The organism is Acinetobacter sp. AB03 (assembly GCF_058107045.1).
Map to the genome: position 1 here is coordinate 1,745,389 of NZ_JBUEBA010000002.1, position 55,084 is coordinate 1,800,472.

Sequence of the window (55,084 nt, forward strand, 5' to 3'; positions counted from 1 at the left end):
AAATCTCTTATACCCAATATAAGCACCAAATGAATTTTTAGAATTTACCTCTCCGCACATCCCATTCATATTTCTGAATTTTGCAGAATCGGCATCCTTTAATTGGCCTTTCACTGAGGTAATTGCGATGACCTCCCTGTTGCTCTTTAGGTCATCGTTCGAAACACTATCATCACCTGATATACAGCTGAATAAGATTAGAAGCGCAATAATTATTACAGCTACAGCAAGAAAAATAGGAAGCAACTTGCTCTTTTTTTCAATTAAGACTTCTGATGTATATTTGGGCTCGATATCTTTTGCGCTTTGGGGGCGCTTATACTGCCCCCTTTTCTTCTTGGCTTCAGAATAAAGGTAGCTCCATGCTCTGGTTTTTTCATTAACCATAAGATTAGCGAGGTATGTATTAAAATCAATATTTGACTGCTGGAATGACCTTAAATCTCGATAGCTCTCTAAAGGTAGGAGAAATAAAATATCCTTATTTTCTTCAATGTAATCGTTTATTTTCAACAATTCATCACCATTTAATGGCGACCTAAGTAATTCCATACCCACCCCCATATTATTAGAGACAAGATACTAATTTACCGCACAAAAAGAAACCTCCCGAAGGAGGTTTTCGTTTTACCTAACCCATTTTGGCAACTGCCTGTATTTCTTTAAATACATTTCATCATGGCGACCTGAAACATCAAAGTAAAACAATAGAGCAAGAACTACTGGGACAACAAATTTCCCCCAGAATAACCAACTTATATTTTCTGAAATAAAACTTTGAAGCGGATAATTTCCGAAATAATTAAAACTATGTGCCGATTTTAAAATAGGCATATAGAAAATCGCTGACAAAATTACCAATGCGGAATAAAACAAAGACAAGTACTTCAGTTTTGGAAACTCTCTAAAAGCATAATCTATTTTAGTTAATCTAAAATCTAACCAATCAGGCGTGGTAACCTCACAACTTATTTTATATTCAACTTATACTATAAATTGCTGCTTTTTCAAGCATTAAAAAACCACTCCGGGGAGTGGTTTTGTTTTATTGGTCAGCTATTTTCAATGCTGGTCTTAACACTCTAAATATTGCAATAGGCGTCATACCAAAAGCAACGCTTGGTCTACCAAATTGCTCTTTGAGCATTGTCATTGTCTGAGTAACAAGACTCTTAATCTCATTCTGATCAGTGTAGTATGTAAAATCATCAAATGGTATCGCATCTAAAACGCCCAATACATACCACTTTCCAGACATAAACTCCCCGTGTTTAAAATTTATATCCAAGCCAGCATTAGACATTTCATTGCGGCTTAAGGTCATCCAGACCTCGGTGCATAAAGGCACGCCATCTTCACGGAACTCACCCGTTTCCACCAGCAACTTGCCCTCCAATGCATAGGGCACTTCTTGGATGAATTTAAGTGCTGGCTTAAGAGCTTTCGCCATCTCTGCTTTCTTTTTTTTGTGCGAATCAGTAATGCTTGGCATGGTGCCAATCATGAAATCTGCTGCAGGCTCCATAAATTCTTTAATAACAGAAACATCAACTACACTTAATCGCCCTTCTAGCAATACAAGACTTCCAAGTTGACCTGCATCCAATTCTCGGTGAATGAATCCTAGCTCATCAAGGCGATTTATCATTTCCCGAGGCATTGTATGTGTTGCATCATATTGATGTTCAGCACCAAGACTCGCTGAATGATCTGTGGCTACCTTACCATTAGCTACTGTGGGTATTCCCGCCCCTGCTTCTAACTTACGAATATCTGTGATATTGCTGGTGTTTTTAAAAGAAGCTAAAGCTCCATTGCCAGTTAACTGAGCATAGAATGATTTAATTTTTGTATTGTCTAAATAAAAGAAATCAAAGATTGATTCGATGCTTTGTAATTCTTGCGCCACTATTAATCTGCCCTTCAGCCTTTTTTCTTGTGTCATTATACTGAGTTAGGCCATCTTGCATAGCTTTTTGAAAGGACTCTATTGCTTCGCCTAACCCTTTTGCGGATTCATTAAGTTTTTCTTGTTGTTTCTTATTTCCAAACCCAAATGAGAAATTCATAAGGAAACTCCTTAGACAAAAACACCCTGTTATCATTTGATAAAAGGGTTTATGCGGTAATATTATGCGATTACGCATAATCGGTCAATACGCTATAGATTAACTGTTGTCAAGATTTGTATACCTATCAGCGCGTTAATTGTTGTCGCGATGCATCATCAATCTGCCGTTTATCAACAAAAGAAACCAACCTAGACTGATTTCTTCTGCATTCTCTTATACACCTCATCAATAAACCGATTGTCCAGATCAAAGATGACTGCATTAAAAATATAACGCTCTACTGGTAACTCGTATTGCTCACAATAGGCGTTAAGGTCGGCAATGCTTAAGGCTAGTGGTGTGCCTTGCACATATCGACGTGAGCGTGAAATGACGTTGTAGGCTTCAATTAAGGCATTAGCTGTATAGCTATACTCAGGTTTTTTCACCTCTTTGGGTGGTTGTCTACCTAATGCTTCAGCTATTGCTCGCTGCTTTTGGTTGTACTCGCCCGCTTCTTCTTCACTGGCGAATTGGATGTATTCGTAGAGTTCTCGGACTTTCCCAGTGCTTCACGCTTTTTTTTATCAGCTTCAATTTGGATTCGCTGTGATTGAGTAATCACCCATATGCCTAGTTTCACCCCATACTCGTCATCATCAGCCGTTTTCCCATAAGCAAGCAAGTCGTGAGCCAGTTGTGCTGAATATTCAATCTGCGCAGGAATATTACGCCAATCTAAAACTAAATACTTGCCAACAATGCCACTGAATACACGATTAGATTGCTCAACAAACTCGTCAGTAATTAAGGTGCCACTTTCTCGCACCATGCGCTCTTTTTGCTGATGACTGTCTTGCATGTACTGGAATGAGGGGCGATTAATTCCTGCTATAAGATACTCGCCACCATCTGGATGAGGCACCCACTCTGATGGATGTTTTTCAGTGCTTAATGAATCTTTTGAGATGGTAATTTGCATTTTTTTTCTCGATAAGTGGTTTTTACTTATTACCGCCCGAAGGCGGCTATTGATTAAACTTTAGGTGTGCGTGTAAGTGTTGGTGCTTGATCCACAACCGTGTATTCAAATGTTGTATTCAGAAGGTCATCTTTACCACCAGTTGCAAGCGATGCTGTAAGCTCAACTTTAGGAATATTTAAAACGTATTTATTCCCTGCTGTATCTGTGATTGGAATAGAGAGTGAGATATTCCCGTTGGTGAATTGCTTCTCATAAAGCTCAGCTGCTTTAGTAGACCAAGCCATTGTAAAACTGCCTGTGCCTTTCGCTGACATTTCAAGAATTGCACCAACTTCAAGGCCAGCACCTAAGCATTTTTGCACTTGCATCGAGTTATCCCAATTGAATGAGAATGCGGTAATACAAGCTGTACCTTTAACCGATGCACCATCGACAAGTAAATCACCTACTGAGATATTAGACATACGCGGATTGGCTGATGCTGGCGTAATTGTTCCAGTGGGTGCGACTGCTGCTGTGGTTCGTTTTGTACCCATGAAGCCAAAGGTTAGACTGATCAGCCCAGACTCAGGAATATCAATACCAAATGTATTTACATGCAAGCCTGAAAAGGTGTGATAGTTCGCAATGTCGGTATAACCAAGCAATACGCTGAATGTCTGGCGAGTTGTGCCACCAAAAGTCAGAACATTGGTCGCCCAAGCATTAAAAGCTGCTGCTGCCATTAGATCATCATACGCACCATACTGAGCTTCTGCGCTCAATTCGCCTGAATACTCCGCCGAAGTAATCATGGATGATTGCTGCAATCGGCTATCCGTAATTGAAGCCGACTCTGTTTTTTCAACACTTTGGTTTAATGAAATATCAGTAAATGCCAAGGTTTGACGCGCAAATGGCGAAGGCACTGTTCCAATGACAGTTTCTTTTGCAATCTGCGCTAATTGTTTTGCGCCCGAACTCATGGTTTTCTCCTATTCAAGGCATAAAAAAACCACCTTTCGGTGGCATTGGTTTGGAAATAATTAACCCCGCACTTGGCGGGGTTTAATGTTTATTGGAATCTATGGTTTCACCTTGCATACCTCTGCATAATTTCGAGACGCTTTCGGTGTGCAGCGTGATGTGCTTGTGGTTTGGCTTGGTTCGCTCAATATTAATAGCTATTAGCATTGCTGCGCGCAGGTTTTCTGCCGGCTCTACACTTTCAAAAATGTAGGTGTCGTTATGAATAACAATATCAGCATAACCATCTTCTTCTGTGCTTGGTCTGCACTCCACCACAATGTAAGCAGGAATATTATTTGTCATTATCTTTATCCTCATCAAAATCTAAGGATGGTTGCGCCTCTTTAATCAGTTCATCCAATTCTTTAAGCATGGCTGGTTTTGTTTGCTTACCATGGATTGATAAGAAGCTTGCTGCGCCTGACAGAGATTGAGTAATCAGCTCAAGTTGTGCTGAAAGCTTACCAATGCGTACCTGTAACCCATCCTTAAGTTGGCGAGCTAGTTCTTCTTGCTCGATATAATACAGACGCACCTCGCGTCCACGATTAGTACACTCGACCATGGATAGCTCTTTGGCCATATCCACTGTTAGCAAATATTCTGTCTTATGTTTTGCACCACTCACACCCTGCTCCACCACTTGATGGATCAGGTAATCAATATTTTCCTGAAATTTATACTTGGCAATTCGGCGTTTTATCCATGTTGAAAAGTCCTGCTTACTTTCAAGCCAGTAATGCATATCCCGCGCATTCACGCCGAGCTGAACTTTTCCATTTAATTCGACTTCGATAAATGGGGTTTGATTTTCAATTTTTACGATTGCATTCATTGATCTGCTCCGACTACTCATTAAAAAAGAAACACTGGCAAGAAGATGCAATGAATAGTCGAAACGACCATCTTCTTTTCGGGGATCAGCCTAGCCAGTGGTTTGCCTGAAAACAGGCATAAAAAAACCGCCCTTTCGGACGGTTTGGTTAAATGTTTAAGCTAGTTCACTCGGAACTCAGCTCTAATTATTTTTGCGTAAAAGTCTTGGTCATCCATGCTTTGCGGTGCATGAACTTTATAGACCTCAAGATGAGACACGCCGAATGATTGCAGCAATTCTCGCCACTGATCACACAATGCAGTCATGACAAGTGTTCCTCTATTCTTTGGTGTGAAGCACTGAATTGAAATAATGCCGTAATCACGAATACATGGGCTGTCGCCAATTGATGCCACCTGACTATCAGCGTACTGTACAAAAACTTTACACCAAGGTTTGTTTGCTGGCGCTTTAAATGGCTTCCCTTCTTCATTCATTTGGTTCTCAGTACGAACCACAATGTTTTCTAGTGTTGTATTTAGTTCTGTGCCTAGATTGTTGCTGTTGTCGCCGATAAGTAGTAGTGTGCTGCCGATTAAATATTTGCTTCTATCCGCAAACTGCCCGATACGCTTGTATATCTCTATTTCAGCTTGAGTGAGTGTCATCATTTGTATTTACTCGCTACAGACTGGAATGCAAGCGCATACACACCATGAGGGGTTTGATCTGAATGACCATTTTCAATCCTGAGTGCATAAGGCAAAGCATTGGTCAAATACACACAGTTGCCTAGTTTTGCTTTAAGGATGTTCTGAGCGCCTCGATCAAAAGCTTTCTGATCTAAAGTGCCTTTAGGTGCCGTATTGCCCTCACCCTCAATATATTGATAGGTTGGATGGTCGATTGTGATTAGGTTTGAATTGCGGAATGAGCCATCCATTACCGGACTACCCATAATTACAGCTCGTAGCATCTCAGCACTCACCTTTCGCAAATGCTCATCGCCAACCTTCTCTATCTCAAGCGCAAAATTAGTCGGTTTGTTTTTCCATCCCATAGCTATTCTCGATATTCAACAGTCACATCACCAAATAAAATTTCATGCGCCAATTCACCACTAATCATAACTGGCCGACATTCAATATCAGTCTTGATTCGAATTAAGAAGCCTTTTTCCAAATCCACATAAAAGGCACCTCGAATCTGCTCACCATTTAAAAACACCGATTTAATGTTAGTAGCGCGAACATCAACATGAAACGCCTGATCTGAATCAACTGCACGTTGAATTAGGTTTGAATCATCAATGTAAATCATCAGCTTCACTCTCCTGAAACATCGCAAAAAGATCCTGAGCTATACGCTGTATTGAGTAAGCTTCAAATTCGGTGCTAGGCTTTTTCTCACCCATCAGTTTTCTTATTCGTTGCCAAATGTGCACCGCTTCATGTAATAAAAGCCCATGCACTTCAATCAATGTTCTTTCACCGCAATCACCCAACTGAACAATGCAGTGTTTGCCACCATCGTAATAATCAACCTGAGCACCCGCACCTAAATGCATAAATTCTTGTGTGTCAGTTACATCATCAAATAATAGGTCGAATTGATCTTGGTTGCGGACTAAAGTGTATTTTGAATGTTCAAAAGGTGAGATATGCCATTCGGGCACATAGTTGTTGCTGATCATAAATTCCACCCATTAAAAAACCCACCGAGGTGGGTTCATTCTTAGCCAAGTGCTTCTCTTAGAAAGGCTTGCAACTCTTCTTGAGTTTTAAACTCTACAGAAGTTGTGTCTTCTTTGTTGTAGTGGATTTTCAAAGAAGGATTTCTTAAATTTAAATTGGTTGCTGTTGATAGGTCTTCAATCAGCCTAATTTTTTCTTTATTGAAATATAAGTCAGCATTGTTATAAATACTTTTGCACTTAATGAACATTCTATTTCTCTTACTAGTAAAACATTCTTTGTAGCACAAACTAAGTACATGTCAACGATGTAGTACTTAGACCTTTCTAAGTTGGCAGGTCCAGATACTTGATGTTGGATCTTGGCCAATATTTTTCACTTCAAAGCCACCATCCCTAAACTGCCAGACATCCCCTATTTGAGGAATACCCGTCAGCTCATTTTGAAGGACAATGGCCTTAGCATCAGTAGCTTGGTAGTCGATAGGCTTAACCATGTCTCGGAGGTAATTCCCTCGCACGCCACGCCCTGAATATGATTCACTTCCTACGACTGGATAAGTTTGAGTTTCAAAATCAAACTCGCCTGAATAAATCGGCTTTTCACAGGTGAAGGTGTCAACTGCATCAGCTAGATCAGTCGAAAATGCTTCTGCAAGTTCTTCCTGTAGCTCATCTCTCATGCCCATAGCTAAATCCTTTTAAGAAATTGTACTGAAGATCGCTTGGTATATGGCTTGATCAAATCAAGAATGTATTGCTCATAGGTATTTAAGTCTTCTGAACCAGCTGCAAAGGTCTTGGAAACACTGGTGCCAGATTGAGCCGACACCGTCTTACTCACGACAGTGGCAGCCTTACCTTGATAAAGCTTACCCGCCAAAATCCCCCTAATAATCTCGTAGGAGGCTAATTTAAGTGGCTCTGGCACCAAACTAGACTCAAGATACCCTTTCACATTACGCGAGCGTAAATATGCATCCACTTGGGAGAGTAAGCGAGCCTTGTCACTAGCGCTTTGACCAGCAAATTCAGGCACGTGTTCCAGCACTTCTGTTTCAGTGACAAAGCTCATTAGTCTATTCCTTCGGTTGATCCGCTTCTTCGGCTGCTTTCGCGGCTTTAGCTTCTGCAGCAGTAGGCTTTTTGGCCTTAGCTTCCAGTTCTTTGACTTTGGCCTTTAATTCATCATTTTCAGATGTCAGCTTTTTAACCGCTTCCCGCTCTTTATCAAGCTGCTCAGTCAATTCGGTATTTTCAGCTACCACCTTTTCACATTCCGCTTTCGCTTCATCAAGGCTGGCCTGAAGCTCAGGAGCGATGCCTACATTCAATGAAACTGACTGGCTTTTAGGCTGATTATCGAGAAATGCATAGGCCTGATCGACTAGATCAGCATCTGGAAAGTCTTCATCTACTTCAACCGAAGTGGCACCACCAATTACACCCAAGAATGAGCTTCGATAACAAACATCAGGATCGGGATGCTTGGGAATGTTTTCTGTATAAACTACTTTCATCTTTATGCTCCAAAACAAAGGCGACCGAAGTCGCCATGTTTATTAAGGTGTTGCTGTGCCGGAGATAACCGCAGCAAATGGAACCTGCTTACGATCAAATACACGCTCCCAGTTTGCAGCATTAGCATACTGCGCAATAGTCGGAGAGGTGTTTGGACTGGTATTACCCTTCCAAGAGAAACCTGCAGGTTGCAGCAGATAGGTCTTACGTTCCCACAGGATTTCAGCACCACCACCGTTACCACCTGACGGCTTACGTTCAAGCTCAACAGGAACTTTAGGTGTACCTTCACCATAACCGAATGCACCAGCACCAAAGATTAAGGATAGGTACTGACCATTGCCGTAAGTCAAACCATCGTCCATAAAGATTGGCTTGCCTAGGTAAGTGGCTAAGATAATGCGGCCCTCAGAATCTCGCAGGTATTCAATAAGATCTTGTTTCACCATTTGGTTCATTACGACTGAGTGAACACCCATCGCTGAGAACTGATCTGCAGTATCACCTGCTGTAAATGCCGCATCCTGGAATGCACCAGCTGAGATGGTGGCACCCGCATCAATGACCATGTCGCCACCGTCATTTGCGATATTGGAAGCAATCACACCTCGGGCAGATCCAAGTAAGTAACGCTGCCATTGACGCTCCCAGTATTTACCGAAGCGGTTGCGGATGTGCTGCATTGGCTCTGAGTTAGCCAGTTCAGCGGTTAAATCCGCTACACCATATCCTTTGTTTAGATACAATGTACGGGCTTGCATTGAACCTTGAGCTGCTTTACCAACTTCACCCAGATCGTCTGGATCATCATTGGACAGGTTAGGCGCTTCATCTGCATCTAGATCTTGCCAGTATGCAATCGTAGAAGAGCCTTGGCCGTTATTGGCAATCGCATCTAATGCTTCGTTTTTAACAACGATGCCAGATTGATAGACTGCCGTTTTTTCAGGGGAATTAACTGGATCAAGTGTCTGGTAATAATCCCCAACAAAGATATCCGTTAATTGTGTAGTGGTGCTTGGCATATGTTATGCCTCCTTAGTTTTGACTAATTGCTGAAATGCATTTGGATTTTCACGAGCTAAAGTTGCTCGCTCTGCTTCTGTATAGTCAGACCATTTTTTGTTTGGAGTACCCGAACCAGGTGCACCAGAACCATTCGCTTTAGGCCAGAAATAAGCTTTCTTCTCACGCAAGCCTTCAACCCATTCTTTTGGTGACAGAGGATTGGTGCCGTCTTTCCCAATAATCACTTCCCCATTTTCATCGATGGCCACAGCCTTGCCGTTTTCATCTAGAGAGAATTGAGATTGAGCCAAGAAGGCAATATCTGCTGTAGCCTCATTTAAGGCCCCTAACTCCACTGCTGCTTGTACGATTTGACCTTGGACTACGGATTGCTTGAACTTATTTGCATAAGCTTCAGCTTTATCTGCACGCTGTTTTTCAGTTGAAATTAAGCGCTCATGTTCCTGTCGCATTTTTTCGGTACGCTTCTGAATGACTTCATCAATCTTGCCCTCGGCAATAAGTTTTGACTCTTCATCCTGACCAGCTTTATTCAGCAACTCTTTAACGGCTGTAAGATCCACGCCTTCTAGTTGAGACTTAATCCCACCTAGTTCAGTTTTAAGATCTTTATTGGCTTGAATCAGCTCGGTGTTTTTGGTTTTCAAACCTTGCACCTGCTCATCGACAGCTTTTTGAATGGCTGCTTTAACTTCTGGGTTTTCTAAATCAATTTGGTCTGACATTGTTTATTCCTTGAATAACCGCCTGGCGGATTTGAGATACCTGAGCTTTGCGCAGGCATAAAAAAAGACCCGTTTGGGTCTAGGTTTGGATTTGGTTTATCTGGCTTGCTTTAGGTCTGCTGTACATGCAGCATAAGCAGCAAACCATATATTGAACCAATGATTTGCGGTGTTGCGCATTGCTATTGCATCCGCTCGACCATTGTTAAATTTAGGTTTAATTTCATATTTCATAGAAAATAAGTTGAACTCAAGAACTTTGTGATGATCGTCCAGATTTGTATTTTCAAGCCTTTCCAATACTTCACGCTCAAATAGCCAAACTGTGCGCTTCAATCCTATTTCTTTTGGTTCCTTTTTACTCACAATCCCAACTCCTTAAACGTCTTAGCATCCAACACCTTCAACTCATCCAGCGTATACATAGCACCCTGCGGATCGACAAACTTATCAATGCTGTACTTACCTTCTTTGTAGAGCTTGTAGCGTGCTGGGCCGAGCCATTCTTTCTGGAAAAACTCATCAGTCTGGTCGAAAAACTTCTTAAATGATGTATTTGCATCTAGCTGACCAATCAGGTCTTGACGCTCATCTTTTGGAATATCTTTAACCTTGCGTTCATCCATCACAAAAGGACGTTTTCCAGCAATATCACCATCAGCATCACAGCCGACCAATACAGACCGACAGTTATAGTGAAGTGGTGGTTTTGGATAGGCCTTATTGATGTCGTAGACATTGGCATCCAGTGAGGCGCATTGCTTGGAGGTGCGACCATCCAAAGTACTGACGAATTTCACATGAGTGAATCTAAGTGCCTTCCAGGTATCGTCATATGAAATATTCGCCACATGACTTCGTGCGGTCCGAACCGTGCGTTCAATCTCAATCTTGGTTGCATCCCAAATGCCACCAACATAAGCGTACTGATTACCTACCTTGGTTCGCTTGCCACGAATGCGGGTAATAATCTCCTGATTGGTCTGGCCTTGGTTGATTCCATCACGGATCGCATATTCAACCTGCTTTCTAGCCTTATCCAACACAAAGCCAAACATTTCATTAATGAGTTGACCACCTGCCAATGGAGTAGACTTTGCTTTTTTATAAAGCTGCTCACCACTGACCGAAGCTGCTGCACCTGTCATCAACTGACTAACATAAGATGCTTCATACACCGCCATGCTGACCGCTGACTGGTGAAAGGTTTCCGGCACCTCAACTGAAATCTCTTTAAATCGGTCATTCAACAAGCTTCGGATTTCTTTCAATTGATCAGTTGTATATTGACCACTCGCCAGTGCGATTTTTTCAGCCTCAGACAGGTTTTCAAGCAATTCCCTTAGCTCTGACACCATCTTATTAGACAGCCCGTAAAATCGGCTTAAAGCCTCATTTACAGCTTGGGTTGATGCTCGATAGCTGTAGGCAGAGTGTTGACTTAAAGCATTAAGTATTGCTTGTTGTGCTATTTGGTCGTTCATGATTTACGCCCATTAAAAAAGCCCCTTAAAGAGGCTTGTTTTTAACTTTTCAGAAGCCTTTTGTAGGCTCCAATCACACCCTGAGGAATGTCCAGCCATTCACTTTTCGTCTCCCCCAGACACTTTGCACTTGGGTTTGTATTTACCTTTTGATTAGCCGTAAAAATAAATTTACGAATTCTTACCAATTTTTCCGGGTAAAGGAGGCTGTCATATTTTTGAATTGCTTTGTCCAGGTCTGATTTATCAAAAAGTTGATACCCATAACCATCATCAATCGTGACAATAACTTTCATGTTAAAAATATCTGGATAAACTTCCGTTAAGTCGATTGAGTTTTTCAGTCGGGGGATCTCTTTTATTATCTTTTCAAGAGTTTCTTGATCTGCGCAAAGAATCTTTGGATCCGACCGGTACTTATCTTTATATTCACCAACTCTTTTATATATTTCTTCTAGCATATTACACCTCTGCAATACCTGAAATCGAAGGCGGAAAGCATTCAGGTTAAATGCCTTTCGGGAGCGACCCTATCCGCCTAATAATTATACATTATCTACTTTAGGAATGTTGGTAAAAGTACCTGCATTCTCTTGCTCGACACGCTCCATCTCATCCTTATACTCATGCTCTGGCAGATTACCCGTCGCAATGTATTCCCAATAAGTCTGGAATGAGTTTTTACCGGCAATCGCACCTTCATACAGCTGTTTGGCCAATTCGATGTCATATGCCGTAGAGCTGAATTCTGGCTTAACACTGAATGTATATTTTGACGGGTCCAGCTTTAACCACTGAGCCGCATACTTTATTGCCTGCTCGATTGCTTCAGCTGCACACATGACAATGCTATGTAAGCTTGCATGCTGATCATCCTGTCTAGCTCGACGCGCTTCACCTGACTCTTGCGTATTAGTATCGATAACTTTGGCACCTGCTTCTAAAGCTGCATTTTTCTGTGCATCCATTTCGGATTTGGTTTTATCAATACCAACACCTTGAATCTCTAAGTATCCGCATTTCGCTTCTTTAGGAAGAAGCCAAGCCGCCATTACACCAGTTACAGAAACATCATCGTCATCATCCAGGCCACTAATCCATGGTTGTGGATGAGCTGTATGATGCAAAGACTGGAAGTAATCTGCCGATAACTGGTAATACTTCAATGCGGCCTTAGCCATAGTCAGTAGCGGTACAGTCCCCACACTTGGCGCATTGTCTGTCGTGCCACAAAATACGAATGGGGTGAAATTCAGACTATTGCTGCCGAGTGTCGGAGTTTTATCCTGCTCAATGCTACCGTCAAATAATCGGACATTCAAAGAGCCATCTTTTAAACCTAAAACCCGGTGAACAGTCTTAGTACTGTGACTAAATTCATCTTCACTATTCTCGAATTGTTCCTCGAGCACCACCAGATTTAAATCCCGACGCCCACCAACATTGTTTTCCTTCCAGTTAATAATGGATAGAGCGTTATAAAGTGCAAAATACGGCTTTCCATCACCATCCACATCAACTAAAAGACCACAACGACCATATTCGAGTAGCTCTAGAACAACCCGGATAAATAGCTGTTTTAAGCCAAATCCATCATTGGTGGCGTTTTCGCTTAGTCCAGCCATTAGATTACTAGGCAAATTGATTTCAGGATTCAGTTTAGATACCAGCCCAATCATTGTCCGTAGTGAATCTTGCACCCATAAAGGATATTGCGCCCGAGAGACATAGCCCTTATAGATTTCACCGGTTAGATCGCCCTGCTTTTCAGCTTCAACCATCCCTGCTGATTTTGATAGATATTGGGTCGTTGCCAACTTAATAGCTTCTTCACCGGCTACAGCATCCTGCATTACCTGCCAGCTTTTCTTTGCAGCAATATACTGCGGATGTTGATCTGTAACTGCCATAAATACACCAATAAAAAAGCACCCCGAAAGGTGCAAAATGTTTAAGCCATACCACGGATTCTTCGAACCCCAATAGCCTTTTTATTAACAGGAAATAGATAAGCAACTGGATATGTGCCAGCATCATTCATGTGGTCAAAGCCTGCTTTTTTATCTGGTTGTCCATTCTCGTCATAAATCTGACGCTCCTGGCATTTTGCAAAGTGTGGACACTTGGATGTATTCACAAACAAGCGTCTTTCACCCAACGTATTACAGAGCAATGAGTTCATAGAGTTGATGCGGTCCTTCACAGCCGGGTTGGATGCGTTCACATACACCTTAAAGCCTGCCTTTTTCAGCATCGCAATATCGGTTTCACTCGCATTGTTTGATTTGCGGTTATCACCTGAAGCATCTGGGTACACACCAATAGAGTGTTTTGGGTACCGCTCTCTAATCGCTTCAATCATTGCAGGCGTATCAAATAGATTCACAAACTCATCTACTGCATGCATGGTGTCACCACGACGCACATAAACCACAGCGGCCATTTTGGTAACGTTAAAGTCCATACCGATATGAAGCGTGTCACCATCCTGAACCATTTCACTTGAGCTATTGAGTACCCGGTTAAAGCAGTAATAAATAACGCCCTGATAACTCTCAAAACTAGCTTCATATTCCTGACTGAATGTTTTCGGGTCCATCTTGCGCTTGGCAACAATGATTTCCGATTCAGGAATATTACCGCCTTGCAGTGATGTATATGAAAAGCTTCGGCAATCTGGCTCATGACCCGGCTGACCATCCATGAAAGTGTCATAGCAATGGTTGAAGCCTTTCGGTGTACCAATCCTTAAAACATGACCACCAACACGCTGCTCACCATTCACGATGTATTTGCATGTTGACAACATTGGGCGTAGGACTTCTTCCCATGCAGCCCACTTACAGTCCGCCCATTCATCAATGATCAGGAAAAATAAGCCAGATCCACGAAGGTCATCATAGTTATCCAGACCAACCACACGCATGACATGACCACTTTTTAGAGTGATCGTGCATTCAGTTTCGTTGGGTTTGCCTGCACGCCATGAAGGTGGAATTGCTTGTTTTAATCGTTTCCAGAAAACACGCTTGGCCTGCTTAAATGTAGGCGCTGCATACCAGATTTCATCTTCAACCGATACATTCCATTTTGCAGCCAATCTTGCAGCTCGACGCATCTCAGCCTTAGCCAAGAATGTCTTGCCAAAACGTCGACCACATACAGCATCACGAAAACGCGCTTCTTTCTGCCAGCCCCATAAATAGATATTGGCCTGCTTTGGTGTAAGTTGTACCGCACCTTCTGGTGGCTCAAAGAATTGGCTCATTTGGAATTTCCTCATCAGGTTTCAGGCTGATTTTGTAATCTTCCTCAGGAGGTCGAGTTGCAGGAGGTCTTACTTCTTTCTGAAGTTTCTCAAGCTCTAAACGCTTAATATCAATTTCAATCTGTTCTTTTTCAGATAGGCCACTTGGACCAGCACTTTTACCTGATTGAAGCAATCCTTGCGCCTGTTTAAGCACGTTCTGACGCATGACCTTGTTCTTTCCCCAATCGTCATACATCTTTTGGAGTTCTTTAAAGTGAAAGGCTTTGTTAGCAATCGGAATGTCTTCGATGTTCTTCTTGAAATCTTCCCGTGTCCTGTAAAACAAGTCCTTTAATTTCTGACTCATTCCCCTGCAGGTTGCTTTTGTTGGATCGTATGAAGCAACCTGCTGACGCTCAATTTCAATGCCAAATTCTTCCCTTACAGCATCCACTACTTGTTGAGGTGTTTCAAAGCAAGCAAGAGACTGAACTATAAAGATTTTTACAGGCTCTCTTAGTGTTGCCATAAACACCCCTTTGTAAGACTACGTAAGGGTAAATAGGCAAAAAAAAGAGCCCAAAGGCTCAATTGATCACACAGTTCCCACAACACGCAGACACATTAAAATCAGATACAAACGGCGCATTCTTTGAGATTTCGACTAAGCGCTTGACACTCTCGTTTGCACCCCAACGTTTGACCACGCCATAGAACTCTTCAACGTCATGACCCGCTAAGTAATGCTTTGGTAAGCCAGTATTGTCGCTGTACATGATTTCGTCGTCTTGATCACGTTCTACGCCAATGTGGTAAAGCTCATGCTCGATCAAGGCACAGAAGTCATGATCTGAAGCTTGCTCACAGAATGAGGCATCGATGGTAATTAGATAAACAGGCACACAACCAAACCAGTCTCGCATCTGCTGTTCCTGCCGGGCTTTCTTCCATCCACCTTGGTTAAACATCACTTTTTCACATTGACCGAGTACCATGCGTTTCTTTGACTGGCATGCAGATGATGCCCAAGCAAAAGCTAAGAAGGTTTCATCGTCGTGTAGTAGCTCAGAGATATGGTCATGATCTGGATTGTGGAGGTGGCCACCAATGGTCAAATAGTTTTTAATCACCCATTCTTTTAATTCCACGGCGGGCGCAAGGCGAATTGCTTCTTCTTCCTCAGCCTGATCAATAAGATCCGTCGGTGGGAATGGTCTGATCTGTTCCATCTTCTAATCTCTCTAACTGCGACTTGATCCACCGAATCACACCACCCGACTCAATTGCATGTGGCTCAAAACGCTGAATCTTGTAACCCATATCTTCAGCCAGATCATACTTATTAAATGCGTTTGCTATCTTTCTTCCACCACGCCCGACAGCCCAAGGACTACCTGCTATTTCAATAAGAAGTCTCAGCTTCACAATATAAAAATCGAATCGCCAGTTTTTAGTGGATTCAAATTGAAATTTACGCTCATAGCCAATCAGGTGTTCTTCTAACTCCTGAAATAAAGTCTCTTCAGCTTCTAGGTATTTTTCTTTTGCTTTAGGAAGAGGTTTAGAGCGTGGTTTGGTTTTAGGTGGGCGCTTTTTTGTTTTCCAGAAATAGTCGTCTGCGTTCATATTTTGCGCCCATTAAAAAACCACCCGAAGGTGGTTTAGTTTAAAACAACATCGACATCTGCCCAAACTCATAAATCGTTAATGCAAGGACAAAGGCCGAAACCGAGATTATAAGCACATCTTGTGAAGCCATACTTTTCTCCCTTTATTGTTCTTTTTTTATACTCTCACAATTAAAAAAATTATCAATACTAAAAGAATACATTTCTCACAATTTACAGTGATAGATATGTAAGAAATTATACAAAGACGATGTATTAGTTAATTTTAGTTAATTATCGCATAGGGTTGTTCTTAGATTCTTAACCCGCTGTTTCAACTTAATCATGATGCCATCTATTGCCAGCATCTCATCCCGAGTCAAACCAGAACGGCTTAGGTTCTGATACTTAGACAGCTCAGCACTGCAAAATTCTAAGTCTTTTTTTGCTTGTACTTTATCTGTCATAAGAACCCCAAATAAGAAAAGAAAAACCCCGCCAATAATGCATATTGAGCGGGGTTTTATGTGCCGTAATCCGTTCGGCAAATGACTAAGGAAACGTAGCGAAAGGCCTTATATTTCTTTCAAACAATCACGGCATTCTTTGACTTCACCGTCAATCTCAGTTGCACCATGAAGGCCAAATAAACAAATTAACAATTGAAGCATTTCGTTCTCCTACAATCATATATTTATTACAAAACCCAACACTAACTAAATTGTTTAGAAGCCATGCAGAGCAGCTTTTTGAACAATTTTATCGAAGTTTGAGTGTGAAGCGTGTTTGCTAGCAATGCGCTTTGATCTATAGCAGCAACTTGCCATAACACCAATACCTAATAAAGTTAGTAGCTTCATCTTTAATTCCATCCATGTAGAATATTTAATTAAAAATATCACCCGAAATTGTATCTATCCAATCTCATTTTGATGAATTATTGTTCACTATGTAACTAAATAAGGATGTGGTGATCTGCCACACCCCTGCCTATAGTTCGATATTAATCAGCTCGGCAACTGAACTACCGCTACTCACAATCACATCAACCTTACATGCACGGTCAACTTCACTTGCTTTCATTCTCTTTAAGGTCGGGTTGCCAAGCCCTAGCTAAAATTGCCTAAAACATCTAGGCGTTTACACAAGGCATGTTCTGTAAGTCGGCACACTCACAGGATATGGTTGCCAAATTTCGGCAACAAAAAAGCCCAATCATTTGACCGAGCTTTGATGTAATTAAATATCTGGATGGCGGCATTAAAATTTAAACCACTACGATTAAAGTTAAGCCGCCATAAAAAAAGCCCTACATCACTGTAAGGCTTTTCCCCTTGGTCATGTGCGCTGATTCAAGGAATCGTTGTTTTTATTCACAACAAAATAATTAAATCATTAATCTCACAAAAAATGAAGCAAAAAAAACCTGCAACTTGGGGAAGGTGCAGGTATAAACTGATATTAACTATTCATGGAGAAGCTAATACCGAGCATTCTAGTCAGCTTTATGTGAATTGTCATGTAAGAATTTGTAATTAAAAAAATACCCAGCCTAGAGGAGCCGGGTATATAAACTTGTTTGGTCTCGGATAAACCGTAATACGACCAGTATAGTGAAACTATAGCCTAGATTCCGAAATAATGGAACCCCTAGGCCTTTAATTCCTTGTAAGTATTTTTCTTATACTTTTCAACCGCCTTTGACGCCTCATCAATTGCCGACTCCATAGCCAATGACATTAAGCTCTCATATGATTTCCATGTTTTTCGGTAATTCTCAGCTAGCATCTGAATTGAACTTATACCTGCATAATACAATCGACCTTGTGGGGTAAAATTAGCCTCAAGCTGGGGATCTAAAGAGAAATCTATAACCATGCGTGCAATTAAGTAAGCCAAGTGATTCATAGTAATTTGCTCAGGCTCCCGTTTCTTATCAGCCACGGCATTTTGAAGCATGATATTTACCAGGTGCATACGCACATATTCATAATCACTTTCACACTTACCATCAAAGACAATTAATGAAGTAACCGACTTCGCCAGTTGCGTATCCATTGTAGCAATCGCACCCAAGCGGTCTTCATAATTCAAAGGCTTCTCCCCAGTGCCATGAGCTTGTGGCTCAAAGTTTGGCGACTTTGCAGTAATGCCATGAGTCAACCATTCAAATTGTTCAAATTTATCTGCCATAACTGCATTCATCCCAAATCCCCTCAAATCAAACTCAAATCTAAAATTGTCATGGCTCCCCAGTGAACCGCACCAGTATCAATCCAGTAGCAGTTATCGCGCTTGCATGGCTTCTGAGTAACCGTATGCCCCATGATTACCGCATCAACTCCTGAAACATGGGTGTATTGTTGGTTTTCTTCATCCAGTCGATCACGACCCCACATTGCTAATTCAGTAGGGAAGCGTTCCTTTTTGATAATGTGCTGAGCTTGATCAAAATTATTTAGAATGCTTTTAAACTCATCCCAATTGTTCTGTTCGATATGGCCATGAACAAAGCCAAATTTTCTAGCTTTGTGATTAATCTCCAAAGCAATCGGTAGAGTTTTTAATTTTTTAATGATTTCGCGCTGAACCTGATAATCCAAGTCATAAAACCACTCACCGCCATTTTGAATATGGCAATTAAAATAGGAACGATTAACATCACCCATAATGACCAAATCTTCATGATTACCCTTTACGGATGTAAACCAAGGCTCATCAATTAGACTTACGCATTCAACATTCTGGTTACCTCGATCCACCAAATCCCCAACAGCAACAAGCAAGTCATTTTCAAAATCAAAGTTTATTTCTTCTAGACGACTCATAAGCAAGTTGTAGCAGCCATGAATATCACCAACTGCATAAAGCTTGCCTTTTATCTCTTTGTTCCAAACCTTAACCATTGCCATTTCATCACCCTATTAATTTTAAAATTTGCTCAATCGCTTTGCCGCTTTTCACTTGCTCGGTGCTAAACCGTATTACCTGATAACCCATCATTGTTGCTGCGTTATATTTCTCTAAGTCCCCTAAATACCCCTTACCCCTTGTATGCCTACCATTACTCCAGATCCCACCTTCCACTTCGACCAATATCTTTTTGTCCTTCAAATGAAAATCAGCTCTCCATTTACGTGAGGGGTGAAACTTAAACTCCTGTTCAAACTCAATTTTTAAAGCTCTCAGAGCATTCGCCAATATCACCTCACCCTCACTCTGTACTTTTTCACCTTTTATTTTTGGGCGCTTAGATCCTCTTTTGGGTTTATTCGCTCCGATCATCTTTTTGTATTCAGCAATGGAGTAGCTGCTAGTCAAAGTACCCGCTCCAGCATTGCTAGGCATGAACGGTATGCAAATACACGCTCATCCGACCCATCTTTTATTGCACTACCAAGGGAAGCTTTTAGGCTGGCAATTAAGTGAAGATGCCTTGCATTCAGTTTTGCGCATTTCGTCTTATATTCAGCTAGTTCCTTTTCAAGCACTTCTAAACGCTCAACAGCCTCTTCATGTGTAAGCTTGTTGAAGCACTCACCGTCATAGCGACAAAAGCCAAGCTCTGGGCAATCCTGTGCAGCACTTTTACAACGTGCCAATGCATTTCCATAAGTGTTGTCATCAGCACTCATAAGGTCGGCTTCACATGGAATGCGGCTCATCCCTTCACCTCAAACAACTGCTTTGCCTTATCCGTTAAAAAGAATCGTGATTCATCTGTAAAACCTGAATCTTTTCGTTTGATATACCCGGCTTGCTCTAAACCCTTCAGGTATCGCTGTGCTGTTCTTAAACTGAGATCACTTAATGCTGTTTTGCGAAGCTCAGATACCGTTGCTATTGGGGCAGTTTCAATCGCCTTGAGCGCATGAATTACACGTTCAAATATTGCAATCTGATTCACTGAAGTACTTAGACGCTTCATGCTTTACCCCCAACACGTTCATCTGCCCAATTGCACTCAACCACATCCAAACCATCATGCTGAAAACGAGACCAGAGACGATCACCAAGGTCTTGTTCCAATTCATGTGCTGTCATGTTTGAAATCAACATGGTTGGCTTGCCAGCGTCATAACGTGAGTAAAGAACTTTGTGCACCAGCTGGAGACGGTTTTCATGGCGGTCATGCAATCCATATTCATCAAGAATCAATAGATCGTATTCAGTGAAGCGATGAACAGCGTTTACTTCACTATCATCAGCCTTGGTCCATGCATTCGCTATTTCATTGGCCATGTCTTCAGAGGTCACATAGCGGGCATACTTTTGGGTCTCAAGGATGTTTCGAGCCACGGCGCAAGCTAAGTGTGTTTTCCCAGTACCGGTGCGACCAATCATGATTAAGTTGCGCTTGATCCCCTTCGTGAAATCTTTCACAAATGTGACGCATTGAGTTTTTGCATTTTGCTGACCGCTATTCGCTACCAAGTATTCTCTGAACCCACTGTTCGCATGACGGGTTGGAAGTTTTGCGCCTTGAAAGTGTTTTTCACGAACCATCGCATTCACGGCGTTGTGATGTTCTGCTTGAGCTTTGTTAAGCGCTTCTGTTGAGCATTGCTTGCAGAACGATTTACCACGGAAAGAAACCATTTGTGCCTGGTGCAACTGGCAAAATTCTGTTGATTGCTGAATATCAAAACTAAGCGGTGCGATTGCGCTCATAGGAGCCCCCTTGTATCCACATCACCTGTTGCTGGTTCATAGTTCTGAACTTCACCCCAAGGATCATTCACGTTGCGGTTATTTGGTTTTTCAGAAGATTTTTTGCGTGTTGGTTTTCTTCCTTCACGCTCTGTCTTGGTTACTTGCTTCTCAAATTCCTGCACCAACCAAGCTGCGAACTTTCTCGTTTTTTGGTTTTCGGTGAGATAGGTTTTGTTTTCCCAGTGCGCATTGAAACTACCCAAGTGAAACTGGAAATCAGGCATGGTTAAAATTTCATTTACGCGATGGCTGAATTTCGTTTGAAGCAAAATTGTGCTTAGGAAATTTTGATCAGGTTTCCATGAATCATCCTGAGCTGAATTTTCAGGCAATTCCTGTTGTGTGTTTATATCTGTAGTAATCTCTGTAGTAGTCTCTGTATTTGTCCCCTTTTTGAAATGGGGAGGGTCTGCCTTTTCAAATGGGGAGTCTCCCCCTTTTGAAAGAGGGAGGGTGGTCATTTCAAAAAGCACAGGGGTAATAAGCTCAATAAACAAAACATTGTTGTATTTCTGATTGTTAGCTTCAATTGTTCGGAAGTGACGTTTTAGCACCCCACATTTCTCAAGACGATCAAATGCCTCTTTGACTTGCTGTTTTGAGAAGCCATATTGATCAGAAAAACTCTGGTAAGAACGCTGCAAAAGATCAGATTTAAACTTCTTTTTAACGCGCACAACTTGGCCAGAATATTCATCACGCACCACTGTAGGTCGATGCCAATAAACGATTTCTGAAAGCACAACGATAGCGTTTAAATCGGGTTTTCCACTCTCTAAAACGAAGGTACTAAACCAACTGGTTGGTAAGATGTTACCCTCAAGGTGAACACTACCAACCTGATCCACGACATCATGGCCAGTGCTGAATAAACTCATTTAGCACACTCCAATTTGACTAAGCCGCGCTTTTCCAACTGACGAATAATTCGTGGTTCGACAAATTGATTGTTGATCTTGTACCTGGTGCGTGACTTTTCTTTCACCTGGATAAGTTGGGTACCTTCTTGCATTTGGCGACGTATCGCTATGGCTTGCCCCCCCATTTGGGTTGTATGCTCAAGAATGAAATAAGCTTCCTGCGCCTCAATAGCTTTGTTCATGACTGATAAAGGCATTGCGGCAAGTTCTTTAGGTGTGTATATCTTCACTGGATCAAGCAAAGGGATCATCACCTCGATAGGTGCAGGAGCTTGAACATCTTTCTGCCCACGTTTAGCTGAATATCTCACTGAGCACCCCCTTTTTCGATATTTTTAATAAAGCGGCCAAACATAAAAATATGACCTGCTCGATGTAGGCTTGAAATAATTTCACCTGCATACCAAACTGAAACATGATGTTCATTGATCAGCGTTTCCATAAACTCGTCACGGGTGACGGCAGCATTCTTTTCATCACCCTTGATCTTGCGAAGATTTGCCCTACGGATCTCCAGCAATCCATCTAATGTGCGTAGTGCTGGCTCGTACCATGATTGAAGCTGCATCATCTGCTTATGCTCAGGCTTCTTCTGAAGAGCTTTGTTAGTAATCATGGAACCTCCACTAAGGCTTGTTCTGCAAGAGATAGTCGGCGTTTTAATTTCAGCTCCAAGGTTGATGCATGACGGATCTCTGTTGGATCTACAACAACAACGATCACACCATTCGTTGTAACGCCAATACCACCCAACGGGGTTATGTACTCAACGGAAAGTAAATCACCTGTATCAAAAGTACGATTCACAAGAGTCACTGGAGCGATTAGCACCACCGTATCCCCTTGTAAGAAATCGTTATTTGCATTGTCTTGAATTGCTTGTTGTGCTAAATTTGTTTTCATATTCATTGGTTCCGATAATTAATGAATTGAAAAGCCTGATTTCTGCGATCAGGCTTTTTCTTTTTGAGCATTTGCTGTGTACTTCTGCATTTGCTTAAGTGCTGCCTGATCCACTGCGGTAATCAACTCGATCAACCCCTGGGTAATTTGGTGGATCTCTTCATATTCCGCTGGTGTAATTACCCCATCCTCGTAAGCTTCATACACAACTCGATTTGCCTTTCCGCTTTTAATGTTGTGCTGCATCATTGCTTCAAAGATCGATAGCTCATGATGTTTGCTTGAGTCACAATCCACTGGTACTAATGCGTATCCCATCTGATGCGCCCATACCTTTAAAATTTCAGGGTTCTGCGTATACATCATTATGGTTTCAAGCTTCTTTAAGCTCGGTAAATGGTTTGGCATCCCTACGTTGCCGTAGTTGCAAATCGTGTTATGTGAGTCACCAGTGACCTGAGCAATTTCCTTAGGTGAAATCCCCTGCGTCTGGTTAATCATTTTAAAAATTGCCGTTTGCGCTTCACGGCTTAGTGTTATTTCTTGCATTTGTGAAATCCTTTATTTGTTTCACGTTTCTTTGGTGGGGCTATCGCGAGATAATTTGTTAAGCAACATTGCGATTAAGAGGTTTTTTCCCTTTCGCTAAGTCACGAATTTGGTATTCACGTGCTAAGGGAATTTTTTCAGCAGGCCATTGACTGACAGCGTTGTGAGAAATACCTAGCTTTTCGGCCAATTGAGTAACTGAGCAATTAAGTAATCGCAGAGCATCCGACTTAGTCATTTAGCTTACCCTATAAGTAATTTAACTTACCTAATTAAACTACATAAAACTTACCTCGTCAATTGGTAAGATAACTTACAAACATTTGGTTGTATTAATATGGAAACTCTTGGTAGTCGCCTTAAAGCATTAAGAAGACAACGAAATCTTACTCAACAAAAAATTGCTGATGCGCTTGGTGTCTCTAAAACCTCTGTGATTTATTGGGAAAAAGATGAGAATGTACCCAAACACGAGAGTTTAATTGCATTAGCCAGAACCTTAGGTACAACAACTGAATGGCTTTTGAGTGGCGTGGGAGTTCCAGAAAAGAGCAATGCTGATATAGCTAAGATGGAAGTTGGTATTTATCAAGCTGGAGATCCCGTTCCAGATGGATACGTAGCTATTGATTATTATGATGATGTATTTGTGAGTGCTGGCAATGGCTACTTAAATTTAGAAAAGCCAAGCAACAATAAGATGCTTTTCCCTGTTGATCTAATTAAAGAATGTAATGTTCAACCATCCGCAACCAAGGTAATCCATGTCCGCGGCGAGAGTATGTTTCCTAAATTAAAAGATGGACAGGCCATATCAATTGATATGTCTGCTAGAACCATTTACGACGGGGAAATTTATGCTTTTCAGGTTGGGGATGATACAAAAATTAAATACTTGTTTAATTGGAGTGATGAAGGTAAGGGTGGCTTTAAGGCTGTCTCTGCAAACCCTGATAAAAATCAATTTCCTGATGAATATTATTCCCCTAGCCGAATAGAATCAGAAGGTATAACCATATTAGGGCAGTACTGGTGGAAACAGGTCGTAAAGCGCATTCGACGCTAACAAAAAGCCGCTATATGCGGCTTGGGTTGGGCTGTTGGTTTGTATAGGGATGTTTTATAATTAACTAAATTCTTATTATTAATATTTTTCAGGGGCTTAAAATGACTAAATATAAATTGCAGTATTCACATAATATTATTGAACATCTAGGTTTAAAGCTTTATCAAAATAAGCCTACAAATGTAATCGCAGAATTAGTATCTAATTCATGGGATGCTTTAGCTAATACAGTAAATATAGACCTCATTTCCAAACAAGGTACTCCTATTGGTATTCTTGTTTCAGATGATGGTTTGGGAATGACTAGCGAGGAAATTATTAATAATTGGCTAGTTATTGCAAAGACAAAGCAAGGCTCAAGAGAAAAAATTGATAAAAGTTCACGTAAGCCAATGGGGCGAAAAGGAATTGGGAAGTTGGCACCTTTTGGTGTTGCTAAGCAAGTAGAACTAATTACTTTAAAAAATGGAAAATTAAATTGGTTAAGCTTAAATTATAAACATTTAACGGCTCAGACTAATCAGGATAAACCTTTTGAGATATACGAACCCACTGTTTATTTTGATGATTGCACTAATTTTGCAATTGAAAATTCTGAAATTGCATTACAAAAAGTGACTGAACATGATGAGTTCAGAAGTAAAATCAAAACACGCATTGCTGATCTTTTAGAAGCCACTAAGGGTACTATTATAATAGGTCATGATTTAAGCCTAACAAGAGTATTGACTACTGAAACTCTCAAAAAATCCCTTGGCAGAAGATTTACTATCACTCTAAATGATCCTGAATTCCAGGTTTTTATTAATGATGACTTACTTGAAGAGCAGGATTGTTTTCCTGAATGGGGTCTTCGTATTCCTCCAGTTGGAAAAATTACAGAAAAGATTCCTTTTAAATATACAAACGCCAAGAATGAAGAAGTTACTGAATTAAAAGAAATTAAGTATTGGGTTGGTTTTGTAGATTCTGCTACATGGTCACAAGAAGAGGCAGGAATAGGGATTTTTGCTCATGGGAAATTAGCTCAAGATAGACCCTTTTTTTTCAAGCTAAAAGGATCTGAGATTTTCACACGTTATATGTATGGTGTCATTGAGGCTGATTGGATCGATGAATTTAAAGATGACATTATATCAACTGATCGTACAACGCTAAATTGGGAATACCCTGGCTTTGAATCATTTCTTAATTGGGGTGCGACAGAAACTAGAAAGTTTATAAATCAGTTCCTGGTTTACAGAAAATCAAATGCGCTACAAGAAATTGAGAAACTCGTTGAAGTAACATTAAGAGATAAGACTGATTACCACCTAACACCTAACGAACAAACTCACTTAACATCCTTACTTGCAGATGTGACACCTAATGTTGATTTAACGGAAGAAGATAAAATTTATTTTATTGAAGTTGCTGCAAAAGCTTGGGTTCATGAGCCAGCAAGAAGACTTATAAAAAACCTATGGAATGAGACTTCACAATTTGACCCAAATCAGTTCCCTTTAATTGTAGATAAACTTGTTCAGGAATTAGTCCCTGAGGGGTTGTCATTAGGTGTTATGTTCTCTTTAAGAATTTACGCTTTAACACAATTAGAACATAGAATAATGGTAGGAAATGAGACACAACTACAGCATTTAATTGAAGAATTTCCTTGGATATTACATACAAATTATGAAAAATTTTCTGCTAGATCCTCGTTGAAAAGAATTGTTAATGAAGCAAAAGAAACTGGAAGATGGCAATTCAGAGATGCTGCTGTTGCTACACCTAACGATTACAAACAACCAGATGTAGTTTTTTTAGGAGATGCAGAAGATAAAAATATTATTGTCGTTGAATTGAAAGGTCCTGATGCAACTGTAGCATGGTTGGAATTCAATCAATTACAATCATATATGCAATACTTCCAATCCAGATTTCCTAATGCAAATGTTACTGGTTACTTAATCGCTAGAGGAATTGAAGAAAGTGTTTTGAAACAGGCTCCTACTACCGTCCAGTTTAAATCGTGGTCTGATATTCTTATTGAGTCTCGAAAAGAGCATATGCAAATCTTGGCAACTATCATGGCTGGAAACGATATCAACCCATCCGATGCTAGAGTTCAGCAAATTTGTGAATTAGGTGGTGAACCAGTTCAGCAATTTTTATTACAAATGGCTAAAAATAATGATGATTTAGCAAGGATCATCAGTAAATTAGAACCTAAATTAAAGTCTGAAAAGCTCCTTGGCTAATTGATAGCTTACTAATGGTGGTAGAGCCTCTCCCACCATTTCTCTAACCAAATGCATTGATTTATAAAATATTTGCTCTGGCCATTTAAAAGTGTCGGGAATGCTTTGAATTAACATACATTCTCTAACACTAAGCACACGATTTTGGCTTGGGTGTAATTTATTATCACTACTAAATGCGTTAGTATTAGTTGTGATTGCAGACGACAGTCCATCAGGATGAATTCGCTTGTAACTCGTTCTAAAGCCTTTAATACTCCGAGTTGTGCCATTGTTTTCTATAATATGCGGTCTAACTTTAATATCTTTACCACATGATGAACATTTTATCTCAAACATTGGCGTGGCTGCACTACCACAATGCTCACAAGAATTCATCCATGCAGATTTACCGCTATTTACAGGTATATTTGCTATCCACGAATAATGTTTATCACTTAAAACTGGTACGTGATGAAAGATATCATTTTTATAACTATTGCTATCTTTTGATCTGCTATCCAATTCAGGTAAATGTCCAATAGCATCAACAATATTTTTGGGTGCATCTAAAGGCTTAATGTATTTTAATTTATTTACATCTTTAGAATGAATATTATTTTCCTTGGCTATATCTTTACGTATATAAATGCTAAAGCTTCTTTTTCTTGATTGAGGAACACCAAAATCCGACACACATTTAACAAATGTTTGTCCAATATAATTACTCAAAATAACATCAATAAATTCTTCAACATGCCCTTCTGCACCTTGTTCATTACGTAGCAAACGTCTACCAAAATTAGGAACATTTTCAATCACGATAAATTTTGGCTTTAAATTACAACATACTTCTAATGCATCGAAAAACAGAAAATTTCTTGGATCTGAATTGGCACTAATAGTATCTTTAAGTTTTCCCCTTCTAGAATTTGCTGTACTAAAACTTTGACATGGAGGTGTGGCAAAAACCAGATCTAGAGTTTCACCTTGTTTGAGTACATATTCGATTAATCTATTCTTGTCTTCTCTAATGTCGCTAAACACTTTGCCTGATATATTTGCTTCGTGAACTAATCTTCTATTCGCATCTAACTCACATGCTGCTATGCATTTACCACCTAACAACTTTAGTCCAAAATCAGAAATTCCCGCACTTGAGAATAGGCTTACATAATTGAACTTATATTCTGGTTGAATAAACCCGCTCATAAATTCTGAGTAACTAGTAGTATCGAATTCCTGTAAGTTATTAAGGTTTAAAGCTAGATTGTTCAATTTAATTTTCCCAGTGTTGCCATACCATCGGCATGGTTATGATACTTAATTTATTCATCAAGAACATGCTTTAAAGTTAATTTAATTAAACCATGACTCCACCCACCCCAGCGGTGGGTTTTCTTTTGTCTATTAAAACATAAAGACTAAGTTTAAAATAAAATAGTAATTTAAGTTACCTTTTGTATTGACAATAAAAGTAAGTTAGCTTACCTTTTGTCTCACAGACATCAAAAAAGCACACCGACCGTCAAATCATGTGTGCTTTTACAGAAACTGCGAGATCAATTATGAACAAAACCTTATCCCCTTTCAATACCATCAAGATATCTCTTGGTGTAGCTGCTGTAACAATAGGCGTGCTTAGCTGTGGGTTTAAAACTGCACCACAGGCTGCTCAACCAATAGTTGCCAATGTTGCCACTTCTGAATATCAACTTCTTGCATTACGCATGACTGGTGATAACCACGGCGAAGCGATTATTCGTTTAGATGGTTTCCGCGTTACTGCACGTTTTGAAGTTGAAGCATTTAAAGACAGCTACGGCGTACCAGGTAGTGAATTCACCGCTGTAGATGTAACCAGCCTTGATGAAGTGACCGTTTCAGATGCCCTAGGCAATCCATACAACGACTTCACAAACCACATCGACCATCAGAACTTCAATGCCCTCATCAAAGGCTATATCGAAAAACATCGTTTAGTGGAGGCAGGCTAATGACTACTTCTACTCAAAAGTTTTCTGAGTTCATCAACCAAGATGACGAAGGCAACATTCGTATGCGTCTAGGCCATTCAACCTACTTTGAAAAAGGTCGCCATATCTATGTGGTCAATAAGGATGGTACCGAACAGTTAATCACGCTGGAGGTTCATGCAGCCAAACCTTGGATCCGTGAAAACTTTGAACGTGAACGAGCTTTCCAACAAAGAAAAACTATGGCTATTCGCCTTCAAAAGTCACTTACACGTTCTTATACAAAATCATTTAAACGAGCTAAAGGCTCACTGTTCTGGGCATAAGGGGAAATACTCATGGCTATACCTATTATTCCAGCAGACCAAGCATTAAACGTAAGCGCGATTATTACTTACATCTATGCAGATCCGGGTCTTGGTAAAACGTCTTTAGGATTCACCGCAGATAAAGCTATTTCATTTGACTTTGACCGTGGTGCACACCGTACTGGTGAACTTCGTCGCGGAGCTGTTGTTCCTGTTCAGCAGTGGTCAGATATTGAAAACATTACTGAACAAGACTTAGCACCTTTCAATACGGTTGTTATTGATACCGTGGGCGCAATGCTTGAATCCATCAAGACACATTTGCTTAAAACAGCAAATAACCGTCAGCAAGATGGTGCACTCAAATTAAAAGCCCAAGGCTTAGCAAACATGAAATTTAAGCAGTACATCAATACGCTTTTAAGCTTTGGTAAGGATGTCGTCTTTATTGCCCATGCCTCAGAAGACCAAAGCGGTGATCAGATCATCTACCGTCCTGAGCTTGGTGGTAAGAATCGTAATGAGCTTTATCGTATTGCAGACATCATGGGTTATTTGACCACTGTAACTACTGGTGAAGGTAAAAATGCGAGAGTCATTAACTTCAAGCCATCCCCAACACACCATGCGAAAAATTCTGGTGCTTTAGGTGGCGAGACTGGTGAGGTTTGGGTACCTGATCTTAAGTTACACCCTACTTTTCTTGCAGACTTAATTGCAGATGCGAAGGCTCATATCAACACGCTTACCCCTGCTCAAATTGCATTAAATAAAGCACTTGAGGATTTGGATAACTGGAAACAAAGCTGCGAAGAAGCAGTTTATGCAAGCGACTTAAATCACCTGACCGAGACCCTAAAGCTAGACAAAGAACACACTTATTATCAAAACATGCGTCAAGCAATGCTTGCTCGAGCGAAAGTACTCGGCTGCACATTCGATATACCCCGCGATACATGGATAGAACCTCCTGAATTTAATGGGATATCAGAAGCTCTAAGGGATGAACTTCAGGCATTTATAGACCAGTGTGGATTGGATGTAAAAACAGCTTGTGAGCACTTGGGTATAGATTCTCTTATGGAAATTGATTCAACCCAAGTCCAGAAAGTAATGAAAGAACTTGAAGAATTAGCAAAATCAGGAATCAGCCAATGAGCGCATTAATCCTAGACACAGAAACTCACGACCTAAATGGCTACCCAATTGAAATTGCTTACGCACCTTGCTCTTTTGAGCAAGGGGTGTTGGTAATCAACCAAGGGGAAGTTTTTGATGAGTACTTTTCGTGCCCTGAGCCTATCGCCCTAGGTGCTTTAGCAACTCATCATATTCTCGAAACTGATATTGTTGAAAAGCCAAGCTTTGACACATTCAAGATGCCTCAAGATGTCCAATACCTAATTGGCCACAATATTGATTATGACATTACAGCTATTCAGAAATGCCAGCCAGACTTCTCTGTCAAAGGTATTTGCACATTGGCTTTATGTCGCATGGTATGGCCTGAATTGCCACACACATTAGGCGCTATGTACTACCACGTTATGGATGATTTGGAGCTGGCACGAAAACACCTTCGACATGCCCACAACGCTAAAGCAGACATCTATTTCACTGGTGTAATTCTAAAAACATTAGTAGAGCAGCTAGGCATTAAAGACATGAATTCACTTTTCATCATGTCAGAAACTGCCCGTATACCGAAGTACATAACTTTTGGAAAGCATAAAGGCACAGCAATTAAAGACTTGGATTCTGGATATGTTTCTTGGCTACTCAAACAACCTGACTTAGATCCTTACCTACGTAAAGCATTGGTGACTCTATGAAAAAAGCAACTCTTGTCCACCCACTCATGAGTGAAGCATTTCTGATTTGGCTAGCGAAGCTTGGATACAAAGGTGTGGCGCGTGCTGGTGTTATCTCTTTTTACCACGAGATCAACAATCGAAACTTTCCACGTGGCGTTATGATTTTGGAAAACGGTCGATTAAACAGACCAGCTGCCAAATTATTTGAAGAATTTAAGAAACATGATCCATTTAATGAGGTGGCGTGATGGAAATTCAGAAAGAAAATCATTTGCTTGAGCAATTTGAAAAGACAAAAACTTTTAAACGTTTTTTCTCAACCTTGTTGCGTTTCGATGAAGAATTAGATTGTTTTATTGCTACAGAAAAATGGCGCGATAAAGAAGCTGAACTACTAACTGCTGCGTGGTGGATGTTTGCTGAATTAGCAAACCCTCAAGCAGTGCCTGAAGGGTTTGTTTTGGTTGATAAACATCAACTTGCTCAACTTATGGCAAATATGGACAGTTTTGGTAAAAAAGCACTTGGTGACGATTATGTGAGTTTTGCAGATATTGCAGCAGTATTGGATGAAGCGCAGGAGCCAACCAATGACTGAAATTCAACAAACAAATGTCGACAAAGAATTAGAGATCGATAAGCAAGTAAACCTGATCGATCAGTTCATCCAAAGCGGTGAATTTGATAAGGCTTTTAAAGATGTGTTTGGGTTACCTGAAACGGTAGTAAAAAGTTTAAAGGAGGTGTCTTGAATGGCTCGTTACACCATCACTGTTGAAGCCGAAAGACCGCCTCAAATCATGTTAGGTCAGACTATTGGCGGTGCAACAGTGAAGGAGCTTAAAGAGGTTGATGTCGAATTGGTTTCAGCTTCTCACCTAGCTCAGAAATACAACTTGTCAGTGACCACGATTCGGGAAAAGTTAGCCCCGATTAATCAAGGCACACAAGGCAAGGCGCTATACAATCCACGCCTTGCACATGACTTGCTGACCGTGAAAGTTAAAAGAGGCAGACCGAGAGCTAATTAGCTCTCACTGTCATTAAACATTTCCACCAGGTCTTGAGCATCTGGATTGTAATAAGTGTTCACCAGCATCGAAATCGTCTTGTGGCCTGTAATCTTGGCCAACACTTCTACCGGTAATTTCCTTACTTTCACCATTCTTGTAATAGCTTCATGTCGCGAGTCATGGAAGTTGATATGCGGCAGCCCTGCTCTTTTCTTAGCTCGAACCCATGTGGCGCAACATTGATCTTTATCAATTGGCAAAAGTTGATTATTGGTTTTAGGCAGTAATGATAAAAGTCGTTTAGCTTCCTTAGATAATGGAACGTTTCGGGATTCACCATTTTTAGTCATCGGTAAATGCACAAAGCCTTCTTTAATATCCTGTCTTTTCATGGCAAGGATTTCACCCTGACGCATTGCGGTTTCCAAAGCAAATAGGAATGCCCAGGCTACATAATGACGTGATGTTTCAGGTGTGGTGATTCCATCCCAACTTAACGCCTTGAGCATTAAAGCCTGATCTTCCTCAGTGATACGCTGACTTCTTGATTTTTCTTTGCCTGGCATCGTGACTGAATGCCACACATTGGAATCAATCAGAAATAGTTCTTTCATGGCATAAGTGAACACGGCTGAATAAATCGCATGCTCATTCCTGAGTGTTGCCACCTTTACTTCTTTCTTACGGTTATTTCGCCATTCTGCAATATCGGCAGGCTTAAAGTCATAAATAGACTTGTCTGCTAAATTTGGTGCAATTCGATCAAGGTTTTTTATTTTGAAATTGATTGTTCGTGCGGATCGCATGTGTCGACCATGCTCTTGATAGTATTTGGCGCATAGATCCCTAAATGGATAAGCAGGCTTTTCACCTTGTTCGATTGCTTTTTTGTTAGATCGAAGCTCGGACAATTTATCCATCGCCCAAAGCTCACATTCTTTTGCAGAGTCTTTGGTAGTCGAATAACGCTTATTTTGATAAGTCACAGTGATGCGCCAGCTGTTGCCGCGCTGAATCGGTTTGGGTAGTTTCATTTCTTGGTGCAGATTTGGTGCAGATTGCTTTTTATTCTATCTATAAAGTAAAAAAATAAAAGGAAATAGAGGGGATTTTGTGCAGATATGTCAGAGGTTTAGTGATGGTATTTGATTGATACATGGTTTTAAATTATTGTTTTTATTAGTTTAATTTTATTTTTACTTTTAATTTTTGTCTTATTTTTAGAAAAGATCACCTAAAATCATTGTATACTACCTTTTTATTATGAAGTCCGAATGTACCAAGAAAAGTTTGGACATTCCTCTAGTGAAGTTTGATGAGTACTTTATTACTAATTACCTCCGCACCGAGTTCAATTCATGCATGGCATGCTTTAGGTTTAGCACAAGCATTGCAAGCGAAAAATGAACCCTTTCGAGTGTTTTTCTACCAAGATGCTGTTCAAGTTGCCAATGCCCTGCAATGGGTACCTGACGACCAACGGAATCTATGTTCTGAGTGGCAAAAACTCGCCATTCGCCTACCCGTTTGTGTAAGTGCAGCTTTGGCCCGAGGAATTACCGATGCCGAAAATGCACAGCGTCATCAGTTAGCACAGCATAATCTTGCTACAGGTTTTGACTTGGTAGGCCTAGGGGAACTGGCCGATGCCGTTCAGTCTGCAAAGCGCTTAATTCAATTCTAAGTGCTAAGTTTTCAAGAATTTGTTGCTTTTAAAAGGTATATTGTGTGAAATCTGTACTGGTTATTTTAACCCAAGCCAATTTGAACTCTTTGCAGGTGCATGAAAGCCTCTCTGCAACGATGGTTCTTGCAACTTTTGGCTGTGAAGTCAAAGTCTTATTACAAGATGCTGCACTCAGCTTATTAAACAATGCTCAATCATTTGAACCCTTAAAGCATGCTTTTAAACTGGCTTCAAACATGGTTGATAGCTTTGAGTTTTATGACTTAAGCCCGATTTGGATTGAAACTAAGAATCAAGCTTCTGCTTTTGTTCAACAAACCGAGCAAGAACTTGAGTGTGTTGAACTCAATGCCAATTTAATACAGCAGTTTGACCATGTATTGTATTGGTAAGGAAACAATTATGAGCAAAACACTTTATCTCGTACAGTCTCCATTTTCCGCGACGGAGCTAGCGCTGAGTAAATTACAAAACCTCTATCAATCAGGGGATGATGTGGTTTTAATGGGTGATGCAGCCCTGTATATACAGCATACTTGTATTCAGCAGCTAGCTTGTGTATTTGTGCTTGAACAGGATGCTGAAAATATTGCTGCTATCCATTCGAGTAACCTAGAAACCATCAGCTATGTTCGGTTTGCTGAGCTATGCTTAAGCCATAGTCGTTGTATCAGTTTGAAATAATTTTGAGTGGTTAGATGAATTTAGAATTAGACCAAGATGGTCATTTAATGGATTACACCATTTGGAATCAAGAGGTTGCAAAAGAGTTAGCAAAATCTTTAGAGCTTGAATTGACTGATTGGCACTTTGAAATCCTCATGGCAGTGCGTCAATTTTATCAACAGTTTGGACACTCACCTGCAACACGTCCGCTGATTAAGTTTTTAATGAAAACAGTCAGTGCAGACATCAATAATGCCATACTGCAAGAAAAGTTTAATACTGGGCTTGTAGCGCGCCATCTGAGTCGTTTGGCAGGCGTGCCAAAACCTGCAAACTGTTTATAAACTTAAGCTTGTTTAACGTCTGATTGAGCAGCTAAAGCATCGACATAAACCTGTGTCGGTATCGCTTTGATGTCTTTGGCATGTATGGCATCACCACATTCGTTACAAACCAAATGTGGCTGAATGCTATGCCCGCAGGTTTTATGAATAAATTGCACGGGACGACCTAAGCCCTCGTCCATCCATTGATCGGCCCATGTTGCCATGGACATCAGCACTGGGTATAAAGCTAGGCCTTTTTCAGTCAGACAATATTCAAAGCGCTCTTGGCGGTCTGTATAGGGTCTTTTCTCCAAAATATCATGTTCAACCAAGCGCTTTAAACGCTCAGAAAGCACATGGCGAGTGACGCCTAAGTTTTGTTGAAAACTTTCAAAACGGCGTGCACCCAAGAATGCATTTCGTAAAATCAACATCGTCCACCGATCACCAATCACCGACAGCGTTCGTGCAATTGAACACGGTTGTTCCCCGATCTCATCCCATTTCATTGTAAAAAACCAAGTCTCTCTTAGGTCTAACGTTAAAAGATTTAAGACCATAAGAAAAGCTCTTTTTACCCAGCTTTTCTTATGATGTTTTCACATTTTAGTCGGCTCAAAGACATCTGAACGTCATGAAGGCTTAAGCACAGCTCATTTCAGTATTTTGGGGTTGGTCAGGGATCATAAAATCTTCCATTCCCAGCTCACCTTTTTGATATTCATTGAGACGTTTTTGAATAACATAATACAGCGCTTTTTTGTGCGTTTTTGACAGGTTCATCTGTTGAAGTTGTTGCTTCAAATGCCCTAACAACACATCTATGGGCTGTTCCTCTTCTTCCATCAAATACAAATAGCCAAAGATCGCACCACTTAATAGCGCTTCAAAAGAAAATCCATGCGAGACATTATATGCTACCGATGAAAATACACGTTCAAATGCACTCAACTTACGCAGTGGATCACGCCCAACCCGACTACATGGGTCTTTATAGGCATACTGGCAAGATTGATCAAAACTTCGGGCTAAACGCGTTAAATCATTTTTGCGTTTTGGCAGATAATGCGCCAGACCTTGCGTCACTTCTGCAAGCAGTTTTTCAACATAATACTGCACTCGCGGATCGCCCATTGCTACGCCAATGGTTTGATGCCCGAGTAGGCTTGCATACCACGCAGTCATGGCATGTACGCCATTCCATAAACGGTTTTTAATGAGCTGAATATCTGAAATTTGATCTACCAAGATCATTTGACGCATTTTACTGAGTAAGGGACTTTTATTTTCCACGTAAATCGGCATATCCATTTCAGCATTGAAAAGGATTAAATCCATATGCTGTAAAATATGACTCGGTTGGAAATTTTGTCTTAAATCTTCTACATATTCACTGGCACGGCGCTCTTGTTCTGCACTGAGCTTACTAACATCTTCAACTTCAATTTGATTACTCTCGTCATCAAGTTGATATTGCTTAAAAATATTGTATTTAATGCACAGTTGACGATATAGATTTTTATCGCTCAACTTAGATACCATACGGTTCACTACCGTATCGCAGAAATAGTGTTGTTCTAAAATAAAGTCAGCAACAGCATGGTCTGTTAACTCCACCAATGCTTTACGTACTTGCTCTAGAACCAACTGCTTAGCACCAATTTTATTTAAGATAATTAACAGCGTCAGAGGAGTTTGAACTTGCTCATCTTGTGCCAGATAGCGTGCGTAGAGACCCTGTGCAATGGTTGCAGCTTCACTGGCTAATGCATTTTCAGCTAAACAAATTGCAATTAAACTCGACTCGACGTACATGGCATGCATCTGCTGTAAGTCTTCAGCATCAATAATATGCATATTTTCAATACGCTCATCATAAGACACTTGCCCATAGCGAATACAATACGCCCCAAAAGCGTTTACAGCTGAACGGTATAAACTGTTGCGTGTAGATGCATAGATTTTTTTAGGACGCGTATAGCCATCCCAATGCGACAGGATTTGTGCAATATAGCCTCCGCCAATGGCGCCAAATCCATGAATCCCCACAGTTAGTTGATTTAAAGTTTGAGGAAAGCTTTCTTGTAAATTAGGCATTTCCAGATGCGAGCTATAGATATCTAATTCCGTTAGATAATCATACATATTTTCAAAATAATAATTGGCATGTGCCAACATGCTTGCATTGGGTTCCTTAATATCTTTGAACAGTACACAGATACCCCCAGCATCATGTGCCGAACGGATACCATTTTCAGAGTCTTCAAACATAAAACACTGCGCAGGTTCAAGGTTTAGTTTTTGTGCCGCACTTAAGAAAATTTCAGGATGTGGTTTCCCCTTTTCAACCTCATCACCACACACCAAGACGTCAAAAAACTTATAAACATTGGCATTGATTAAATACTCTTCAGCAATCGCTCTTCGACTCGAGGTCGCCACAGCCATACGTAATCCTGCTTTACGTAAGCGTTCTAGAACTTGTACCAAACCTTTTTTAATCGGCACACCATATTGGCGCACTGTTTCTAATTCTAATTCATCTGCACGCTTACGAATCTCAGCATAGGGAACTTCCTGTCCATATTGCTTTTGCGCCAAGGCCTCCGCACTTCGGGCACTTAAACCTAAACATGCCATAAGGTAGGCATCTGAAAACTCAACCCCAATCAGCTCTTTGGATGCCTGTTTCAAGGTTTGAAACCGTAAACGCTCGGTATCAAACATTGTTCCATCCATGTCAAAAAGCGCACCATGCACAATATCATTCTTAAATTTAAACATTTAGCCTCCGTTTTTATGTTTGCACTTAGACTATACAAAAATCGGGCACAGAGACTTTGATCTGATTTTATGAAACATTTTTGTCTGTTTATTGATCAATAAATTAGCATTTAGGCGTTTTTTTGTAACCACTAGGTAATATTAAGTAATCAAAACGTAACCATGTAGATCATTTTTTTAATAAAGCGTGTTTGAAGATGAAACTTTTAAAAATGAATTTGATCTTTATATTCATCAATGATCGATAACCATGCACGAGTTGCAGGATTCATCACTACGGTTGAATTCCATGCCATATTTAAGTTCCAACGCAAGCTGGGTTGTTCCACTAAACTGACACTGAATTTCGCGCGATCTAACTGCTCACAATAAATTTGCGGCAATAAAGCAATACCGACACCTGACTCGACCATTTTGGCAATAAAGTCCCACTGGCTACTTTTGCATAATACTTTGGGTTCAAAACCAGCCGCCATCGCCGCATCTAGAATCACATGATTTAAAGTAAAGGTGTCTGCATATAGTAGAAAGGATTCTTCTTGAAGTTCAGCAAACTGCACCACATCGCGCTTTCTCCACTGTGAATCGTAGTTGGAAAGCAAACACAACGGTGAATCGATAATTTGAATGCCTTGAATGCTGGGTTTTAACTCGCCCAATAAAATCCCAACGTCAATTTTTTTGGCCAAAATGGCTTCTTCAATGCCTGTTGCACCGACTTCTAAAAAGTTCAATTCAATGTTGGGATACAATTTGTGAAATTTAACGATTAAGGAACTCAGCAGTACTGAACCTAAAGGTGGTAAACCCAATCTCAGCACACCTTGTTTCAGCCCACGAATTTGATCTGCTGCTTCAAAGATCTGTTGCTCCTGCTGCAAAATCTGCACGGCATGTAGATAAACTTGTTCTCCCATATAGGTCAGTTTGACTTCTCGCTTGCGCCCTGCTTCACCTTTATGAAATAGAGGCAGTCCTATCTCGTCTTCTAATTGTTTTAAAGATTTACTAATAGTGGGTTGAGTCACCGATAGTTCCTCCGCAGCAAGACTAAAACTGTGACTTTTCACCAGCTGCACAAATATTTTTAGCGCTTTAAAATCCAAAATTATTCCAATTAAGCATAATTATTATTTTATTATTCATAATTACAAGATCGGGTCAAACTTAAAATAACACCAACAATTTATACACTGTGGTCTTCCAATGCGTTCGTTCAAATTGCCTTATCGTTCTACTCTTCAAGTAGGTTTGTTGATTGGGATTTGGTATCTCGGAACGCTGATACAAGTCGCCCTGTCTTTACCGATATCAGGTGGGGTCGTGGGTCTAACACTTTTACTTATTTCTCTGTTAGCGGGCGTATTTAAGCTGGACTGGATTAAGTCGGGTTCGGATTTACTTTTAGCTGAACTGTTGTTGTTTTTTATCCCCTGTATTATTGGGTTAATTAAATATAAACATCTTTTTCTCACCCAAGGTTGGCAACTGGTTTTATCTATTGTCCTTGGGACCATTTGCGTGATGACCTGCACTGCATACTGTGTTTTCTTGGGCTTTAAGCTTGAAGCCAAGTTTCAAAAAAAGCCCAAGCAGTCACATCAGTTGAAAAGTCACATTTAAGGAACGATCATGCATATTCATTTCGTTGCCTTGATCTGTTTTATCGGAACGGTACTGGCCTATCTTTGGGGTAAAAAGTTTTATCAGAAACACCCGTATGTATTGCTCTCACCAGCGGTTTTTATTCCCTGTCTGATTATTTTATGTCTGGTGTTTTTCAACATTCAGTATGACAACTATATGTACTACAGCAAATGGTTAGTCTGGATGTTAGGTCCTGCAACGGTCGCATTTGCCATCCCGATCTATGAATATCGCAAAGTCATTCAACAGCATGCTTTTTCGATTGCTTTGGGCATTATCGTGGGTATGTTGGTTGGCGTAGTCAGCTCTTTTTACTTGGCACGTTTATTCCATTTCGATGCTGCAACCAGTTATAGTTTGATGAGCCGCTCTATCTCTACCCCTTTTGCCATGGAAGTCACACAAGCCGTCGGAGGCTCAGTCGAGCTGGTGATTTTATTTACTGTGATTACGGGTATCGTTGGTGGACTCTTGGCCAACACAGTATTGCTTGTTCTAAAATTGGATTCTAAATTTGCTCAAGGTGCGTCCTTGGGTAGTGCCGCACATGGTTTTGGTACCAGTACCGCTTTCAGACGTCATAAAGAAGAAGGTGTCGCGGCCTGTCTCAGTATGGTTTTAGCTGGTATTTTCATGGTGCTGTTTGGCCCAAGTTTAATTCACGCTGTCGTTTATCTTCTTGGTTAAACATCCTCGATAAGGATCTCATGCCACACTACTGAGATCCTTGTTGGCTTGTATGTGTTTAAAGCTAAAGTACAGTATTAGCCCCATCATCAATGCCAATAAAAAATAATAGGGTAAATGCTGATTCCACTGATATAAGCCTGTACTTAACAACGGTGCAAAAACGAAACTCAGTGCTTGCGTAGCTGTGCATAAACTGGCAATTTTAGTTTGTAGCGTGGTTGGTGCGGTTTGGGCTGCCCCTGTGGTAAAAGCTGGAATTAAACAGGCCACGGCGATGCCGTAAAAAACATAAGCCGCTTGGAAAGTCCAAATCTGACCAGCACTCAGTGAAAGTAATAAACCTAAAACCATCGTCACAAGACCGATCCAAAGTAATTGTTTAATTGACCATTTAAACCATTTTGAAATCGCCAATTGCATCAAAACGAGCGCTATCCCCACAATCAATGAACACTGAGAAAAATACACTGCACTCTGATACGTGTCGAAATGGAATCGATCTTGGATATAAAAACCAGCAGTTAAATTCAGGGTGACAATCGCGACATATAAGCTAAAACCCAGCAATAACCAAATCCCTAACTTTGACCATTGCAGCTTTTCTGTAGGATAGTCTTGTAATTTAGCCGTGGTATCCTCCCGTTCTTGAGTCTGTGATGCTTGCTTCCCTTGAAAGCCCAGTACAATCCAAGCCGCCATACCCGTTAAAATAGCCACTGCACCCCACAACGGTGTCAACATGCTCCATGTCAGCAATAATGTCGTCGCTAAAGGGCCAATCACCACACCTAAGCTGTTCAGCGCGCCAAACTTCGCCATATTCTGACTACGTTCCTGCTCACTTTGAAAAGCCGTCATAACATAACTTTGCAGCGCAATTTGTGGCATCGCCATAAAAAAGCCAGTACTGGCACGGGTCAATATCAATAAACTAAACAAAGCAGCAAATGAAATGGCATAACTCAGCCCATAACTGAGTACCGCCGCAAATAAGCCCCAAGTGATCGCCATACCGATAAAACCGATACTTAACAATTGATAAATGCTGAATTTTTGAGTTTGTTTAGAAATATAAATAGCTGAAATGGCCATCACCAAAGCACCAGCCGAAACCAACGCTCCACCTTGCAGTTCCGTCAGCCCCAGTTGCCGAATAAACGGTGCCAGTAAAGGTAAAATCATCGAAAAACAAGCGCCATTGGCAAGGCTGCCTGCAATAAAGATTTTGTTATTGCTATTCATTTTATTATTTAAACCATTTCTTAAGGCGAGATTACAAAGCAAAGAGGTAGCTGAACGCTACCTCTGGTTGTGCAATTAGTATTTTAATGTGTAGCTCAAACCATAGGTTCGACCTTGAGCAGCTAAGCTTGAAATAGCACCATAAACTGACTCCACCGCTTGACTATAGACTGATTTGTAGTCCGTATTCCAAACGTTATATACACCAAATCCGACCGTACCTGGACCTGCTTTGGCATTGGCTATGACGTCCATTGTTGCGAAACCTTTGATTTCAGCAGGAACCGTTGAACCGTACTTTACAGCATCTTTTTTGGCTTTATCAGTACCACCAATAGCAAGAGCTTGAACGCGCAGGCTCATGTCATTGTTAAACTGCCACTCAGAAAATGCCGTGCCTTTCAGTGGTGCAACACGGATTGCATCTAGCTCTTGCCACTTTCCTGCGGTATTTTTAAACTGTCCGCGGGTGTAAGCCATAGTTCCACCCACTGTCCAATTTGGCTGCAGTCGATATGACAGATTTCCTTCAACACCATAAACGCGCTCATCGGTATCTAGTACTTCAATCGTGTAGTTGGGACGGCCAAACTTTAAACTTTTATCTGAGTCATTATAGAAAGTGGTGACACTTGCATTTAAACCGTTTTCAGCTTGTACACGCCATCCCAGCTCATAATTATTGACTTTAATTGGATCAATAGTTTGACTATTCACAGTAAAACTTGCGGGTACATCACGAAGCATACGTTGAATGTCTGGTAGACTTGAGCCCTGAGAAAAGTTTGCGAAAACTTGTTGAGCATCCGTCAAATGATATACAGCACCAAGATTAAATAATGTTGCATCATGTTTGATCGTACCACCATTTAAAGCAACTGGTGTATATGTTGGAATAGCATCTGCAACCATCGCTTCACTGTAAGGAATCGAGTCCTGAACTTCACTATCAATACGCTCATGACGAATGCCAGCTTGTAGATTTAAGTGATCCGTAACATCGAATTGTGTTTGTAAGAAAAGACCAAATTTCGACGTATCAACATCTGGACCAAAGGCATATTCATTTTGTGGATCGAGTGTCAAACCATTACTCGCCATAAAGGTTCCAAGATTATATTGTTGTGCAGTCTGAGAACCTTGCTCAAAATCATAATCCACACCATAAGTTAGGTTTAGACTACGGCTACCCAGATCAAAGGCTTTTTGTAAAGCAAGTCGAGCGCCCCATACATCAATATCAGTTTCAGATTGCGTTACGATATATGTACCACCACTTGGAATTGCAGAATGTGCTAAATAATTTGCACTTGGATAAAAACGCCCTGTTTCTGAACGAGAATAAGCTTCCGCATTTAATATCTGCCCTAATAAATCTTGATGCTCATATTGCAGATTGAAGTTCGAACGTTTGGTTCTTGGCTGAGTATCAAGATCTAAACCTTTTACAGCATCTAAAGTCGGCTCCGCACCAAATAGTACGGCTAAGCCTGTACCATAATCAGGACCATACTCACTATCTTGCTCATCATTATAATATTGCGCACCAAAGCTTAGCTTTTGATTGTCAGTAAATTGCCAACTTAGGCGACCATTCACATCGACAGTTTCTGTGTCTTGACGATCAGTCTGTGCAACTTCAGGTCCTATACGCTCACCGTGACTATCTTGAAATTCGCCACGTTTGTTATAACTCGCACCCAAATAACCACTCACATCACCTTGATTAAAGGCAACCGATTGGAATGCTTCATATGCCATAGCATCGCTACGGATATTATCACCCGACGTCACACCGAGTTTAGATTCAAAGCTCAGTGCATCATCACTACCTTTTTTGGTAATGATATTGATAATACCGCCTGTCGCACCTGCACCATAGATACTACTTGCACCAGATACCACTTCGATACGTTCAATCGAATTTGGGCTGATACTATTCAACTGACGTGAACTATCACGAGAACCTGTCTGAGGCACGCCATCAATCATGTATTGCACCGCACGACCACGCATGGTCATCCCGTAGTTACTGGTTGTGCCTGAACTTGGTGTTAATGAAGGAATTAAAAAGCCAATAATGTCAGCAGTTGAACGACCTGCATTGGCCTGTTTTTCGATTTCAGCTTGATCAATGCTATAAACGGTGCCCGCAATGTCCGCAATACTCTTTGCAGAGCGGGTTGCTGTCACCACAATCGGTGCAAGTTGTGTGGTTTCTTTTTGTTGGGCTTCAACACTGCTCGTCTGACTTGCTGAATTTGTTACAACGTTATCTTGAGCATATAACTGTGTACATACAGCCAGTGTTAAACAAGTCAACTGCATAGGTAACATAAAACGGTTCATTTCTTTTTCCTTTTATTAAAGTTCTTGATTCAACAGTTTTTGTTGAGTTTTTTGATGACGTGCAATGATGTATTGGCTCAGTAGTACACTGACTACAGATGCAACCGCCAACACCACATAAAAATTGCCATAGCCAAGTGCTTTGGCTAAAAAGCCCGATGCGGCTCCCCCGATGAAATAAACCAACAGTTCAAAGCACACTAAAATGGTGAAATCAGTGCCTGCCTGTTCTTTGGAACTGCTTTGCATGAAATAGGCATATAACGAAGTCATCGCGACATAACGAATCGCAAGCATGACAATGACAAATCCCCCCAAGAGCAGATGCCACTGGTTTAACCACCCCAAAATAATGGCTGCGCCAATCACCCCATACAATGCTGTTCGACACCACCCAGCCCAAATGAGCAATTGTGTAGCCTGAATTTTTTTCAGTAAAAATGCAGCACTCACAGCAGCCAACAAACCAACACCTGCTCCAATCACAGACATCAACACCCCAATTTGGGCAAGCGTCCATTTTTGGTCAATCAGCATTGGATTGAGCATCGCCATTGCTGGTGCTTCCACCACGCGATAACATAGGATCAGTGCCAAAGCAGATAAAATTTCAGGACGTTTGAAAGCACGGGCTAAGCTTGGCGCTTGTTTGGCAATATTTGTTTGTTCGTTTGCATTTTCTTGAATATAAAAAACAGCAAACATCGTTAAAGCGGTCATGAGCGCTAAACACACCAATGCGCTTTCCCAGCCATAGTACTGGTAGAGCCAAAGTGTAGCTGCACCCCCCAACATACTCCCCAAAGCGACCCCTATACTCTGAGCCATACTGCCTAGGCGGTAATCAGACGCTGAAAAAGTTTCTACGGTATAACCATCTATGGCAATGTCTTGGGTCGCCGCAAAGCTTGAAATCCACAAACCAATCACAACAAACACCACCAGCCCGTAAGAGAACTGGGTAAAGGCCAAGGCCAATACTCCAAGTACCAGTGCTACTTGTGTAAAGAGCAACCATGTTTTTCGTTTACCTAACTTTTTGATATAAAGCCGGTCGATGAGTGGTGCCCATAAAAACTTAAACGCCCATGGAATATAAAGCAGCGACAGCATTCCAATCCAACGTAAATCTACCCCCTGATGTCGCAAAATAGCGGGCAATGCCACATTGTAAAAATACAAAGGTAAGGCATGTGCCAGATATAAAACAATGACAACGGCTAAGCTCAAAGCTGAGATTTGGCTTGTTGCTCTTTGTGTATTTAGGTTTTGCATATCCACCTCTGCACTGCCCATTTCAGTGCATCAGAATGATCAAGTGTGACGTAGTAAGGCACCCGCCATGCAGCATGCAGCGAAGGTGTATTCAGTCGTTGTTGGTCGGTTGGGTCTTGTGCAATTCGAACCAGACCCAAGCAGTATTGAAAAAAAAGTTGTTTGTATTTTTTGTACCAAACCGCTTGCAGTTGACGGTATTCTTCAGGAAATTTCGTACCGATATCGGTTTGCATGACCAAAACAAAGTGCTGTTTTTTTAAGAAAAAACGTTCGACTTGGCTAAGCCATTGTTCAAATTCGGCGACAGTGACATGCGCCGAAAAGCGCATGTCCATGATGTGTATATGTTCTGAGCTATAGCTCATGTAAGTTCCTCAGTCCTATTCAGTGGGTTATGATTTTGTATAAATGTATTTGAATCAGTTAAATACCCTCCAAATTTTTCATAGAATTTTTGTTTAAAGCAGTAATACAACATGGCCGTTTTTTCAGGCATCGGGATCAAGCGCTGTGCCTCATAGCACATTTCTTCGACCACTGCTGCATAGGGTTTAACGGTGTGGTCAGGCTCCCCGACAATTTTGTCGGAGGGTGCATTTTCAAAAATATAGAAACCTAATAGCCGCATTACTGGACGCAAATAGCCTTTGCCAAAAGCCGACTTTTCACCAAACAGTAAGTGCCAACCGAGGTCTAAATCATGACCATCGTAATAACGTCCTAGACGGTCACGCTTACCTTCATAGATTTCGGTATAGCCCACATCCTGCCCATTCACCCCAACGATCAACAAACGGTGATGGTCATCGGACAACATTTTTTCAAAATAAACAGCAAGGTCGACTTCAGACTTATTCAGCTGCCACTGTGGAATAACATGAGGCTCATGCATCCATTTATGTAACAGTGCTAAGTCCTGCGGATACTGTACTTGGCGCAAGTAAAATTGCGTCTCATTCTCATAGTATTCGTAAAAATCGGGAAGTTGCTGTGAAAGTGTTTTCATATGGTAGCCTGCTAAATTCTTTGGTTTTTTATGATGCAATACGCTTTGTGGTTGTATCGCCAGTTGACTTAGATACCTGCTCTGACCATCGTTTTAAGGTTTCAGGGCTGACAGGATTGGCAATTGGATCTAAAAATACCGGGACAGGACGTTCTGCTTCATCGTTATAACTGGTGGTAAATAGACGCACTCGGTTTAAACAAATTTTTTCAAATTCGGCTCTAAACATGGCAAATTTTTCAATGCGTTCTGCCAACTCTGGATGCGCCTGATGGAAAGTATCAATGACCAATGAAATGGTTTGCCAAAATTCAACTTCGCTATGCTCAGGGTAGTCTTGTAAAAATACATTACAGATATGACGGTAGTGCACCATAAACAGCCCAGTGAAAATAAAATGACTGAGTTCATGTGCAGGATGACGCAGTAAAATTTGCCCTTCGATAGGTAAACTGGCTAATTCTGGGAAGTCTTCATCAACCAAATTGACATCATCAATAAAGTCTTTCAGCACCATTTTCTGCGGTACGCCATTGGCATGAATGAGCATGGTGTTTTCCCCATGTGGAGAAAAAGCCAAGCCATATTTGTACAAGCAGATTAAGAGTGGAGTGACCGATACCTCGGTAAAGCGTTTTAACCACTGTAATGGACTCAAACCCGACGCCTGAATCAACACAGCCAATATTGACTGTCCGTTGATGTCTCGATGTAATAAAGCCGCTTGAGAAAGTGCCTGTTCACCTGTTCCAATCACTGGATCTACACTTTCACGCCATAAGCATCCAAAAAGTTCTTTAAACTGATACGGTGCACCTTCAATCTGATCAAAACATGGCTGATGAATGGTCAAGGTTGCCACTTCACCTAAGAATGCAACGCCTGACTGTTTCAAGTCTGAATCTTGAGATTGAATCTGCTTTAACCAAGCTGTGACGGCTGGAGCTGCTAAGTTTCGTTTAGACGGCAACCCACGATACACCGCAGTATTGAAGATACTGACAGGTAATTTGACATAATGACGCTCAGGCTGACTGATGTTGCAAAGCGTACGAATCGACTGCATAGGTACATAATCATCTTGCCCAACGCCTAATTCAATAATGCGCTGATCCACGATTTCATTGGCATAGGTTGGTACTAACCATTGATGCCACTGCCATGCATGTACTGGAATAAGGAAATAGTCACGACAAGAGCAGCCTCTTTCATGTAACTGTTGTTCAAAGCTCTCTAACTCTTCTGCATCCAACTCATGTTGGTAGAGTGTTCCTGCTTGCCACTCCTCGGTAGAACGGAACTCTGCCAAATCACGATGCACCGCGAGCCACAGCACGTTTACCGTTGGCGAAAGTTCAGGAGCTGCACTTAAGTAATCGTCATAACCAAAACCCATACGGCCTTTGCTCATAATCAACCACGGATGACCACGGAGCATACCTTCAATTTCATGATGCGATGCCGTCAATGCTGCTTCACTGCTTAAACGACTTTCATCAAATAAATGTGCCTCGGCTAACCATGTATTGTTCATTTCTTTGATCAAATATGCCTTGGTAAAAGGCTTAACTTCGGTTTGATTTGAAAACGCGCGAATAAAAGTATGTAAGTTCCATGCAGGCAGGTCTTCAGCCACGCTCAACTCACGTACTGAACCCTCCTCAATCTGCCAATGTCCCAATAAATAGTTTTGTGCTTTAAAAGTATAGATTTGATCATCCAACATGAGCTGATAACGATTATCCTTTAAATGGGTCACTTGAATAATTTCTTCATATAAAAATTCAGCAATCGCCATTTCAATTAAGCGCTGTCCTGCCAAGCGCCACTGTTTCTGATTCACTTGAAGTTGTGCAAAGCTCATATGATTTTCTCGAATGTATAAGGCTGCATAGAGGGATGTGACCCTGTTTGTATTTTGCGCTGCTCAATATTTTTTGATTTAGGAATCGATGGTGCTAAAACAGCTATTCGTGTAGTGGATGTGTCATGCTGCACATACATTTCAGGGTTCTGCTCAGCACTGAAATGCTGAAACGTCTGTTCATTGCTGTCCAGCTCATAAAGCTGATAACCCAGTAGTTGATTGGCGATGGTCGCAGCACGAAATGCGCCTAGGCCTAAATCTGGTGTACCTACACCATGACTGTGCATTTCTTGGTTTTGCACATAAATTTCACCCATTGCTGTATGCTGCAAGCGATAGTCTTGGCTCACTTTCCAACGCCCGGCTTGATCTGTTGTAATCAAGGGCTTTAAGTATTTTAAAAATGAAAACTCAGGGCTGTAATAACCTGTAGATGCCACTACAAAATCAACATCCATATAAAAACGTTGCTCGGTTACGGTATGTTCAAGGCTCAAGCGAATCTGCTGACTTTCCAGTAACTCAGCATCAAGCAACTGAATTTGTGCATGCAAATGTGTTGCTTGTGTAGCAGAGGCAATACTACGGTGGTAAAGTTTTTGGTAAATCTCACGTATGGTTTTGGCACTAATGCCTTTGTACAGCAAGGCCTGATCTTTTAACTGCGCTGCTTTTTGTGTTTCTGAGAGTCTATAAAAATGTTGGGTATAGTTCGGACTAAAATGTTCCAAGCCCAATGGTGCATATTCCATCGGGAAAAAACCGTTGGAACGTGTCAGCCAATGCAGCTTAAAGTCAGCCGTTGGCACACAGTCATGTTGATACTGCTGATCAAACAAATCTAAAAAGACTTCAGCAGAAGACTGTCCTGAGCCTAAAACTATGACATTGCCTTTGAGCTTGCTTTTTTTATGGGTTAAGTACTCTGCTGAATGAATACATTTTTCAGGGACTTGTTGTTGTAACTTACGCAGACATTCAGGCAAATAAGGCTGGTTGCCCGAACCAATCACCAAGTTTCGACACAAGTAACGAATAAAACGGCCACCTTGCTCAACCACCACCTCAAAACCTTCGCTTTTGGCATAAATGGCCTTCACCGTCGATTGGTACTGTATATGACCCAGTTGATCTGCCACCCATTGGCAATAATGGTTATATTCACGGCGCGGAATATGAGGCTGCTCAAGGAAGTAGAACTTATATAAGCGCTGCTGTGATTTTAGGTAATTCAAAAAACTTAACGGACTGGTCGGATCGACCATCGACACCAAATCCGCCATGAATGGAACTTGCAAGACCGTATTGGGAAGTTGCATACCTGCATGCCAGTCGAACTGCGCTTTTTTTTCAAAAAATAGATAGTGCAAATCAGTCTTTTCATGTAACAAACTGGCTAGGCTTAAGTTAAATGGCCCAAGGCCAATCGCAATAAAATCAAGCATAGAGGGCATCCTCTTGTTTGATATATAGCGGATTGGCTATCTGAATATAGACAGACTGATTTTCAACGGGTGCAATCAATTCATCCAGTTCATATAAACGGGTCAGTAAGTTACCCTTATAAGGCAGCGTCGGTTGATACAACAGACTTTGAATCAAACTACTCTCTGGATATTGCTTCAACAGGTCAAAGAGGTGTTGCTGTAAAACAGACAGTAAATCTTGCTCACTAACAAAACCTGTTGCACCGATGGCATTGATGATGCCAAACAAGGTATTGCCAAAGAAATAATAACTAAAGCGCTCATCGACAAAAGTCTTGGAGCCTACTGCATGGGCTTTATCATGCAGTTCTGGAAATTGTTGTAAAATTTCATCTGCGAATTCTTCGATATAATAAAAACCTTGATTGTCCCGTAGCCATAGCCACTGTGGCCAGCCATCTTTCAATTCAACCAAGACATTTTGCTGATGTGACTCAAAGGCCATACCATAACGATGGTAGACGTACATGAGTGGCCTCAGACTGATGTTTAAAAAGGTCTTAAACCAATCATGAGCGATTTGTGCTTTATCATTTAACTTTTGTTGAGAAGCAATTTGATCAAATAATGCATTAAAACGATTACGTTCTTCTACGGGATGATCCTGACACAATGAAGCAATACACGTGACTTGCTGTTCGGGAATAAAAGGCTGATCACGCACAATACAAATCGTTTCATCGATGATTTCACCATCCAACTGAAGAGCAATCCACGCCGGATCATTCACCGCTTTTAGAGTTGGACATTGTTTTAAAATATCTCGACCCAATTCACTGTGCCAAAGTCGATGCGTCATTTCACCACGGTGACATTCTTTTGCTAAATTGACGCGGATAGAATTGGTAATCATCACTGAAAGCGATGGTTTTAACATCCACGGCGCGTTAAAGCTCGCCAAAGTACGTACAGAAGTGGTTGGAGAAAATATCCATGCTTTTTCACCTAAATCGATGATTTTCAGTTTAGCCTTTAAACTTTTAAACCATGCTTTACTTTGTAAATAGCGGGCTTGCCATGGATGCAGTGGTAGCAATTTGTAATGTGCATATGCAGCTAAGGTTTCAAGTTCCGATTCAGACAAATGCCATTTGATTTGTTGTTTAAGTTGTATTGAAAAAGCCTGCTCAAGCGCTGTTCCTTCTGCAATATATTCAGGTGCCACCAACCAATAATGCAGCTGGGTCTGACCACAAGCTTCAGGTGAATATTTTTGCCAGTCCTCATGGACAAAACCTGTTCGGCTTTTCGGTGCAGGATGCATGCTATGACCTAAAACCAAAGCCTGTTCAGACTCTATGAAACCTTGCTCAGCCTGTACGAGAGCATCAAAATCTTCTGCCCGAATATTTAAAAACTGTTGTAATGCGTCACGACTTTGAATCCAACGTTCAACCAACGATGCTGCATCGACATGGCCTTCAGATTGTTGCACTAACTCTTCTAGTAACAGACTGACCATGGCTGCTGCGCTAAAGTTAAGCTTTTGGCCTTTTTGAAAAATTTGCGGTAAATCCGCAATACGATGTCGCCCAACACGACTGACATAGCTCAACGGAACAAAAAGCTGTGCTTGGATTAAACTAAGCGGCAAAGATAACAGCGTCAAACCTTGGCTAAACGCGAGTTGAGTTGAATTTTGTTGATACTTCTCAAACAAGCTTACCTTGCCTGTTTCTTGTGAGTATGCATTGACAAGATGCTGCATCGCCAAGCGATTGGCTAGCTCTTTCATCTGACCATTTCCTCTTTTTAAAGCTTATTCCAAGCTCATTTCATGTAATTATGTTTCTTAAAGGTGTTCACGTTGGCCAACGCTGCAAAAATCATGTTAATAGTAATTATTATCATTTATCTTTGCAATTTTGTTTACTTTTGGAAATATACGCACTACACCAACATATATTATTGTTTTTTAATAATTTTAAAAATTTAATCAGTTTTTCTAATAAAGCCTATACGAAATTACACCATAGCTTTAAATGATAGTTTATGAATTTATAATTGATTCGAACTATAAAATTTCCCTATATTTCATAAGGAAAAGCCCATTCAGGTGACTGAATGGGCTTTCATTTGTGCTCAAATTAATACTCAAAAGAGCTCAAGGCTTAAATCAAATAGGGACGAAGAAGTGAAGACTTCAATGTTCTTTATTGATCCAGTACATCAGCAAAAGTAGCTGAAAGTACTTTTGCTAAATCCTGTGGTTTTAAACCGATATCTAAGCCGCGCTTCCCCCCACTGACATATAGTTTCTCCAACTGTTGTGCGCTTTGATCGATCACGGTTTTTAACCTTTTTTTCTGTCCAACAGGACTAATCCCACCGACCAAATAACCTGTCAGTCGTTCTGCATCTTTAGGGTCGGACATTTTTAGTTTTTTTGCCCCCACTGCCTGTGCAACTTTTTTCAAGTTTAACTGATGGTGTACAGGAAGAATCGCAACAAAATAGTTTTTTTCATCGGTCACTAACAGTGTTTTAAACACCTCTTCGACACGTAGATTTAATTTTTCTGCGGCTTCAAGCCCAAAGCTTTTTGCATTGGCATCATGTTCATATTCATGAATAGAAAAATCGATTTTATTGGCTTTTAAAAGTTTGGTTGCAGGTGTCATTTCTGTTCAATATATTCACTACATACTCAGCATTATATGCCTATTCAAAAAGAAAGTTTAGCGGTACGCCTATCATGATCATCGAACTTACAGGCACTCAACCAATCAATGACTGTAAGTTCGATGTAAACTATGTATGCAGCTTGTTATCGCTGAAATATCACAGTTTAGTCAGCACTTAATCCAAATTTTTTGAAGATTTGAGCACGGCGCTTTGGCAAGATATTGGCTTTGGTCAAATCACCTTCGTAATGATCAAACACTCGTTGATCCATCATTTTAAACCACAGCTTTGGAATTAACGCTGGAATTAACATCGTGGCATAACCACTCGGTAGCTCAGGGGCTTCATCAAAATGTCTTAAGGCCTGAAATGGGCGGGTTGGATAGGCATGATGATCTGAATGGCGTTGTAACTGGTATAAGAATAAGTTAGTCACAATGTTGTTATTATTCCAGCTGTGTTCTGGCATGGTTCGCGCATAGCTGCCATCTTCTTTTTGGCTACGCTTTAAACCATAGTGTTCGATATAATTAATAATTTCAAACAGACTCACGCCATAAAATGCTTGTGTCACCAGATATGGCGTCACTTTTTTACCAAACAATTTCAACATGACTGCATGAAAACCAGCACTCATCGCCCATCCATGAAACAGTTCATTTTCTTTGGAGAAGAAAGACAGACCTTTTCGTTTTAGGCGTTTATGTTCAATTTCAACAGCCGACTTCAACCCGCCGAAAACGGTACGCGGCCAAAACTCATAAAAAGTCTCCCCCATTTTCGATGAAGCAGGGTCTTCTGGTGTTGCAGCACGTTTATGATGCCCATAAGGGTGCTCAATGCGGAAATGGTTGTAGACCAACGGCGCTAAAGTCATATGCGACCAATAATGATCTGATTTTTTAGGACGGTGGCACAGCTCATGTGCTGTATTTACCGCTACTCCATTAATTGCCCCCATGGAAACGCCCAATAATATTTGGTCGAGCATTGATACATTTTGGCGAGTCACCACATAACCTGCAAACAAATTGGCTGCCATTTGTAGCGGAATGAACAATTTCACAATACGGTCATAGTACGGGTCATTTACCAAGACCTTAATTTCATCATCCGAAGGATTATTTTCATCTGCACCGACCAGACCATCTACCGCAGGAATAATGACATGCAGTAACAGCGGCCCACCCAAAGCGAAGATTTTCTCGGTGGGTTTCGGGCCAAAATGATAGCCCGCTAAAATGCCCATGCCAATCACAGGAAGCCCAGGACTCAATAACCAGCCAAAACGCTTTTTATCGATCCCTGCTGCATTTTTGACGACCACGCTAGCATTCGTCATTTTCACTGATGCATTCATTACCATTCTTCCAATTTTCTTGTTATGCCTTTATATTTCTAGAAATGGGACATAAAGAACAGTTGCTAACGTCCAAGAAAACAGCGTAATCGTCCTTGGCCTGAAATGACTTAAATTGACCCTAAATCAAATATTAAGCCTAAGATATAAAGACTAGAAATCGTAAAGTATGGATGCTTTAAGTAAAATTTTTGAAGATATACACCTCAACCAATCTGAGTACCTCTACCTTAAACCTCATGGTGAGTGGTCTTTTCGCTATACCGAACAATCAACCATGATGGCCTATGCGGTACTTCAAGGACAACTCACTATTTGTTTAGATACTAAGCAAATTATTGTTGCTGAAGTGGGCGACTTGATCTTACTCCCTTCGGGGCCAAGTCATGAGTGTCGATCCTCAACCACCAACCAACTATTGGAAGTATTCGATATTTCTGACTTATTTGCCCAAAACCAACACAAAGAAGTCTCTTTTGGCAGTGATGCGACACAACAAAAAAACGTGATCTTGGCCTTACATGCACATATGGACCCTATTATGGCGCGTCCTTTAGTACAGGCCTTACCCGCGTTTATTCACCTTCAACATAAAGATCTCAGCACAGTACCTGAATGGTTACAAATTGGGCTGCAGTTTCTCGCTCTAGAAGTCCAACGCATACGCCCGGGTCGTGACAAAATTTTGGATCATTTGGTGAGTATTTTATTAATTGAATGTGTACGTGATTATATTGATGCGCTGCAAGACTCGAACAATTGGCTGAGTGCTTTATCTCATCCTGAACTATCCAATGCTCTTGCAAAAATTCATGCGGAACCTGCACAGCCTTGGACGGTTGAGTCCCTTGCAGAACAGTGTTGTATGTCACGGTCTAAATTCGCCACATTGTTTAGCCAAATTTTAGGCACCAGCCCTTTGGCTTATTTGCAGCAACACCGTCTGCGTTTAGCCGCCCAATACCTGCGTAATGGACAAGGTAGCATTCAACAAATTGCACATCGGGTCGGATACAACTCAGAAACGGCTTTTAGCCAAAGCTTTAAACGACAGTATCAAATGAGCCCAAGCCAATATAGAAATCATCCAAACCCAACTTAAAATGCTCGTTCTTAATGGTTTAATAGCAATCTTCTCTCAGCTTATGTCTTTGTCCGTCGAGATAAATACCCTGAACTTGCAGACAAAGATTAGCATCTTGTGAAAATCACACTATAATATCCCGCATCCTTGCTAGAGATGGCTTCAAACCACTGCTTGTTTGTTCTTTTTCGCTCTAGCCACACTTTTTTAAGTCCAGTTTTCATCCGTGATTCGGCTTATTTTTCAATATTTTATCTCTTGTATGTCCATGCTGACATATAAGAAAATTTAGGTGCCAGCATGGAAATCAAGGTTAATTATCTCGATAATCTTCGCCAAGAAGCGAAGTTCGATGATTTTACAGTCATTGCCGATCAACCGATTCGCTACAAAGGTGATGGCTCTGCACCCGGTCCATTTGACTATTTTTTAGCATCTTCTGCGCTTTGCGCAGCTTATTTTGTCAAAGTGTATTGTTTGGCACGTGACATTCCAACTGACAACATTCGTTTGTCACAAAACAACATTGTTGACCCTGAAAACCGCTATAAACAAATCTTCAAAATTCAAGTTGAGCTCCCAGCAGACATTTCAGAAAAAGATCGCCAAGGCATTTTGCGCTCTATCGACCGTTGTACGGTTAAGAAAGTGATTCAAACAGGCCCTGAGTTTATTATTGAAGAAGTGGAAAGCATTGATGCTGACGCTCAAGCCCTACTTATTCCAAGCCTTGCTTCTGAAACCAGCACCATCATTGCAGGTAAAGACCTGCCTTTAGAAGAAACCATTGCCAATATGTCAGGTATTTTGGCTAGCCTAGGCATGAAAATTGAGATTGCCTCTTGGCGTAACATTGTGCCAAATGTGTGGTCTTTACATATTCGTGATGCTCAATCACCAATGTGTTTTACCAACGGTAAAGGGTCAAGCAAAGAAAGTGCTTTAGCTTCTGCGCTGGGTGAGTTCATTGAACGTCTGAACTGTAACTTCTTCTATAACGACCAGTTCTGGGGTGAAGACATTGCAAATGCTGAGTTTGTGCACTATCCAGATGAAAAATGGTTCATGCCAGGTCCAAATGGTGAAATGCCTGAAGGTGTACTGGATGAGTACACCCTTGAAATTTATGACCCTGAAGAAGAACTGTTAGGTACGCATTTATACGACACCAATTCGGGGAAAACTGAGCGCGGTATTTGCTCTTTACCTTTTGTTCGCCAGTCTGATGCTGAGGTAGTTTACTTCCCATCAAACTTGATTGAAAACTTATACCTTAGTAACGGGATGAGTGCAGGAAACACCTTAGCTGAAGCACAAGTACAGTGTTTGTCTGAA

Annotated in this window: 71 protein-coding genes and 1 pseudogene (1 of these 72 cut by a window edge); 18 read left to right on the plus strand and 54 right to left on the minus strand. The window is 41.0% G+C overall.

Features of this window, described 5'->3' with window-relative positions; all coding sequences use genetic code 11:
- The 39 genes and pseudogenes from ACY3FQ_RS08855 to ACY3FQ_RS09045 form a co-directional block, all read right to left on the minus strand.
- Positions 1-183 (minus strand): annotated as a pseudogene (locus tag ACY3FQ_RS08855) (hypothetical protein); the annotation flags it as partial.
- Between the two features lie 444 nt (positions 184-627).
- Positions 628-834 (minus strand): hypothetical protein, encoded by a 207-nt coding sequence (locus ACY3FQ_RS08860; RefSeq protein ID WP_489773878.1) that lies wholly within the window; start codon positions 832-834, stop codon positions 628-630.
- A gap of 211 nt (positions 835-1,045) precedes the next feature.
- On the minus strand, positions 1,046-1,909 hold the full coding sequence (locus tag ACY3FQ_RS08865) for a DUF6414 family protein (protein WP_489773879.1): 864 nt from the start codon (positions 1,907-1,909) through the stop codon (positions 1,046-1,048).
- On the minus strand, positions 1,872-2,069 hold the full coding sequence (locus ACY3FQ_RS08870) for a hypothetical protein (protein ID WP_489773881.1): 198 nt from the start codon (positions 2,067-2,069) through the stop codon (positions 1,872-1,874). The genes ACY3FQ_RS08865 and ACY3FQ_RS08870 overlap by 38 nt, the downstream gene beginning before the upstream one ends.
- 463 nt (positions 2,070-2,532) lie before the next feature.
- Positions 2,533-3,033, minus strand: a complete 501-nt coding sequence (locus tag ACY3FQ_RS08875; protein ID WP_489773882.1) for a phage-derived protein YdaY family protein — start codon at positions 3,031-3,033, stop codon at positions 2,533-2,535.
- Positions 3,034-3,086: 53 nt separating this feature from the next.
- Positions 3,087-4,001 carry a phage tail tube protein gene (locus ACY3FQ_RS08880; protein WP_489773883.1) on the minus strand — a complete coding sequence of 305 codons (915 nt, stop codon included), beginning with the start codon at positions 3,999-4,001 and terminating at the stop codon, positions 3,087-3,089.
- Positions 4,002-4,083: 82 nt separating this feature from the next.
- Positions 4,084-4,347 (minus strand): hypothetical protein, encoded by a 264-nt coding sequence (locus ACY3FQ_RS08885; RefSeq protein ID WP_489773884.1) that lies wholly within the window; start codon positions 4,345-4,347, stop codon positions 4,084-4,086.
- A complete protein-coding gene (locus ACY3FQ_RS08890; RefSeq protein WP_489773885.1) occupies positions 4,337-4,879 on the minus strand; it encodes an antA/AntB antirepressor family protein in 543 nt (180 codons plus the stop codon). The genes ACY3FQ_RS08885 and ACY3FQ_RS08890 overlap by 11 nt, the downstream gene beginning before the upstream one ends.
- A gap of 161 nt (positions 4,880-5,040) precedes the next feature.
- The gene (locus ACY3FQ_RS08895) at positions 5,041-5,532 is read right to left on the minus strand and encodes a hypothetical protein (protein WP_489773886.1); all 492 of its coding nucleotides are present in this window, start codon (positions 5,530-5,532) and stop codon (positions 5,041-5,043) included.
- Entirely contained in the window at positions 5,529-5,921 is a 393-nt protein-coding gene (locus ACY3FQ_RS08900) for a hypothetical protein (protein ID WP_489773887.1), read from the minus strand. Before ACY3FQ_RS08900 ends, ACY3FQ_RS08895 begins: the two co-directional genes overlap by 4 nt.
- A gap of 2 nt (positions 5,922-5,923) precedes the next feature.
- Positions 5,924-6,181, minus strand: coding sequence for a hypothetical protein (locus ACY3FQ_RS08905; RefSeq protein ID WP_151706607.1), 258 nt, complete (start codon positions 6,179-6,181; stop codon positions 5,924-5,926).
- On the minus strand, positions 6,168-6,554 hold the full coding sequence (locus tag ACY3FQ_RS08910; RefSeq protein ID WP_489773888.1) for a hypothetical protein: 387 nt from the start codon (positions 6,552-6,554) through the stop codon (positions 6,168-6,170). The genes ACY3FQ_RS08905 and ACY3FQ_RS08910 overlap by 14 nt, the downstream gene beginning before the upstream one ends.
- 41 nt (positions 6,555-6,595) lie before the next feature.
- Entirely contained in the window at positions 6,596-6,805 is a 210-nt protein-coding gene (locus tag ACY3FQ_RS08915) for a hypothetical protein (protein WP_489773889.1), read from the minus strand.
- Between the two features lie 66 nt (positions 6,806-6,871).
- Positions 6,872-7,237, minus strand: coding sequence for a glutamate 5-kinase (locus ACY3FQ_RS08920; protein WP_489774414.1), 366 nt, complete (start codon positions 7,235-7,237; stop codon positions 6,872-6,874).
- Positions 7,238-7,245: 8 nt separating this feature from the next.
- On the minus strand, positions 7,246-7,629 hold the full coding sequence (locus ACY3FQ_RS08925) for a hypothetical protein (RefSeq protein WP_034701853.1): 384 nt from the start codon (positions 7,627-7,629) through the stop codon (positions 7,246-7,248).
- 4 nt (positions 7,630-7,633) lie between these two features.
- On the minus strand, positions 7,634-8,074 hold the full coding sequence (locus tag ACY3FQ_RS08930) for a hypothetical protein (protein WP_489773890.1): 441 nt from the start codon (positions 8,072-8,074) through the stop codon (positions 7,634-7,636).
- Between the two features lie 42 nt (positions 8,075-8,116).
- Positions 8,117-9,100 carry a major capsid protein gene (locus ACY3FQ_RS08935; RefSeq protein ID WP_034701851.1) on the minus strand — a complete coding sequence of 328 codons (984 nt, stop codon included), beginning with the start codon at positions 9,098-9,100 and terminating at the stop codon, positions 8,117-8,119.
- A 3-nt stretch (positions 9,101-9,103) separates the two neighbouring features.
- Positions 9,104-9,829 carry a hypothetical protein gene (locus tag ACY3FQ_RS08940; protein WP_489773891.1) on the minus strand — a complete coding sequence of 242 codons (726 nt, stop codon included), beginning with the start codon at positions 9,827-9,829 and terminating at the stop codon, positions 9,104-9,106.
- Between the two features lie 96 nt (positions 9,830-9,925).
- Positions 9,926-10,195: a hypothetical protein gene (locus tag ACY3FQ_RS08945; protein WP_489773892.1), complete on the minus strand. Its 270-nt coding sequence runs from the start codon at positions 10,193-10,195 to the stop codon at positions 9,926-9,928.
- Positions 10,192-11,313 (minus strand): minor capsid protein, encoded by a 1,122-nt coding sequence (locus ACY3FQ_RS08950; RefSeq protein ID WP_489773893.1) that lies wholly within the window; start codon positions 11,311-11,313, stop codon positions 10,192-10,194. Before ACY3FQ_RS08950 ends, ACY3FQ_RS08945 begins: the two co-directional genes overlap by 4 nt.
- Before the next feature lie 41 nt (positions 11,314-11,354).
- A complete protein-coding gene (locus tag ACY3FQ_RS08955; RefSeq protein WP_310076708.1) occupies positions 11,355-11,774 on the minus strand; it encodes a hypothetical protein in 420 nt (139 codons plus the stop codon).
- 84 nt (positions 11,775-11,858) lie between these two features.
- Positions 11,859-13,223 (minus strand): DUF4055 domain-containing protein, encoded by a 1,365-nt coding sequence (locus ACY3FQ_RS08960; RefSeq protein WP_489774415.1) that lies wholly within the window; start codon positions 13,221-13,223, stop codon positions 11,859-11,861.
- 41 nt (positions 13,224-13,264) lie between these two features.
- The gene (locus tag ACY3FQ_RS08965) at positions 13,265-14,581 is read right to left on the minus strand and encodes a phage terminase large subunit family protein (protein WP_489773895.1); all 1,317 of its coding nucleotides are present in this window, start codon (positions 14,579-14,581) and stop codon (positions 13,265-13,267) included.
- Complete coding sequence (locus ACY3FQ_RS08970) at positions 14,565-15,092, minus strand: DUF2280 domain-containing protein (protein WP_489773897.1); 528 nt, start codon at positions 15,090-15,092, stop codon at positions 14,565-14,567. Before ACY3FQ_RS08970 ends, ACY3FQ_RS08965 begins: the two co-directional genes overlap by 17 nt.
- 58 nt (positions 15,093-15,150) lie before the next feature.
- On the minus strand, positions 15,151-15,792 hold the full coding sequence (locus tag ACY3FQ_RS08975) for a putative metallopeptidase (RefSeq protein WP_489773898.1): 642 nt from the start codon (positions 15,790-15,792) through the stop codon (positions 15,151-15,153).
- Positions 15,752-16,189: a PDDEXK family nuclease gene (locus tag ACY3FQ_RS08980; RefSeq protein WP_489773899.1), complete on the minus strand. Its 438-nt coding sequence runs from the start codon at positions 16,187-16,189 to the stop codon at positions 15,752-15,754. The genes ACY3FQ_RS08975 and ACY3FQ_RS08980 overlap by 41 nt, the downstream gene beginning before the upstream one ends.
- A gap of 271 nt (positions 16,190-16,460) precedes the next feature.
- A complete protein-coding gene (locus ACY3FQ_RS08985; protein ID WP_489773900.1) occupies positions 16,461-16,637 on the minus strand; it encodes a hypothetical protein in 177 nt (58 codons plus the stop codon).
- Between the two features lie 1,183 nt (positions 16,638-17,820).
- Positions 17,821-18,375: a hypothetical protein gene (locus ACY3FQ_RS08990; RefSeq protein WP_178905234.1), complete on the minus strand. Its 555-nt coding sequence runs from the start codon at positions 18,373-18,375 to the stop codon at positions 17,821-17,823.
- Between the two features lie 11 nt (positions 18,376-18,386).
- Positions 18,387-19,082, minus strand: a complete 696-nt coding sequence (locus ACY3FQ_RS08995; protein WP_489773901.1) for a metallophosphoesterase — start codon at positions 19,080-19,082, stop codon at positions 18,387-18,389.
- Positions 19,083-19,086: 4 nt separating this feature from the next.
- Positions 19,087-19,518, minus strand: coding sequence for a DUF559 domain-containing protein (locus ACY3FQ_RS09000; RefSeq protein WP_489773902.1), 432 nt, complete (start codon positions 19,516-19,518; stop codon positions 19,087-19,089).
- Complete coding sequence (locus tag ACY3FQ_RS09005; protein WP_058869375.1) at positions 19,488-19,835, minus strand: hypothetical protein; 348 nt, start codon at positions 19,833-19,835, stop codon at positions 19,488-19,490. Before ACY3FQ_RS09005 ends, ACY3FQ_RS09000 begins: the two co-directional genes overlap by 31 nt.
- Positions 19,832-20,098 carry a winged helix-turn-helix domain-containing protein gene (locus tag ACY3FQ_RS09010; RefSeq protein ID WP_489773904.1) on the minus strand — a complete coding sequence of 89 codons (267 nt, stop codon included), beginning with the start codon at positions 20,096-20,098 and terminating at the stop codon, positions 19,832-19,834. The genes ACY3FQ_RS09005 and ACY3FQ_RS09010 overlap by 4 nt, the downstream gene beginning before the upstream one ends.
- A complete protein-coding gene (locus ACY3FQ_RS09015) occupies positions 20,095-20,841 on the minus strand; it encodes an ATP-binding protein (protein ID WP_279043704.1) in 747 nt (248 codons plus the stop codon). The genes ACY3FQ_RS09010 and ACY3FQ_RS09015 overlap by 4 nt, the downstream gene beginning before the upstream one ends.
- On the minus strand, positions 20,838-21,761 hold the full coding sequence (locus ACY3FQ_RS09020) for a hypothetical protein (RefSeq protein WP_279043705.1): 924 nt from the start codon (positions 21,759-21,761) through the stop codon (positions 20,838-20,840). Before ACY3FQ_RS09020 ends, ACY3FQ_RS09015 begins: the two co-directional genes overlap by 4 nt.
- Entirely contained in the window at positions 21,758-22,114 is a 357-nt protein-coding gene (locus ACY3FQ_RS09025; protein WP_183175795.1) for a hypothetical protein, read from the minus strand. Before ACY3FQ_RS09025 ends, ACY3FQ_RS09020 begins: the two co-directional genes overlap by 4 nt.
- Entirely contained in the window at positions 22,111-22,419 is a 309-nt protein-coding gene (locus ACY3FQ_RS09030) for a hypothetical protein (protein WP_489773905.1), read from the minus strand. The genes ACY3FQ_RS09025 and ACY3FQ_RS09030 overlap by 4 nt, the downstream gene beginning before the upstream one ends.
- Positions 22,416-22,637 (minus strand): hypothetical protein, encoded by a 222-nt coding sequence (locus tag ACY3FQ_RS09035; RefSeq protein WP_489773906.1) that lies wholly within the window; start codon positions 22,635-22,637, stop codon positions 22,416-22,418. Before ACY3FQ_RS09035 ends, ACY3FQ_RS09030 begins: the two co-directional genes overlap by 4 nt.
- Before the next feature lie 117 nt (positions 22,638-22,754).
- The gene (locus ACY3FQ_RS09040) at positions 22,755-23,255 is read right to left on the minus strand and encodes a phage regulatory CII family protein (protein ID WP_062034641.1); all 501 of its coding nucleotides are present in this window, start codon (positions 23,253-23,255) and stop codon (positions 22,755-22,757) included.
- A 58-nt stretch (positions 23,256-23,313) separates the two neighbouring features.
- Positions 23,314-23,493 (minus strand): Cro/CI family transcriptional regulator, encoded by a 180-nt coding sequence (locus ACY3FQ_RS09045; protein ID WP_086207688.1) that lies wholly within the window; start codon positions 23,491-23,493, stop codon positions 23,314-23,316.
- Between the two features lie 99 nt (positions 23,494-23,592).
- Between ACY3FQ_RS09045 and ACY3FQ_RS09050 the strand changes: the two genes are divergently transcribed.
- The gene (locus ACY3FQ_RS09050; RefSeq protein WP_125280157.1) at positions 23,593-24,321 is read left to right on the plus strand and encodes an XRE family transcriptional regulator; all 729 of its coding nucleotides are present in this window, start codon (positions 23,593-23,595) and stop codon (positions 24,319-24,321) included.
- 101 nt (positions 24,322-24,422) lie between these two features.
- On the plus strand, positions 24,423-26,561 hold the full coding sequence (locus ACY3FQ_RS09055; protein WP_130234752.1) for an ATP-binding protein: 2,139 nt from the start codon (positions 24,423-24,425) through the stop codon (positions 26,559-26,561).
- Here the strand turns inward: ACY3FQ_RS09055 and ACY3FQ_RS09060 are convergent.
- Complete coding sequence (locus ACY3FQ_RS09060; RefSeq protein ID WP_348923448.1) at positions 26,535-27,818, minus strand: DNA cytosine methyltransferase; 1,284 nt, start codon at positions 27,816-27,818, stop codon at positions 26,535-26,537. The genes ACY3FQ_RS09055 and ACY3FQ_RS09060 overlap by 27 nt on opposite strands.
- A gap of 290 nt (positions 27,819-28,108) precedes the next feature.
- Between ACY3FQ_RS09060 and ACY3FQ_RS09065 the strand changes: the two genes are divergently transcribed.
- The 8 genes from ACY3FQ_RS09065 to ACY3FQ_RS09100 are packed head-to-tail and all read left to right on the plus strand — an operon-like array spanning position 28,109 to position 31,669.
- Positions 28,109-28,537, plus strand: coding sequence for a hypothetical protein (locus ACY3FQ_RS09065; RefSeq protein WP_489773908.1), 429 nt, complete (start codon positions 28,109-28,111; stop codon positions 28,535-28,537).
- Complete coding sequence (locus tag ACY3FQ_RS09070; RefSeq protein ID WP_489773909.1) at positions 28,537-28,842, plus strand: hypothetical protein; 306 nt, start codon at positions 28,537-28,539, stop codon at positions 28,840-28,842. Before ACY3FQ_RS09065 ends, ACY3FQ_RS09070 begins: the two co-directional genes overlap by 1 nt.
- Positions 28,843-28,854: 12 nt before the next feature.
- Complete coding sequence (locus tag ACY3FQ_RS09075; RefSeq protein WP_201950999.1) at positions 28,855-29,982, plus strand: ATP-binding protein; 1,128 nt, start codon at positions 28,855-28,857, stop codon at positions 29,980-29,982.
- The gene (locus ACY3FQ_RS09080) at positions 29,979-30,656 is read left to right on the plus strand and encodes a 3'-5' exonuclease (RefSeq protein WP_489773910.1); all 678 of its coding nucleotides are present in this window, start codon (positions 29,979-29,981) and stop codon (positions 30,654-30,656) included. The genes ACY3FQ_RS09075 and ACY3FQ_RS09080 overlap by 4 nt, the downstream gene beginning before the upstream one ends.
- The gene (locus tag ACY3FQ_RS09085) at positions 30,653-30,886 is read left to right on the plus strand and encodes a hypothetical protein (protein WP_094148750.1); all 234 of its coding nucleotides are present in this window, start codon (positions 30,653-30,655) and stop codon (positions 30,884-30,886) included. The genes ACY3FQ_RS09080 and ACY3FQ_RS09085 overlap by 4 nt, the downstream gene beginning before the upstream one ends.
- Entirely contained in the window at positions 30,886-31,236 is a 351-nt protein-coding gene (locus ACY3FQ_RS09090; protein ID WP_489773911.1) for a hypothetical protein, read from the plus strand. The genes ACY3FQ_RS09085 and ACY3FQ_RS09090 overlap by 1 nt, the downstream gene beginning before the upstream one ends.
- A complete protein-coding gene (locus ACY3FQ_RS09095) occupies positions 31,229-31,390 on the plus strand; it encodes a hypothetical protein (protein ID WP_287166679.1) in 162 nt (53 codons plus the stop codon). The genes ACY3FQ_RS09090 and ACY3FQ_RS09095 overlap by 8 nt, the downstream gene beginning before the upstream one ends.
- The gene (locus ACY3FQ_RS09100; RefSeq protein ID WP_125280172.1) at positions 31,391-31,669 is read left to right on the plus strand and encodes a DNA-binding protein; all 279 of its coding nucleotides are present in this window, start codon (positions 31,391-31,393) and stop codon (positions 31,667-31,669) included.
- On the opposite strand, the gene ACY3FQ_RS09105 is transcribed toward ACY3FQ_RS09100, so the two are convergent.
- Positions 31,666-32,685 carry a tyrosine-type recombinase/integrase gene (locus ACY3FQ_RS09105; RefSeq protein WP_125280173.1) on the minus strand — a complete coding sequence of 340 codons (1,020 nt, stop codon included), beginning with the start codon at positions 32,683-32,685 and terminating at the stop codon, positions 31,666-31,668. The two genes, ACY3FQ_RS09100 and ACY3FQ_RS09105, sit on opposite strands and share 4 nt — an antisense overlap.
- Before the next feature lie 281 nt (positions 32,686-32,966).
- On the opposite strand from ACY3FQ_RS09105, the gene tusD reads away from it, so the two are divergent.
- The 4 genes from tusD to ACY3FQ_RS09125 are packed head-to-tail and all read left to right on the plus strand — an operon-like array spanning position 32,967 to position 34,348.
- On the plus strand, positions 32,967-33,335 hold the full coding sequence (tusD, locus tag ACY3FQ_RS09110) for a sulfurtransferase complex subunit TusD (protein WP_279678864.1): 369 nt from the start codon (positions 32,967-32,969) through the stop codon (positions 33,333-33,335).
- A gap of 44 nt (positions 33,336-33,379) precedes the next feature.
- Positions 33,380-33,730, plus strand: a complete 351-nt coding sequence (locus ACY3FQ_RS09115; RefSeq protein WP_148826149.1) for a hypothetical protein — start codon at positions 33,380-33,382, stop codon at positions 33,728-33,730.
- 10 nt (positions 33,731-33,740) lie between these two features.
- Positions 33,741-34,022 carry a DsrH/TusB family sulfur metabolism protein gene (locus tag ACY3FQ_RS09120; protein ID WP_489773912.1) on the plus strand — a complete coding sequence of 94 codons (282 nt, stop codon included), beginning with the start codon at positions 33,741-33,743 and terminating at the stop codon, positions 34,020-34,022.
- Positions 34,023-34,036: 14 nt separating this feature from the next.
- The gene (locus ACY3FQ_RS09125) at positions 34,037-34,348 is read left to right on the plus strand and encodes a TusE/DsrC/DsvC family sulfur relay protein (RefSeq protein WP_183173387.1); all 312 of its coding nucleotides are present in this window, start codon (positions 34,037-34,039) and stop codon (positions 34,346-34,348) included.
- 2 nt (positions 34,349-34,350) lie between these two features.
- Here the strand turns inward: ACY3FQ_RS09125 and ACY3FQ_RS09130 are convergent, their stop codons facing one another.
- The 3 genes from ACY3FQ_RS09130 to ACY3FQ_RS09140 all read right to left on the minus strand — a co-directional run bounded on the left by ACY3FQ_RS09130 (position 34,351) and on the right by ACY3FQ_RS09140 (position 38,220).
- Positions 34,351-34,839, minus strand: coding sequence for a winged helix-turn-helix transcriptional regulator (locus ACY3FQ_RS09130; protein WP_058869534.1), 489 nt, complete (start codon positions 34,837-34,839; stop codon positions 34,351-34,353).
- A gap of 133 nt (positions 34,840-34,972) precedes the next feature.
- A complete protein-coding gene (gene mtlD, locus ACY3FQ_RS09135) occupies positions 34,973-37,114 on the minus strand; it encodes a bifunctional mannitol-1-phosphate dehydrogenase/phosphatase (protein WP_489773913.1) in 2,142 nt (713 codons plus the stop codon).
- 206 nt (positions 37,115-37,320) lie between these two features.
- A complete protein-coding gene (locus ACY3FQ_RS09140; protein WP_419381002.1) occupies positions 37,321-38,220 on the minus strand; it encodes a LysR substrate-binding domain-containing protein in 900 nt (299 codons plus the stop codon).
- Positions 38,221-38,320: 100 nt separating this feature from the next.
- Here ACY3FQ_RS09140 and ACY3FQ_RS09145 point away from each other — a divergent pair, with 100 nt between their 5' ends.
- Both ACY3FQ_RS09145 and ACY3FQ_RS09150 read left to right on the plus strand, forming a co-directional pair.
- The gene (locus tag ACY3FQ_RS09145) at positions 38,321-38,737 is read left to right on the plus strand and encodes a CidA/LrgA family protein (protein WP_279697211.1); all 417 of its coding nucleotides are present in this window, start codon (positions 38,321-38,323) and stop codon (positions 38,735-38,737) included.
- A gap of 9 nt (positions 38,738-38,746) precedes the next feature.
- A complete protein-coding gene (locus tag ACY3FQ_RS09150) occupies positions 38,747-39,448 on the plus strand; it encodes an LrgB family protein (RefSeq protein WP_205668013.1) in 702 nt (233 codons plus the stop codon).
- Positions 39,449-39,466: 18 nt separating this feature from the next.
- Here the strand turns inward: ACY3FQ_RS09150 and ACY3FQ_RS09155 are convergent, their stop codons facing one another.
- The 10 genes from ACY3FQ_RS09155 to ACY3FQ_RS09200 form a co-directional block, all read right to left on the minus strand.
- The gene (locus ACY3FQ_RS09155; RefSeq protein ID WP_489773915.1) at positions 39,467-40,693 is read right to left on the minus strand and encodes an MFS transporter; all 1,227 of its coding nucleotides are present in this window, start codon (positions 40,691-40,693) and stop codon (positions 39,467-39,469) included.
- Positions 40,694-40,768: 75 nt separating this feature from the next.
- A complete protein-coding gene (locus ACY3FQ_RS09160) occupies positions 40,769-43,042 on the minus strand; it encodes a TonB-dependent receptor (RefSeq protein WP_279664494.1) in 2,274 nt (757 codons plus the stop codon).
- Between the two features lie 15 nt (positions 43,043-43,057).
- Positions 43,058-44,317 (minus strand): MFS transporter, encoded by a 1,260-nt coding sequence (locus ACY3FQ_RS09165; protein ID WP_489773916.1) that lies wholly within the window; start codon positions 44,315-44,317, stop codon positions 43,058-43,060.
- Positions 44,305-44,685 carry a hypothetical protein gene (locus ACY3FQ_RS09170; RefSeq protein ID WP_489773917.1) on the minus strand — a complete coding sequence of 127 codons (381 nt, stop codon included), beginning with the start codon at positions 44,683-44,685 and terminating at the stop codon, positions 44,305-44,307. Before ACY3FQ_RS09170 ends, ACY3FQ_RS09165 begins: the two co-directional genes overlap by 13 nt.
- Entirely contained in the window at positions 44,682-45,326 is a 645-nt protein-coding gene (locus tag ACY3FQ_RS09175; RefSeq protein WP_489773918.1) for a GNAT family N-acetyltransferase, read from the minus strand. Before ACY3FQ_RS09175 ends, ACY3FQ_RS09170 begins: the two co-directional genes overlap by 4 nt.
- A gap of 28 nt (positions 45,327-45,354) precedes the next feature.
- Positions 45,355-47,190: an IucA/IucC family protein gene (locus ACY3FQ_RS09180; RefSeq protein ID WP_489773919.1), complete on the minus strand. Its 1,836-nt coding sequence runs from the start codon at positions 47,188-47,190 to the stop codon at positions 45,355-45,357.
- Entirely contained in the window at positions 47,187-48,638 is a 1,452-nt protein-coding gene (locus ACY3FQ_RS09185) for a lysine N(6)-hydroxylase/L-ornithine N(5)-oxygenase family protein (protein WP_489773920.1), read from the minus strand. Before ACY3FQ_RS09185 ends, ACY3FQ_RS09180 begins: the two co-directional genes overlap by 4 nt.
- The gene (locus tag ACY3FQ_RS09190) at positions 48,631-50,415 is read right to left on the minus strand and encodes an IucA/IucC family protein (protein ID WP_489773922.1); all 1,785 of its coding nucleotides are present in this window, start codon (positions 50,413-50,415) and stop codon (positions 48,631-48,633) included. Before ACY3FQ_RS09190 ends, ACY3FQ_RS09185 begins: the two co-directional genes overlap by 8 nt.
- A gap of 418 nt (positions 50,416-50,833) precedes the next feature.
- Positions 50,834-51,301, minus strand: coding sequence for a Cys-tRNA(Pro) deacylase (ybaK, locus tag ACY3FQ_RS09195; RefSeq protein WP_010326609.1), 468 nt, complete (start codon positions 51,299-51,301; stop codon positions 50,834-50,836).
- A 167-nt stretch (positions 51,302-51,468) separates the two neighbouring features.
- The gene (locus ACY3FQ_RS09200; protein WP_489773923.1) at positions 51,469-52,665 is read right to left on the minus strand and encodes an alkane 1-monooxygenase; all 1,197 of its coding nucleotides are present in this window, start codon (positions 52,663-52,665) and stop codon (positions 51,469-51,471) included.
- Positions 52,666-52,834: 169 nt separating this feature from the next.
- Here ACY3FQ_RS09200 and ACY3FQ_RS09205 point away from each other — a divergent pair, with 169 nt between their 5' ends.
- Both ACY3FQ_RS09205 and ACY3FQ_RS09210 read left to right on the plus strand, forming a co-directional pair.
- On the plus strand, positions 52,835-53,767 hold the full coding sequence (locus tag ACY3FQ_RS09205; protein WP_279739776.1) for a helix-turn-helix transcriptional regulator: 933 nt from the start codon (positions 52,835-52,837) through the stop codon (positions 53,765-53,767).
- 282 nt (positions 53,768-54,049) lie between these two features.
- Positions 54,050-55,084, plus strand: the beginning of a protein-coding gene (locus tag ACY3FQ_RS09210) for an OsmC domain/YcaO domain-containing protein (protein ID WP_279739775.1). It continues 1,170 nt past the right edge of the window; only the first 1,035 of its 2,205 coding nucleotides appear in the window; it begins with the start codon at positions 54,050-54,052; its stop codon lies beyond the right edge, outside the window.

Coding starts and splice junctions, on each gene's coding strand:
- ACY3FQ_RS09045 (WP_086207688.1), bottom strand. CDS start 23,493: ATGACTAAGTCGGATGCTCTGCGATTACTTAATTGCTCAGTTACTCAA.
- ACY3FQ_RS09095 (WP_287166679.1), top strand. CDS start 31,229: ATGACTGAAATTCAACAAACAAATGTCGACAAAGAATTAGAGATCGAT.
- ACY3FQ_RS08860 (WP_489773878.1), bottom strand. CDS start 834: ATGCCTATTTTAAAATCGGCACATAGTTTTAATTATTTCGGAAATTAT.
- ACY3FQ_RS08915 (WP_489773889.1), bottom strand. CDS start 6,805: ATGTTCATTAAGTGCAAAAGTATTTATAACAATGCTGACTTATATTTC.
- ACY3FQ_RS08970 (WP_489773897.1), bottom strand. CDS start 15,092: ATGGCAACACTAAGAGAGCCTGTAAAAATCTTTATAGTTCAGTCTCTT.
- ACY3FQ_RS08980 (WP_489773899.1), bottom strand. CDS start 16,189: ATGAACGCAGACGACTATTTCTGGAAAACAAAAAAGCGCCCACCTAAA.
- ACY3FQ_RS08965 (WP_489773895.1), bottom strand. CDS start 14,581: ATGAGCCAATTCTTTGAGCCACCAGAAGGTGCGGTACAACTTACACCA.
- ACY3FQ_RS09150 (WP_205668013.1), top strand. CDS start 38,747: ATGCATATTCATTTCGTTGCCTTGATCTGTTTTATCGGAACGGTACTG.
- ACY3FQ_RS08895 (WP_489773886.1), bottom strand. CDS start 5,532: ATGATGACACTCACTCAAGCTGAAATAGAGATATACAAGCGTATCGGG.
- ACY3FQ_RS09180 (WP_489773919.1), bottom strand. CDS start 47,190: ATGAGCTTTGCACAACTTCAAGTGAATCAGAAACAGTGGCGCTTGGCA.
- ACY3FQ_RS09160 (WP_279664494.1), bottom strand. CDS start 43,042: ATGAACCGTTTTATGTTACCTATGCAGTTGACTTGTTTAACACTGGCT.
- ACY3FQ_RS09075 (WP_201950999.1), top strand. CDS start 28,855: ATGGCTATACCTATTATTCCAGCAGACCAAGCATTAAACGTAAGCGCG.
- ACY3FQ_RS08990 (WP_178905234.1), bottom strand. CDS start 18,375: ATGAATGCAGTTATGGCAGATAAATTTGAACAATTTGAATGGTTGACT.
- ACY3FQ_RS09165 (WP_489773916.1), bottom strand. CDS start 44,317: ATGCAAAACCTAAATACACAAAGAGCAACAAGCCAAATCTCAGCTTTG.
- ACY3FQ_RS09050 (WP_125280157.1), top strand. CDS start 23,593: ATGGAAACTCTTGGTAGTCGCCTTAAAGCATTAAGAAGACAACGAAAT.
- ACY3FQ_RS09170 (WP_489773917.1), bottom strand. CDS start 44,685: ATGAGCTATAGCTCAGAACATATACACATCATGGACATGCGCTTTTCG.
- ACY3FQ_RS08905 (WP_151706607.1), bottom strand. CDS start 6,181: ATGATTTACATTGATGATTCAAACCTAATTCAACGTGCAGTTGATTCA.
- ACY3FQ_RS09040 (WP_062034641.1), bottom strand. CDS start 23,255: ATGCAAGAAATAACACTAAGCCGTGAAGCGCAAACGGCAATTTTTAAA.
- ACY3FQ_RS09175 (WP_489773918.1), bottom strand. CDS start 45,326: ATGAAAACACTTTCACAGCAACTTCCCGATTTTTACGAATACTATGAG.
- ACY3FQ_RS08890 (WP_489773885.1), bottom strand. CDS start 4,879: ATGAATGCAATCGTAAAAATTGAAAATCAAACCCCATTTATCGAAGTC.
- ACY3FQ_RS09020 (WP_279043705.1), bottom strand. CDS start 21,761: ATGAGTTTATTCAGCACTGGCCATGATGTCGTGGATCAGGTTGGTAGT.
- ACY3FQ_RS09190 (WP_489773922.1), bottom strand. CDS start 50,415: ATGAAAGAGCTAGCCAATCGCTTGGCGATGCAGCATCTTGTCAATGCA.
- ACY3FQ_RS09085 (WP_094148750.1), top strand. CDS start 30,653: ATGAAAAAAGCAACTCTTGTCCACCCACTCATGAGTGAAGCATTTCTG.
- ACY3FQ_RS09125 (WP_183173387.1), top strand. CDS start 34,037: ATGAATTTAGAATTAGACCAAGATGGTCATTTAATGGATTACACCATT.
- ACY3FQ_RS09010 (WP_489773904.1), bottom strand. CDS start 20,098: ATGAAGCGTCTAAGTACTTCAGTGAATCAGATTGCAATATTTGAACGT.
- mtlD (WP_489773913.1), bottom strand. CDS start 37,114: ATGTTTAAATTTAAGAATGATATTGTGCATGGTGCGCTTTTTGACATG.
- ACY3FQ_RS08885 (WP_489773884.1), bottom strand. CDS start 4,347: ATGACAAATAATATTCCTGCTTACATTGTGGTGGAGTGCAGACCAAGC.
- ACY3FQ_RS09090 (WP_489773911.1), top strand. CDS start 30,886: ATGGAAATTCAGAAAGAAAATCATTTGCTTGAGCAATTTGAAAAGACA.
- ACY3FQ_RS09200 (WP_489773923.1), bottom strand. CDS start 52,665: ATGAATGCATCAGTGAAAATGACGAATGCTAGCGTGGTCGTCAAAAAT.
- ACY3FQ_RS08940 (WP_489773891.1), bottom strand. CDS start 9,829: ATGTCAGACCAAATTGATTTAGAAAACCCAGAAGTTAAAGCAGCCATT.
- ACY3FQ_RS09205 (WP_279739776.1), top strand. CDS start 52,835: ATGGATGCTTTAAGTAAAATTTTTGAAGATATACACCTCAACCAATCT.
- ACY3FQ_RS09005 (WP_058869375.1), bottom strand. CDS start 19,835: ATGAGCCGCATTCCATGTGAAGCCGACCTTATGAGTGCTGATGACAAC.
- ACY3FQ_RS08870 (WP_489773881.1), bottom strand. CDS start 2,069: ATGAATTTCTCATTTGGGTTTGGAAATAAGAAACAACAAGAAAAACTT.
- ACY3FQ_RS08950 (WP_489773893.1), bottom strand. CDS start 11,313: ATGAACGACCAAATAGCACAACAAGCAATACTTAATGCTTTAAGTCAA.
- ACY3FQ_RS09030 (WP_489773905.1), bottom strand. CDS start 22,419: ATGATTACTAACAAAGCTCTTCAGAAGAAGCCTGAGCATAAGCAGATG.
- ACY3FQ_RS09130 (WP_058869534.1), bottom strand. CDS start 34,839: ATGAAATGGGATGAGATCGGGGAACAACCGTGTTCAATTGCACGAACG.
- ACY3FQ_RS09105 (WP_125280173.1), bottom strand. CDS start 32,685: ATGAAACTACCCAAACCGATTCAGCGCGGCAACAGCTGGCGCATCACT.
- ACY3FQ_RS09120 (WP_489773912.1), top strand. CDS start 33,741: ATGAGCAAAACACTTTATCTCGTACAGTCTCCATTTTCCGCGACGGAG.
- ACY3FQ_RS08875 (WP_489773882.1), bottom strand. CDS start 3,033: ATGCAAATTACCATCTCAAAAGATTCATTAAGCACTGAAAAACATCCA.
- ACY3FQ_RS09185 (WP_489773920.1), bottom strand. CDS start 48,638: ATGCTTGATTTTATTGCGATTGGCCTTGGGCCATTTAACTTAAGCCTA.
- ACY3FQ_RS09080 (WP_489773910.1), top strand. CDS start 29,979: ATGAGCGCATTAATCCTAGACACAGAAACTCACGACCTAAATGGCTAC.
- ACY3FQ_RS09000 (WP_489773902.1), bottom strand. CDS start 19,518: ATGCCTAGCAATGCTGGAGCGGGTACTTTGACTAGCAGCTACTCCATT.
- ACY3FQ_RS08985 (WP_489773900.1), bottom strand. CDS start 16,637: ATGACAGATAAAGTACAAGCAAAAAAAGACTTAGAATTTTGCAGTGCT.
- ACY3FQ_RS08880 (WP_489773883.1), bottom strand. CDS start 4,001: ATGAGTTCGGGCGCAAAACAATTAGCGCAGATTGCAAAAGAAACTGTC.
- tusD (WP_279678864.1), top strand. CDS start 32,967: ATGAGTACTTTATTACTAATTACCTCCGCACCGAGTTCAATTCATGCA.
- ACY3FQ_RS08910 (WP_489773888.1), bottom strand. CDS start 6,554: ATGATCAGCAACAACTATGTGCCCGAATGGCATATCTCACCTTTTGAA.
- ybaK (WP_010326609.1), bottom strand. CDS start 51,301: ATGACACCTGCAACCAAACTTTTAAAAGCCAATAAAATCGATTTTTCT.
- ACY3FQ_RS08930 (WP_489773890.1), bottom strand. CDS start 8,074: ATGAAAGTAGTTTATACAGAAAACATTCCCAAGCATCCCGATCCTGAT.
- ACY3FQ_RS08955 (WP_310076708.1), bottom strand. CDS start 11,774: ATGCTAGAAGAAATATATAAAAGAGTTGGTGAATATAAAGATAAGTAC.
- ACY3FQ_RS09070 (WP_489773909.1), top strand. CDS start 28,537: ATGACTACTTCTACTCAAAAGTTTTCTGAGTTCATCAACCAAGATGAC.
- ACY3FQ_RS09145 (WP_279697211.1), top strand. CDS start 38,321: ATGCGTTCGTTCAAATTGCCTTATCGTTCTACTCTTCAAGTAGGTTTG.
- ACY3FQ_RS09055 (WP_130234752.1), top strand. CDS start 24,423: ATGACTAAATATAAATTGCAGTATTCACATAATATTATTGAACATCTA.
- ACY3FQ_RS09065 (WP_489773908.1), top strand. CDS start 28,109: ATGAACAAAACCTTATCCCCTTTCAATACCATCAAGATATCTCTTGGT.
- ACY3FQ_RS08995 (WP_489773901.1), bottom strand. CDS start 19,082: ATGGCAATGGTTAAGGTTTGGAACAAAGAGATAAAAGGCAAGCTTTAT.
- ACY3FQ_RS09100 (WP_125280172.1), top strand. CDS start 31,391: ATGGCTCGTTACACCATCACTGTTGAAGCCGAAAGACCGCCTCAAATC.
- ACY3FQ_RS08975 (WP_489773898.1), bottom strand. CDS start 15,792: ATGGAACAGATCAGACCATTCCCACCGACGGATCTTATTGATCAGGCT.
- ACY3FQ_RS09155 (WP_489773915.1), bottom strand. CDS start 40,693: ATGAATAGCAATAACAAAATCTTTATTGCAGGCAGCCTTGCCAATGGC.
- ACY3FQ_RS08935 (WP_034701851.1), bottom strand. CDS start 9,100: ATGCCAAGCACCACTACACAATTAACGGATATCTTTGTTGGGGATTAT.
- ACY3FQ_RS08920 (WP_489774414.1), bottom strand. CDS start 7,237: ATGAGAGATGAGCTACAGGAAGAACTTGCAGAAGCATTTTCGACTGAT.
- ACY3FQ_RS09015 (WP_279043704.1), bottom strand. CDS start 20,841: ATGAGCGCAATCGCACCGCTTAGTTTTGATATTCAGCAATCAACAGAA.
- ACY3FQ_RS08900 (WP_489773887.1), bottom strand. CDS start 5,921: ATGGGATGGAAAAACAAACCGACTAATTTTGCGCTTGAGATAGAGAAG.
- ACY3FQ_RS08960 (WP_489774415.1), bottom strand. CDS start 13,223: ATGGCAGTTACAGATCAACATCCGCAGTATATTGCTGCAAAGAAAAGC.
- ACY3FQ_RS08925 (WP_034701853.1), bottom strand. CDS start 7,629: ATGAGCTTTGTCACTGAAACAGAAGTGCTGGAACACGTGCCTGAATTT.